Origin of the sequence: Achromobacter sp. GbtcB20 (assembly GCF_019091095.1) — a bacterium.
GTDB classification, from domain to species: Bacteria; Pseudomonadota; Gammaproteobacteria; order Burkholderiales; family Burkholderiaceae_B; genus Achromobacter; species Achromobacter mucicolens.
In genome coordinates this window covers 1-55441 of record NZ_JAGXJZ010000027.1, presented here as the reverse complement: position 1 = coordinate 55441, position 55441 = coordinate 1, and the positions used below count along the sequence as shown (strand labels likewise).

Sequence of the window (55441 nt, the reverse complement as noted above, 5' to 3'; positions counted from 1 at the left end):
GCTATCGATAGCCCTTTGCTACACCATGCTGGCACAAGCTGTGTCCATGGTGGCGAGGTGCATCTCATCATTTGTCAGCTGGCGCCGAGCAAGGAACTCCTGACTTACGGTGCGCGTGTCATCCCACGTGGAAACTTCATGAAAAAGCAAATAACTCTCTGGACGCTTGCCGCGCTGATCTTCGTAGCAGGCTACGCGCTTTACCTCGCCTTCTCCGACATCAAAGATGACTGCGCAGAGCAGCAAGTCGTGAGCACAACACTTTGTGCCACCATGGGGAGCTAAACGATGGACCGTAAGGTATATCCGGTGGAAATTACGCTCGGCCCCCACAGCCGCCCTTACTCCCCTGAGTTTCAAACGCAGGACGAATACAAGGACGGCTGGAAGCGAGTGCTGCTGATGGCTCATGGAAAGGCAGACGTGCGCTGCACGTGCCCTGGTGCTGGGGAAAAGCGCCTGTCAATCCACAGCAGAGCCAATTCCGACAGATTCCATCTCGCCCGCTTTCCAGAGACTGGCGCCGAGCATAGCGAAGACTGCATCTACTACGGTGTCGACCCCAGCATGTCTGGCCTTGGCTCCTACCGCCGCGGTGTGGTGCAGGAGCTGGATGACGGCGCAGTGAAGATCAAGCTCAAGGTTGGGCTGCAGCAGCGTGCGGCTGTCGCGCCTGATGAAAGCGACAATGCCGGACCGGCCGAGGCGAAGGTCGCCACCCCTCGACCTCGGTCCGGCCAAGCAAGCATGACACTGCTCGGCCTGCTTCATTTCCTCTGGACGCAAGCCGGCCTGAATACGTGGACTCCCGGCATGGAAGGCAAGCGCAACCTCGGCGTGGTTCACCACCACCTGATGCGTATCGCGACATCGACCTATGCAGGCCGCGTTCGACTGTCGCAAAACCTCGTGATTGCCACGCCGTCCAGCTCGGGGCAGCAGGCAGGGCACAACAAGGCCAAAAGTCTGGAAGCGATCACACAGCGCCGACGCCTCGTCATTGTTGCCCCGCTCGCCCAGCATCAGGAAGGAATGGACGGCAGTGAAAGCCTGCCCATCGCTGGGTTTCACGGCATACCGTTCATGACCCTCGACGACGGCATCTGGTCAGCGCTCGAGCGCCGCTTCGCCCGCGAAATTGACGCTTGGCGCGCTGGTAACCCGATCATCGCGGTTGCGCAAACAGATCCGCCGAAATCCTCGGGGGGCAACATGCGAGCGCACGCCGTGGACATCGCGCTCATGCAGATCACGCGCGACTCCATCCCGGTCGATTCGGGGTACGAAGTTCTGATCGCTGAGAAACTCGTTGCGGAGAAGCGCCGATTTGAAAAGCCCCTGCGATTCGACGCAGGCGAAGAGGCGGTCTTTCCCGACTTTTGGCTGCGCGACCTGGCTGAGCCGATCCCCCTTGAAGTTTGGGGCATGTCCGGCACGGATTACTTATCGCGCAAAAAGGAGAAGGCTGCGCACTATGACGAAACATTCGGTGCCGGAGGCTGGTGGGCGTGGAATGCCGCGATCGGTGACCCCGTGCCGGAATTCCCCCCCAAAACCACCTAAATGCTCCCCGTGAGATGCCACCATTGCCGCCCTGGTTCTGCATGAACTACTTCCGTCAGGCGCGGGCGGATGAGTGCCCCCTCGGGAATGCGCCCCAATTTAAAGGTGTTCACGATGCTCAATGCACTTGCCGTGCAGACCACGGACGAAAAGGCGCTCACGCTGCATGAAGCCGCTGAACGCCTCAACGTTTCCTACAGCACAATCTTCAGCTATCGCAAGGAACTTGGGTTTCAGCTTAGGGCGCGTGGCGCCTGGCGGATCTGGCCTTCGCGCCTTGCTGCATTCTCGGAAAAGAAGAACAATGTCACCCAGCTATCGCTGCGGGTCTTGGGAGAAGCACCATGCCCATCCGCAAAGATGAAACCTCAGGTATCTGGCAAGTTGATATCCGCGTCCCAGGCCTCCCGCGAGTTAGATGCTCTTCTGGAACATCGGACAGGCAAGCCGCGCAGGAATATCACGACAAGTTGAAGGCTGATTTGTGGCGCCAAGCCAAGCTCGGTGAGCAACGCGACCGCTTGTTCGAAGAAGCCGCTGTACGGTGTCTTCGACTGTGGGACGGCCTGCGAGACTACGACAGCAAGGTCCGGCACATTGCCTACTGGCGCACGCAGTTCTCTGGACGCGCCATTCGCTCTTTAAAATTCGACGAGATTGCGGACAAGCTGCCCACTCACACGACGCACCGTCATCGCAAACCCACTCCAGTCAGCGCAGCTACGAAGAATCGTTATCTTGCAACGATGCGCCGAATGCTCAAGCTATGCGAGGAGTGGGATTGGATCGACAAGTGTCCCAAATTCGCTGAGTTCGTCGAGCCCGACAATCGAGTGCGCTGGGAACCAAAGGACGTCATCGGCCGTTTAATTAGCGCCATGACGCTCGAATGGATGCGCGACGTGAGCCTGGTCGCAGTTGCCACCGGCATGCGCGAGGACGAACTGCTCTCGCTCAAGCCGAGCAACGTCGACATGCCGCGCTCTAATGCCTGGGTCATCGCAGAAGAGGCGAAGTCCGGCTACGCACGTTCTGTGCCGCTCAACGCGGATGCCCTTGCAGTCCTGCAGCGTCGGATTCCCAAGGCAAAGAAGTACGTCTTCGAGAGGCCCTCGCGCGACGGTGTCGTCCGCAAGATTGGTCAGGTCGATGCGCGCTGTCTTCGCCGTGCTTGCGCCGAAGTTGGCATCGACGACTTTCACTTTCACGACCTTCGGCACACCTGGGCCAGCTGGCATGTACAGGCTGGCACGCCACTCATGGTTCTGAAGGACCTCGGCGGTTGGGAGACACTGGACATGGTGCAGCGATATGCTCACCTGGCCCCGTCTCATCTCGCGCACCATTCGGCCACGGTCGAATTTTGGTCAAAGTCAGAACGCAAAGAAAAAACGCCGCTTGCGAGAGCGGCGTAAGTTCTTGATATTGCAGGGCTTTGGTGGTGGGTTGTGCGAGACTCGAACTCGCGACCAACGGATTAAAAGTCCGCTGCTCTACCGACTGAGCTAACAACCCGACCGAAGCCCGAAATTATGGCGGATTTCGAAGGGCTTGTCAAAAAATGACAGCGTGCCATCCTGCCAGCAAAGCCAGGCAAGCAAACGGCCGCTCGCGGCGGCCGTTTGCGGGTGGTGCGGCGTGCTGGATTACCAGGCAGCCACCACCGCGCCCTTGAACTTGGTTTCGATGAACTGCTTCACTGCCGGGCTGTGATAGATGGAGACCAGCTTGGCGAACTCGGGACGGTCCTTGTCCTTTTCACGCACGACCAGCACGTTGGCGTACGGCGAGTCGGGCGATTCCTGGGCGATGGCGTTCTTGGTCGGATTCAGTCCGGCTTCCAGCGCGAAGTTGGTGTTCACGGCCGAAGCGTCGGTGTCATCCAGCGAGCGCGGCAGTTGGGCGGCGTCCAGTTCGATGAAGCGCAGCTTCTTGGGGTTCTCGACCACGTCGATCGGCGTGGCCTTCAGGCCCGCTTCCGGACGCAGCTTGATCAGGCCATTGGCCTGCAGCAGCAGCAGCGCGCGGCCGCCGTTGGTCGGGTCGTTCGGCAGCGCGATGCGGGCGCCTTCCTTCAGTTCGGACAGCGACTTGATCTTCTTGCTGTAGATGCCGATCGGGAAGATCACGGTCTTGGCGATGCTGACCAGCTTGTAGCCGCGGTCCGCGTTGGCGTTGTCCAGGTAGGGCTGGTGCTGGTAGCTGTTCAGGTCCAGGTCGCCGGCGGCCAGCGCCACGTTCGGCTGCACGTAGTCCGAGAACTCGATGACTTGCAGGTTCAGGCCCTGCTTGGCGGCTTCGGCCTTGACCACATCAAAGATCTGGGCGTGCGGGCCGGCGGTGACACCGACCTTCAGCGGCTTGTCCTGAGCCAGCGCGGGCTGGGCGAATACGGCGGCGCCCAAAGCGAACGCGGCCAGCGACTTCAAAACCTTGATGCTCATGTTGCGATATCCCGATATGACGGAAGTAGGAAAAAACGAAGAAGATCAGCGATGCGACATGCGGCGCACGAAGCGGTCGCCCAGGCTCTGGATGGCTTGGACCAGAACGATCAGCACGATCACGACCGCGGCCATGACGTCGGACTGGAAGCGCTGGTAGCCATAGCGGATCGCCAGGTCGCCCAGCCCGCCGCCGCCGATGGCGCCGGCCATTGCCGAATAACCGATCAGGCTGACCACGGTGACGATGGTGGCGGCGATGAGGCCCGGCAGGGCTTCGGGCAGCAGCACCTTCATGATGATCTGCATCGGCGATGCGCCCATGGCGCGCGCCGCGGTGATGAGGCCCGGATCGACCTCGCGCATGGCGTTTTCCGCGATGCGCGCCATGAAGGGAATGGCGGCCACCGACAAAGGCACGATGGCGGCGGTGGTGCCGATGGACGTCTGCGCCACCAATCGCGTGAACGGGATGATCGCGACCATCAGGATCACGAACGGCACCGAACGGGTCGCGTTGATGATGGCCCCCAGCACGTGGTTCACGGGCTGGTTTTCAAGCATGTTGCCGCGCGCGGTCACCGTCAGCGTGACGCCAAGCGGAATGCCGATGATCACCGCGATGGCGCTGGCCACGCCCACCATCAGCAGGGTGTCAAGCAGCGACGTAATAAGCAGGTCGATCAGTTGCGGACTCATGAGCTATTTCTTCAACGGTAATGTCACGGGCGTTCAAGGCGGCAATCCCGTCCTTGAGCGCGGCGGGCGTGCCTTGGGCCAGCACAAACATCGTGCCCACGGCCACGCCCTGGATGTCTTCGACGCGCGCCTGCACCAGGCCGACGTCCAGGCCGAATTGCCGGGTCAGGTCGGACAGGAAGGCGCCCGATGCGTCGGTGCCGGTCAGCGACAGGCGCAACAGGCGCACGGTCTGGCCGGGTTTGGCGGCGGCCAGCGCCTGGATGCGTTCCTTGACGGCGGCCAGCGTGGCGTCGGTCAGTTCCGAGGCGGTGGCGGCCGACACCATGTTGCGGGTCACTTCATGGCGGGGTTGGGCAAAGACCTCGCGGGTGCTGCCGATTTCAACGACCTCGCCCTGCGACAGCACGGCGACGCGATCGCAGACCTCGCGCACGACTTCCATCTGGTGCGTGATCATGACCACGGTCACGCCGGTCTTGCGGTTGATGTCGCGCAGCAGCGCCAGGATGTTGTGCGTGGTTTCGGGGTCCAGCGCGGACGTGGCTTCGTCGCTCAGCAACACGTCCGGATTGTTGGCCAGCGCGCGGGCGATGCCGACGCGCTGCTTCTGGCCGCCACTGATCTGGCTGGGATAACGGTCGCGCAGGTGTTCCAGCCCGACCAGCGCCAGCAGACGCTCCACGCGCGCCGGAATTTCAGCTTTGGACACGCCCGCGATTTCCAGCGGGAGGGCGACGTTGCCGTACACCGTGCGCCGCGACAGCAGGTTGAATCCCTGGAACACCATGCCGATGCGGCGGCGCTGTTCACGCAACTGCGCTTCGGTCAGGCCGGTCAGCGCCTGACCGCCGATGGAGATGTTGCCCTGGTTGGGACGTTCCAGCAGGTTGATGCACTGGACCAGCGTGCTTTTACCGGCCCCGCTGGGACCGATGATGCCAAAGACCTCGCCCTGCTCGATGTGCAGGTTGATGCCTCGCAGCGCCTGGAATTCCCCATGCGGCGTGGCGTAGGTCTTGGATAGGTTCTCGATGTGAATCATGGCAAGCGATTTTGTATCTTTTCTCTTCTAAAGAGAACGACCGTTTTTTCCATTTTTAATAACTACAAGTAATATCAACTGCCGGCCCGGGGACGCGAGGCTTCTGGAAAGCCGCGCAAACGCCTCGACAATGGCGATCCGGCAAAGACACAAAGGGCAGCCGGGAAGGAAAGCCTTCCTGACTGCCCTTTCTTTTCGGCGGCCGGCTTGCGGCCGACCCGGGTTCAGCGTGCGCGCGAGATGCGGACTTCCGCGCCGCGGCGCTTCACTTCCAGGCCTTCGGACGGCGAGATCCGCAGCCCTTCCAGCCCCTTGATGTAGCTCGAACCCTGCATCTGCATCACGCGGATCTTGTTGCGCATGACGACCGGGTTATGCACCGGCATGCCGAACATCCAGACCTCGTCCAGGATGCGGGCCGAGTTGAACTCGCCCGTATGCTGCGCGGCGGGACCGAGACAGAGCATGTGACCTTCGCGGCCGAACACCGGGAACTGGCCAAGCTCGCAATCGATGGTCCAGGTGGTGCCGCCCTCGTAGCGATGGCCGGTGTTCAGATCCCACCACGCCTCGCCCTTGGGCAGGTACACGCGCACCTGATTGCCCGGTTCGGTGACCGGCGCCACCAGCAGGGCCGGACCCAGCAGGTATTGCAGATCCCATTCGTGGGCGTGCGGATCGTTCGGGAACGACAGCGCCATGGAGCGTTGCACCGGCAGACCGGTGCGGGCCGAGTCCTCGATGGCACCCAGCACATAGGGCACCAGGCGGTAGCGCCACTGCATCCAGGTCTTGGCGTGGGACAGGGTTTCGTCGCCGAAATCCCAGGGCATCAGCCCTTCCACGCCCTGGAAGGAGAAATTGGCCGAGAACACGCCGGCGGTCAGCCAGCGCAGGTAAAGCTCGGGCGTCATGCCGGCGCGGTCGCGCGCGGCCGAACCAATGTTGTGCACCTGGACGGGCACGCCGCTGGAACCGATCGACAGGGACGTGCGCAGCGTGTGCCGCAGGCCTTCCCAGGTGTTGTCGACCTGGGGGCCCACCTGCCACGGCAGGCGCTGGGCCGCCGGGAAGAGGTCCGCGCTGGGCACGACGCCTTCGGGCGGCACCTTCAATCCGGCCACCGCGTCGAACAGCGCGCGGCGCACCAGCAGGGGATACATCGTGCGCAGGGCGGGGCCGGTCTCGCCGTTGCGGGCGGTCACGCCATCCGGGATGGCGATCTGCGCGTCGCAGGCGGGCGCATCCAGACCGTCTTCCACCAATTGGCGGTGGCGCTCAACCCACAGGTTGTAGATGTCGCGATAGGTCAGGTCCAGCAGGCCGTAGGGCTGGCCGGACGTCGCCGCGTTGCCGTCGAACACCTGGGCAGCGCCGTCGTCCTTGGTCAGCAGCCAGCCGCGATCTTCCAGCTCTTCAAAGAGCGGACTGGTCTTGATGACGCCCGGAAAGCCGGAGGCCGCCACATGCACGTTGTGTTTGTGAAAGAGCGCCAGCATCTGCTTGGCGTCGGGAAAGCGTTGGGCATCCCATTCAAAAACCGTCTTGTCCGCCTGGAAGCCCCACGCGATTGGCTGGGCCAGCGTCACGGCATCCACCGGAATCTGGTTTTCGCGCATGCGCGCCACCAGGGCAACCGTCTGCGTGGGCATTTCGCCTGCGGCCTGCTGCAGCCACGCGCCCATGGCCCACAGGACGGGCTGGCCGGCGCGGCCGGTCAGCGCGGTGTATTGATTCAGGATTTCGGCGGGTTCGCCGGCGAACAGGAACAAGTCCAGCACCGCGTCATCGACGGTCAGCACATAGGCCGAGTCCGCCGGCGCGACGCCCACCGAATGTTCCACGCGGCGCATCGTGTTGGCATAGACGCCCCAGCCTCGGGGACTCCAGGCCAGCGGCAGCGCGCGGTGCTCCGGGTCGTCGGAAACCACCGATTCCTCGCGGCGGTTCAGGTCCCCCGGGGTTTCGCCCAGACCGTAGACCCGCTCGTCGGCGGCCAACGTGAAACCGGCCGTCCACACGGCGTCGTCGGCCTGGTCCAGCGCGTTGTGCCCAAATGCGGGCGTATGCGCGGAAACCTCGGATTCGAAGACGCGGTCTTCGTTGCGGTACAGGGCGATGCGAACAGGATTGGCCTGGATCTCCAGGGCGACATCGCCCTGGGTGATCCGCCAGCCGTCACCGCCATCGCGAGGCGCGATGGTCGCTTCGCCCACCGCCTCCTGGCGCGCGAGCAGCATTTCGGCCACGGCGCGCGCACGCGCGCCCGGCTTGTCATCATTGAAGTGGTTCGCCTCGCCGCAGCGCAGGCGAAAAACTCCAGGCGCATGCGCCTCGACTACCAGATGCAACCCATCGCCCGCGTCGAAATCGATGCGACTGGGGCGGGACGTCAGCAGCTCGGCATTATCGAGCTGGGTAGTATGGGCAAAGTCGAACTTGGGCGGCACAGAGCATCCCCCGGCTTAAGCCAAAAACCATCAAAAGACGCTATTTTGACGGATTTGAGCTTTGAAATAAACTCGATCCCTCTTTTGGACGGTTATTTCATCCAAAAAAGGGGCATAAAGCCCTTGGCCTGCGTCAGGCGCGCAGATGCCGCCGAGTCGCCGAATTGCCGGCCCGAAAGGTCAATTGCGGCCTATTGGCGCCAAATTCCGGCAATTCTTACAATTCTACGCCAGCCGGGCGTGCCGACCCGGGCGCATTAAATATTTTTCATCGTGGTGAAACAAGCTGGACCAGATCGGTCTCCAGCGGCAGCGGTTCGCCCATCAGACGCGCCGCAATCAGGTCCCCCATCAGCGCCGACCACGACAATCCGCGCGACGCGTAGCCGGCGGCCAGCCATAGACCCGGTGCGTGGGGCAGCTCGCCGACGGCCGGCAGACGGCCCGGCAGGACGGCGCGCCATCCGGCCCAGCCGGGCAGATCGCCCGGAACCAGCGCGTCGAATGCCGGGAAGTGGCCGGCAAGCAGCCCCGCCGCCTTGCCCAATGTGACACGCTGCCCTTCGGCGCCCACCGAGGCCTCGGCGGCGCCATGGACATAGGTGCTGCCGACCACGCAGCCCACGCCAATATCCGGCAGAAGATAGCCTTCGCCGCCGACGATGCACCGCGGGCCGCCGTCCAGGGCCGCCGCGGGGATCAGCGTCACCTCGCCGGCCAGCGCGTGCATCTGGGCGACGCGGGTCAGCGGGTCCAGCAAGCCGCTGGCCGCCAGGACCTCCCGTGAACCGGCGGCATTTGCCAGGATCACGGTGTCTGCCCGGGACAGTTCCGTCCCCGAGGCGTTCAGCACCCGCCACCCCTGCCCCGCCGGCGACACGCGGGCGGCCCGCCCGGCAATCACCGCCGCGCCAGCCGCGGCCAGCAGCGCATCGATCAGCAGCCCGGGCTGCACCAGCATGCCTTGTGAAAAGAACACGCCGCCGCGCGCCACGGGCAGTCCGGCCAATGCGCCAGCCTCTTCCCGCGTCACCTGGCGCACCCAGTCCGCCGGGAATGCCAGCGCTTGCAGGGTGCCCGCCAGCGCCGCCGACCGGCCGGCGTCGCGCTCGACCTGGACGGTGCCGCAGACCCGGGGCGCCGCGCCCCCCGGCAGCCCCTGCCAGCGCGCCAGCGCCCTTTCGCTGCCCGCACGCGACAGCCGCGCCCGCGCATTGTCGTCGCGCGCCACCACCGGCGTGAGCGCAGCGGCCAAGTGGCCGGCATGCGCCGGCGCGCCCAGCGCGCGCCCCGCGTCCAGCACGGTGACGCGCCACCCGCGCAGCGCCAGCGCGTGGGCGATCCCCGCGCCAGCCAGGCCGGCGCCCACGATCACGGCATGCTGTCCAGACGAGACCGCCGCGGGCTGCGCGGCAGTTCCCGCCTGGCGGACCTGCCCCACTGTCATATGCCATTTGCCCCCGTAACCGGGCGCGCGCCGCACGTCAAAGCCGGCGTCGGCCAGATTGCGGCGCAGTTCGCCGGTGCACGCCCAGGTGGCGACCGTGGCGTCTGGCGCCGCCAGATCGGCCAGGGCGCGCAGCAGCGGTGTCGCCCACATCTGCGGATTGCGCTCGGGTGCAAAGCCATCCAGGAAAAATGCGTCCACCCGCGCGCCCAGCCGGGGGGCCAGCGCCTGCGCGTCGCCAAAGCCCAGTGTCAGCGTGACGGCGCCGTTCTCGAATTCCAGCCGGTGCAACCCCGGCAGCAGCGCCGGCCATTGCGCGGCCAGCGCGCGCGCCATGCCGGCCAGCGGCTCGGGCGCATGGCGCGCCAGCAAGGCGGCCATGTCGACCCCCGAAAAGGGGTGAGCTTCCATCGAGACGACATGCAGCGCCGCCGGCCGTTGCGGGTCATCGCGCCAGGCCTTCCACAGCGCCAGGAAGTTCAGCCCCAGCCCGAATCCCGTCTCGCAGACGGTGAACGCCGCACGCCCCCGCCAGCGCTCCGGCAGTCCGTTGCCCCGCAGGAAAACGTGCTCGGCCTGGCCCATCGCCCCGGACGGGGAGTGGTAGACGTCCCCATAAAAGGCGCTGACCAGCCTGCCGTCGGCATCGACATCCCCCGTTGCGGGGACCAGCGGAACATAAGTCACAGACATTCAGCCCAAAGATACAAACATGATGAAGCGCGAATTATCCGGCCACATGGCCGTTCGCGTTGGATGCGCACCACGCGGCGAAAGGATTAGTCCGTTTGCTACAGGTTTGCCGCATTGGTGGGCTTACACTGGGCCAATGGATACCTACGATCAGCCCCAATCGCTGGCATCGCCCATCGACCTGTGCGCCGCGATCGACGCGGCCGTCACGGCAGCTCATGCGGGCGCAGCCATCCTGCAATCCTACGCGCACCACCGCGCCGATCTCGTGATCGATCGCAAGGCCCGCAACGACCTCGTGTCCCAGGCGGACCGCGAGGCGGAGGCCGCGATCATCCAGGAATTGAAGGCCCGCACCCCCAAGTTCGGCATCGTCGCCGAGGAAACGGGCGGCAAGGCCCAAGGCGTGGCCACCTGGTACATCGACCCGCTCGACGGCACCACCAACTTCCTGCACGACATCCCGCACTACGCCGTGTCGATCGCCCTGATCGCGCATGCCGGCACCTCGATGTCCGCCAACCAAACGCTGGCCGATGACACGCCGGTCATCGGCGTGGTCTACGACCCCAGCCGCGAAGAGCTCTTCACGGGCGTGTACGGCGTGGGCGCGTGGCTCAACGGCCGCCGCATCTCGTGTTCGCGCACGCAGACGATCGAAGACGCCGTGCTGGCCACAGGCTTTCCGTTTCGCGATTTTTCGTTCGCCGCGCAATACATGCCGATGTTGCACGACGCCATCAACCGCGCGCGCGGCGTGCGCCGCATGGGCGCGGCCGCGCTGGACCTGGCCTGGACCGCCTGCGGCCGGTACGACGGTTATTGGGAAATGGGCCTGGCGCCCTGGGACGTGGCCGCGGGCACGCTGATCCTGCGCGAGGCGGGCGGCGTGTGCACCGACATGCACAAGCAGGATCCCTGGCCGATCGGCGGGCGCGTCGTGGCGGGCAATCCCGCCATCGAACGCGCGCTGCACGAAATGATTGCGCCTCACCTGAACAAGCAAGGCTGAGGCGCCCCACTAGGCGGACGTCTTCGCGGGCGCCGCGGCCTGCGCGTCAGGCCGCAGTTCGCGGCGCAGGATCTTGCCCACGTTGCTCTTGGGCAGCTCGTCGCGGAATTCAACGAAGCGCGGCCGCTTGTAGCCCGTCAGCTTGTCCTTGCACCATTGCTGCACCTGGGCTTCGGTCAGCGACGGGTCTTTCTTCACGACAAACACCTTGACCGCCTCGCCGGAGTGCTCGTCCGGCACGCCGATCGCGGCGCATTCCAGCACGCCCGGATGCTGCGCGACCGCGGCCTCGACCTCATTCGGATAGACCTTGAAGCCGGACACCGCGATCATGTCCTTCTTGCGGTCCACGATGCGGGTATAGCCCTGCTCGTCCATGATGCCGATGTCGCCAGTCCGGAAGAACCCATCGGCCGTCATCGAATTTCGCGTCTCGTCGGGCTTGCGCCAATACCCCACCATGACCTGCGGCCCGCGAATCCCGACCTCGCCACGTTCTCCGAGCGGCACCTCGTTGCCCGCATCGTCCAGGATCGCGACGTCCGTCGACGGCAGCGGCAGCCCGATGGAACCCGAATACGCGGTGGCATTGGTGGGATTGACCGTCGCCACCGGCGACGTCTCGGACAGGCCGTAGCCCTCGATCAGCGGCCGGCCCGTGATCTTCAGCCAGCGCTCGGCCACCTGCTGCTGCACGGCCATCCCGCCGCCCAGCGTCAGCCGCAGGCCGGAGAAGTCCAGGCGCGCAAAGTCCTCGTTGTGCGCCAGCGCGTTGAACAGCGTATTGACGCCGGGAAACACATTCACCGGCGTCTTGCGCCACGCATTGATGAGCGAAGGCTGGTCGCGCGGATTGATGATGAGCACGTTGCGCATGCCCGCGTGCAGGGCGTAAAGACCGCACACCGTCATGGCGAACACGTGATAGAGCGGCAGCGCGCTGATGATGGTGAGCTGCTGGTCCGCCATGTCGTGCACGACCGGCTGCGCGACCGCCTCGGTCTGCAGCACGTTGGCCACCAGGTTGCGGTGCGACAGCATGGCGCCCTTGGGCACGCCGGTGGTGCCGCCCGTGTACTGCAGCACCGCCACGTCATCCATCGAGATGGCCGGCGGATTGAAAGGCAGATGCGCGCCCTCGTGCAGCAGCTTGGGCAGCGCCAGCGCGCCGTCGATATGCCACGGCGGCACGATCTTCTTGATGTAGCGCGCGGCCAGGTTGACCAGCGGCGCCTTCAGGCCGCCAAGCAGGTCGCCGGGCCCCGTCACGACGATGTGCTTGAGTTCGCCGCGGTCGGCGACCTGCTGCAAGGTATGCGCAAAGTTTTCCAGGATGACGATGACGGACGCGCCGCTGTCCAGCAACTGGCGCTGCAATTCATCGGCGGTGTAGAGCGGATTGACGTTCACCAGCGTCATGCCCGCGCGCAGCGCCCCCAGCATGCACACCAGATAGGCCGGCACGTTGGGCATCATCAGCGCGACGCGCGCGCCCTTTTCAAGGTTCAGCCCTTGCAGCCAGGCCGCGAACGCGCGCGCGTGCCCGTCCAGCTGCGCGTAGGTGATGTCGCTGCCCATCGCCGTGCAGGCGATGCGCGTCGCGTACCGCTTGCAGGCCCGGTCCAGCAAGTCGGTCAGCGAGGAATATTCCTCGGTGGAGATCTCCGCAGGAACGCCTTGGGGATACTGAGCAAGCCACGGACGCGTCATGGTATTTGTCTCCATTAAATTGATTTTTGAATGATGATACCCTTTGTCCGTTCCCCCTATTTCCCCCGAGTTCGCTCATGAAACTCCTTGAACCCATCGTTGCCTGGCACCAGGATATTTCCAAGATCCGACGCGACATCCACGCGCATCCCGAACTGGCCTTCGAAGAGTTCCGCACCGCCGATGTGGTGGCGGCCAAGCTCGAGGAATGGGGCATCGAAATCCATCGCGGGTTGGGCGGCACCGGCGTCGTGGGCATCATCCGCGGCAACCAGCCCGGCGATCGCGCGGTGGGCCTGCGCGCCGACATGGACGCGCTGCCCATGCAGGAAGCCAACACGTTTGCGCACGCCAGCAAGAACGACGGCAAGATGCACGCGTGCGGCCACGACGGCCACACCGCCATGCTGCTGGCCGCGTCGCAATACCTGGCCGAGCACCGCGATTTCGCGGGCACGGTCTATGTGATCTTCCAGCCTGCCGAAGAAGGCGGCGGCGGCGCCAAGCGCATGATCGACGACGGCCTGTTCACGCGCTTCCCGATGGAAGCGGTGTTCGGCATGCACAATTGGCCCGGCATGAAGCCCGGCCAGTTCGGCCTGACGCCCGGCCCCATCATGGCCTCCAGCAACGAATTCTCGATCGTCATCAAGGGCAAGGGCACGCACGCGGGCATGCCGCACCTGGGCATCGACCCGGTCATGGCGGCGGTGCAGATGGCGCAATCGCTGCAGACCATCGTCACGCGCAACCGCAATCCGCTGGACGCTGCGGTGCTCAGCATCACGCAGATCCATGCGGGCAGCGCCGACAACGTGGTGCCCAATCATGCCGAATTGCGCGGCACGGTGCGCACCTTCACGCTGGACGTGCTGGACCTGATCGAACGCCGTATGGAAGAAATCGCGCGCCACACCAGCGCGGCGATGGACTGCGAGGTCGAATTCACCTTCCAGCGCAACTATCCGCCCACCATCAACCACCCCGAGGAAGCGGCGTTCTGCGCCGACGTGCTCCGCGACATCGTCGGCGACGCCAACGTCAACGCGAATGTGCAGCCGACCATGGGCGCCGAGGACTTCGCGTTCATGCTGCAGGAACTACCGGGCTGCTACGTCTGGATCGGCAACGGCACCGGCGAGCACCGCGACAGCGGCCACGGCCTGGGCCCCTGCATGTTGCACAACGGCAGCTATGACTTCAACGACGATCTGCTGCCGCTGGGCGGCACGTACTGGGTGCAGCTCGCGCTCAAGCGGCTGGCCAAGGCCTGATTCCGGCCTAGCCCTCCTGCCCGCCGACCGCCAGGCACATCGCCAGGAAGCGCTCGGCGGCGCGGGCGGCGGCATCGGCGTGCGGCACCAGGATGCTCAGGGTCCGCGTGAGCGGTTTGGGCAACAGCCGCAGGGCCGCCAGTGCGCCGTCTTCGTGCCGCATCGACATCACCGACACGAAACCCACGCCCAACCCTGCCCGCACGGCCTGCTTCACGCCTTCCACCCCGGCCAGCTCCAGGCCGACAGACGGGGCCAACCCGCCATCGCTGAAGGCCCGTTCCACCAGCCGGCGCACGCCGGAACCCGGTTCACGCATCACCAGCGGCGAGGCCGCCAGATCCCGTAGCGTCACGGCGCCCTTGTGCGCCAGGGCATGATCGGCCCGCACGATCGCCACGACCTCGTCCTGGCGCCACGCGTGCACCGCGGTATCGGCGGGCAATCCGGCGGGCACATCCCCTTCAATGAACGCCAGATCCAGCGCGGGCAGGCGCTCGACGATCTCGCGCGTGTTGCCATCGGACAGGTGCAGGCTCACGGCGGGGAAGTCGTGGCGAAAGTCCGCAACCAGACGGGGCAGCAGATAGCTGGCCGGCGTGGTGCTGGCGCCCAGCCGCAGCGCGCCGGTTTCCAGCCCGCGCCACGATTCCCGCACGGCCTGCGCCTGCCGGTACACCTGCCGCAGTTGGCGCGCCTGCTCGGCAAGGCGCTCGCCGGCTTCGGTCAGCGCGATGCCGTGGCCGCTGCGGCGGTACAGGGGCTCGCCAAACCACTCCTGCAAGGCGCGCAGCTGGCCCGAGACCGCCGGCTGCGACAAATGCAGCGCCTGGGCGGTGCGGCTGATATTGCCGGTATCGGCGACCGCGGCGAACGTGAGCAATTGATCCGGCGTCATGAGCGAACTGATATCAGATTTCCTGATATTCAATATTTAGATTGAAGATTTTTCAAATAATACGGCCGGATCTAATATTTCGTCTAGTTATGTAGTTATGCCCAAAGGGCCAGTAATGAATACCTCCACCACCACCGCCGTTCCGCTCTCCCCCACTCCCGCTGCCGCGGCCACGCCCTGGCGCGACAAGCTCAATGGCGTGTTGTTCGTGGGCTTGATGGCCGGCGCCGTGATGCAACTGGCCGATCTTCCCTTCATCCGCCAACTAGGCTTCTCGCCGCTGGTCGTGGGCATCGTTGTCGGCATGCTTTACGGCAACTTCCTGCGCGGCACCATGCCCGCAGACTGGGGCGTGGGCGTGAACTTCACGGCGCGCCGCCTGCTGCGCATTGCGGTTGCCTTCTACGGCCTGAACATCAGCATCCAGCAGATTGCCGCCGTCGGCATGCCGGGCCTGGCGGTCTCGGTGGCCGTGGTGGTGGGCACGCTGCTGATCGGCACCGTGGTCGGCCAACGGCTCCTGGGCCTGGATCGCGATACGGCCATGTTGACCGCCGCAGGCAGCGCCATCTGCGGCGCGGCCGCGGTGCTGGCCTTCGAACCGACGCTGCGCGCCGCCCCCCACAAGAGCGCGGTGGCCGTGGCGACCGTGGTGCTGTTTGGCACGCTGTCGATGTTCCTCTACCCGGTCTTCTATCACGCGGGCTGGCTGAACTTCGATACCCAGGCGCTCGGCATCTATATTGGCGGCACCGTCCACGAGGTGGCGCAGGTGGTTGGCGCGGCCAGCAACATCGACCCCGCCACGACGGAAGTCGCCACCATCGTCAAGATGACCCGCGTGGCGCTGCTCGTGCCCGTGCTGCTGATCCTGGGCATGTACCTGCGCAGCGCCGCCTTGCACGCGGGCGGCGGCCAGGGCAAGGGGCAAAAGCTGCCCATCCCCTGGTTCGCCGTGGGCTTCCTGGCGCTGGCCATCGTCAATTCCCTGAACATCATTCCCGCGGATATCGTCGCCGCCATCCGCCGGCTCGACGTCTTCGCGCTGACCATGGCCATGACCGCGCTGGGCATCGAAACCCGCTTCGCCCAGATCCGCAAGGCCGGCCCGCGTGTCATGGCCCTGGGCTTCATCCTTTACGTCTGGTTGTTGGTCGGCGGCTACGGGATCGTCAAGCTGGCGACCTGATGACCACGCAAGGCGACGGCGGCGGGCGTCAACGCGCACGCCGCCGTCGCGTTTTTCCTGCATAATCGGCTGGTTCTCTAGCATTGGAGTCGGCCGCATGACCTCCAGCACCAAAACCCCGTTTACGACTCTGCCAGCCCATCGCGACGCGGTGTTGCGCGTCATGCCGATGCCGGCCGACGCGAACATCCACGGGGACGTTTTTGGCGGCTGGATCATGTCCCAGGTAGACATCGCAGGGTCCATCCCTGCCGCCCGCCGTGCCGCCGGCCGCGTGGCCACCGTGGCGGTCAATGCCTTCCAGTTCAAAGAGCCCGTGTTCGTGGGCGACCTGCTCAGCTTCTACGCCGCCATCGTCAAGACCGGCACCACGTCCATCACGGTATCCGTCGAGGTCTACGCGGAACGCCAGCGCCTGGACGCCGAAGTCGTCAAGGTCACCGAGGCCACGCTGACCTACGTCGCCACCGACGAAGCGCGGCGCAGCCGCCCTCTCCCCACACTTTGAGCCGTAACGCATGACGCAGTCCGCCGCCGCGCAGAAACCGCCCGCGACGCCCCGCCGGCTCGACCCGGAAGACGCCCAGACCGCCCTCGCGGAAGTCCAGGAGCGCTTGCGGCGCCAGCACCTCGTCGAAGAACTGGTTCACCGCCAGGAAGAAGGCGACGCCAAGGCGCCCCTGGTCGAAGACCTGGTGCACCGCCAGCACGAAGCCGAGTTGAAAACGCTTGTCGACGGCCTGCACCCCGCCGACATCGCCTTCATCCTCGAATCGCTGCCCAAGGACGAGCGCCAGGCGATCTGGAAGCTGGTCAGCCCTGAGCACGACGCGGACGTCCTGCTCGAAGTCGAAGACTGGGTCCGCGAATCGCTGATCGAGGCGATGGACCGCCAGGACCTCGTCGCCGCGACCGAAAGCATGGACGCGGACGAGCTCGCCGACCTGGCGCCCGACCTGCCGCCCGACGTGGTGGCGGAAGTGCAAAAGGGCCTGACCGAGGAAGAACGCGCGCAGCTTCTGGAAGCCATGGGCTATCCGGAAGACAGCGTCGGCGCCATCATGGATTTCGAGATGGTGCGCGTGCGCGAGGACGTCACGCTCGAGGTCGTGCTGCGCTACCTGCGCCGGTTGCATGAACTGCCCGACCACACCGACCAGATCTTCGTCGTTGACCGCCAGGACAAGCTGCAGGGCATCCTGCCGCTGTCGCGCCTGTTGGTCAGCGAGCCCGAAACCGAAGTGCGGGCAGTCATGAATTCCGACTTCCTGACGCTGAACCCGCTGGATTCCGATGCCGACGCGGCCGGCGCCTTCGAGCGTTATGACCTGGTGTCCGCCCCCGTGATGGACGACCAGGGCCGGCTGATCGGCCGCGTCACCATCGCCGACGTGGTGGACGTGATGCGCGAAGACTCGCAAGAGCAGGCGCTGTCGCGCGCCGGTCTGCAGGAAGAAGACATCTTCGCCCCCGTCACCACCGCGCTGCGCAACCGCGCGCCGTGGCTGCTCTTCAATCTCTGTACCGCCGCCACGGCGTCGTTCGTGGCATCGCAGTTCGAAGGCACGGTCAGCCAGATCGTCATCCTGGCCTTCCTGATGTCGATCGTGGCGGGCATCGGCGGCAACTCCGGCAACCAGACCATGACGCTCATCATCCGGGCGCTGGCCATGGGCCGCATCACGGGCCGCAACCTGTGGCAGCTCGTCAAGCGCGAGCTCTTCGTGACGCTGCTGGTGGGACTGTGCGGCAGCGTGGTGGCCGCCCTGTTCGCGTGGGTGATCTCGCACTCCGTGTCCATCGCGCTGGTGATGATGGCCGCCATGATCTGCAACATGCTGGTCGGCGCGTCGGTCGGCGTGCTGGTGCCCATGGTGCGCGCACGATTCGGCAAGGACCCGGCGATGGGCTCGTCGGTGCTGCTCACCTTCGCCACCGATTCGCTGGGTTTCTTCATTTTCCTGGGCCTGGCCACCATCTTTCTGTTGTAGCGCCCCCGCCACGACACGCCGCCAGATCGGCGGCAATACCCCCGAATGCGCGGGGATGACAGCCCTCTGACAGGGAAGACGACATGCCCTCCGTTACAGTAACGGAACTGTCATCTTTTCCCTGGGGCCGCCATGACCACCAGACTCCGAGCCGCGCTGTTTTGCCTGCTGTTGTCCGTCTTCACCGTTACCGCCCACGCTTGCGAAGACATGCCCTCATGGGCCAAGTCCGCGTGCAACCGCATCGACCAGATCTGGACCGAAGGCGGTAATGACCTGTATGTCAGCGGCTACGCCTGGCACAACCGCGCCAAGTACAGCGCCGAAAAGATCGACAGCTTCCGTGAATTGGCCTGGGGCGGCGGCTACGGGCGCAGCATCTACGACGAGGACGGGGATTGGCAGGGACTGTACGCGATGGCGTTTCTGGACTCGCACTCGAAGGTGCAGCCCATTGCCGGCTACGGCTTTCTGAAAATCGGCCAGGTCAGCGACAACTTCCGGCTTGGCGCGGGCTACACGGTGTTCCTCACCGCGCGCCACGACATCATGAGCTACGTGCCGTTTCCCGGCATCCTGCCGCTGGTCAGCGCCGGCTACAAGGACGCCATGCTGTACGCCACGTATATCCCGGGCTCAAGCGGCGCCGGCAATGTGCTGTTCGTGTTTGGCCGCTGGCAATTCTGATCGCGTCAGAACGCATGGCCCAACTTGCGCACCAGGTCTCCCAGGCGCCAGTCGTCGATGCCGTGCGCGCGCAATGCACGCGCCGTTTCCACCACGTAGTCCAGACAAGGCCCGGAATGCCCGACCGCATTGCGCACGGACGCCAGCAGGCGGTCGTCGCACAGGTCAGCCGCGTACTCGCGGCAGGCGCGGTTCAACAGGAACACCAGTCCGCGCACGGGCGCATCGTCGGTGTGGCAGGTCAGCCAGCGCGGGCTGTAGGCGCCCGTGACCATCTCGCGCCGCCATAAGGCCTGAAAGACCTGCGGCACGTCGCTGGCCGCGATCTGAAACGCGACGCCCCGGCAACAGCCGCCACGGTCCAGGCCGAACACCAGCCCCGGATTGTCCGGCGATCCGCGGTGGTCATGCGACCACAGGCAGAGCGAGCGGTGATAGCCCCGCACCGTGGCCAGGCGCCGTTCGCGCCAGGCAAAGCCGGGGTGCCATATCAGGGAACCGTAGGCAAACACCCACAGGTCGTCGACGCCGTTCCAGCCGGCCAGCAGGTCATCCACCGATGCTGCTTGCCGCGTTTTCTGCAATCCGGCGCAGCCGGCGGGCACTGCCAACGACATAGGGTCCTCTGATATCCCAAATCACTCCAAGACTGGAGTGAGCGATATCCTACGCCGCCCCTCAAGCAAAAGCATTGCCAGATTGGGCCCGCGCAACACGCAGAAAGAAATTTGCATCCGCGGCGGCGCGGGCGGCAGAAAAAAATTTGCGCGCCGCGCGCCTACACCGCGTTCAAGGGCAATTCCGTGGTGCTTTTGATGACTTCCATCGAGAAGCTGGCGCTGACGTCCAGCAGGTCCACGGCCCCGATCAGCCGGCGATAGAAGCGGTCATAGGCCGCCATGTCCTCGACCACCACCTTCAGCAGATAGTCGACGTCACCCGCCATGCGGTGAAATTCGACGACGTTGGGCAACGCCATCACCGCGTTGATCAGGCTTTGCGTCCACTTCTCGTTGTGCTGGCTGGTGCGGATGGACACGAACACCGTCAGGTTCAAACCCAGCGCGCGCGGGTCCAGCAGGATGGCGTTGCGCGCGATGACGCCGTCATCCTTCAGCTTCTGGATGCGGCGCCAGCACGGCGTCACGGAAAGGTTCACTTGCTCGGCCACTTCGGCGACCGAACAGGTGGCGTCCTTCTGCAGCAGCGCGAGTATCTTGAGGTCCGTCTGATCCATGGATGTTTTCGATGCCATCAGTAGGTCCCGGGGTAACCGCCCCCGTCGATCAGCAGATTCTGCGCCGTCATGTAGCCGGCGTGGGCCGAGCAGACATAGGCGCACAGCGCGCCCAGTTCCTCGGGCTGGCCGTACCGGCCGGCGGGATTGCTGCGCGCCCGCTCGTCCCACAGTTGTTCGAATGTCTTGCCGCCCTGCTCCACCATGCCCTGGATGTGCCGGATCTGCGCATCGGTGGCAAAGGCGCCGGGCAAGAGGTTGTTGATCGTGACGTTGTGGCGCACGGTCTGGCGCGCCAGACCGCCCACGAAGCCGATCAGGCCCGAGCGCGCGCCATTGGACAGGCCCAGCTCGGCGTGCGGCGCCTTCACGCTGCGCGACACAATATTGACGATCCGGCCAAAGCGCCGCTCGACCATGCCGTCCACCACGCGGCGGATCATGTCGATCGGTCCCAGCATCATGGCGTCCAGCGCGGCAATCCAGTCGTCGTGCGACCAGTCCCGGAAGTCGCCCGGCAGCGGGCCGTCGGCGTTGTTGATCAGGATGTCCGGATGCGGACAGGCGGCCATGGCCGCGTCGCGCCCCTGCGGGAGCGTCAGGTCGGCAGACACCCACCCCACGCCGGTGCCGGTCTCACGCGATATCTCGGCGGCGGCTTCCTCCAGCGTCTTCGGATTGCGCGCCGCGATGGTCACCGCCACGCCCTCGCGCGCAAGCTGCAAGGCGCAGGCGCGCCCCATGCCGCGGCTGCCGCCAAACACCAGTGCCTTTCTGCCGCTGATCCCCAGGTCCATGCCCGCCCCCTCTGCTGTCGCGTTGACGGCGCCGGGCGCCCGCGGCCCGCCGCTCCGAAGCGGTCCAGTATAGGAGCGAGCCCGCCGGCGTGGAATTTTTTTCTAATCCGGCCGGCCAAGAAAAATGGGGCCCCGCGACGGGCCCCATCGGCAATGCAGCGAATGCGGCTAGCGCATCAGCCCATCCATTGGCTCACGGGCGCCGCGGCGTCTTGCAGCGGCTGCGTCACCACGTCGATCAGCGCGGGGCCGTCGTGTTCCATGGCGGCCTTGATCGCCGCGTCCAGCTTGGACGGATCCTCGACGCGCCATGCCTTCACGCCGTAGGCTTCGGCAATGCGCGCATGGTCGGTGCGGTTGAAGTCCACGCTGTAGTAGCGCTTGTCGTAACCGGCCTTCTGGCTGGCCTTGATCCAGCCATAGACCGAGTTCGAGAACACCACCATCAAGAGCGGCGCCTTGTGACGCACGATGGTTTCCAGCTCGCCCACCGTGAAACCGAAGCTGCCGTCGCCCATCACCGACACGCACTTGGACTGCGGACGGCCGACCCAGGCGCCCAGCGCCGCCGACATCGAAAAACCCAGCGCGCCATGAGCGCGGTTGGTGATGAAGTGGCGGCCGGGGCGCGAGACATCGTAGTACGCCGAAAAATACGGGCACGGCGTGCCGGGATCCGCGCACACCACCGCGTCGTCGGGCAGCAGGCGGTTCAGCGACTGCACCACGCGCTCGGGCAGGATCGGCGCATCCAGGCTGGCGGCCAGCGGTTCAAGCTGCGCGCGGCGCGCGGCCTTGGCGCGGCCGGCCAGCACGGCGCCATCGGCCGCATCGGAGGGCCGGTGCTTGATGCGCGCCTGCACTTCGGCGGACAGCGCCTCGAGCGCCAGCTTGGCGTCGCCCACCAGGCCGACTTCGGTCAGGTAGTTGGCGCCGATCACCATCGGGTCGATGTCGATGTGCAGGATCGGCACATTGCGATTCGGGAAGCGCCAGTGCTCGGTCGAGGTCGACCCCGCGCGGCAGCCCACGAAGAGCACCACGTCGGCGGCCGCAACGACATCACGCGTCGCCATCACGCCGCCGTTCGAGCCCACCACGCCCGCGTTCAGCGGATGGGTGTCGGCCAGGCTGCCCTGCCCGCTCACCGTCACGCAGACCGCGGCCTTCAGGGACTCGGCCAATTCTTGCAGCGCGCCGCTGGCGCCGGCGATGACCACGCCGCCACCGCAGATGATGACCGGCGAACGCGCGGCCACCAGCCGCTGCGCCGCGCGGGCCACGTCGGCGGGGTCCGGCGCAAAGCGCATGGCCGGGAAGCTGCCGTGCTCGGGCTGCGCCCAGACATCGGACGCATCGACCTGCTGCTTCATCACGTCATAGGGAAAGCACAGATGCGCCGAGCCGGGCTTGCCGGTCGTCATGGCGCGGAAGGCCGCGCGCACCATGCCCGGAATCTGGTCCGCGCGATCGATCGTGCGGTTCCACTTGGTCAGCGGGCGGTATAGCGCCTCCTGGTCCAGTTCGGTCAGCGGGTACTTGCCGCGCGAGCCGACAGCCACGTCCGACGTGATGCCCAGCACGGGAATCGACGATTCGTTGGCTTCGACCAGGCCAGGCAGCAGATAGGTCGCGCCGCCGCCGCTGGGGCCTTCGCACACGCCGACCTTGCCCGTCACGCGGGCATAGGCATCCGCCATGTAGCCGGCGCTGCGCTCATCGCGCGTCAGGATGTGCTGCATGCCGTGATCCAGGCGGTACAGCGCGTCATACAGCGGCAGCGTGGTGTCGCCGCACAGGCCGAAAATGTGTTTGACGCCGTTGTGTTGCAGCATCCGCACCATCGCTTCGGCGCCGTTCATGTGTTCCATGTCATCTCCACGTAATTCAGGAGCCGGCCCGCAGCGGCGGCCTTGCCGCCGCTGCCGGACCGACGCCGTTCAGTTATCCAGATTGATGTTGCTGCTCTTGATGAAGGCGCTCCAGCGGTCGTATTCCGACTTCACGTACGCATCCAGCGCCGGGCCATCGGAAGCCACGATCTCAAAGCCCGCTTCCGTGATCTTCTTCTTGATCTCGGGATCGGCCAGCACGGCCTGGAAGTCGGCCGTCAGCTTCTTGACGGTGGCCGGCGGCGTGCCCTTCGGCGCAAACATGCCGCTCCACGAATAGGCGACAAAGCCGGGAAAGCCCGACTCGGCCACGGTCGGCACATTGGGCAGTTCGGGCAGGCGCTTTTCACCAGCGACCGCCAGCGGCTTGATCTTGCCGCCCTGGATCTGGCCGCGCAGCGCCGCAAAGCTCAGCCACGTCATGTTGGCCTGGCCGCCGACCACGGCCTGGATGGCCGGTCCGCCGCCGCCGTACGGCACGTGCAACAGCTCGACCTTGGACAGCCGCTTGAGTTCTTCCGGCGCCAGGTGGTTCAGCGAACCGACGCCCGTGGAGGCGTAGTTGAACTTGTTGGGCGGCTGCTTGGCGGCCGCCGCCAGGAATTCCTTCAGGTTGTCCCCGGGCACGCTCGGGTTTGCGCCGATCACGAGCGGAAAGCGCACCGTCTGCCCGATGGCGACAAAATCCTTGAACGTGTCATAGGGCAGCTTGGGCTTCACGGCCGGATTGATGCCGTGATTGTCAAAGCTGACCAGCAGCGTGTTGCCGTCCGGCTCGGCCCGCGCCACGAATGCGGTCGCGATCTGGCTGGCTGCGCCCGGACGGTTTTCGACGACCACCGCGCGGCCGCCCATCTGCTGCGACAGGCGCGGCTGCAGGATCCGCGCCAGGATGTCGGTGCTGCCACCGGGCGGATACGGCACGACGAGAATCAGCGGCCGTTCCTCGGCCATCACCGGCGCGGCGACAAAAGCGCCCCCTGCCGCGGCCAGCGTGCATACCGCCGCCAGCGTCCGCTTGATCGTTTTATTCATCAGTTTTCCCCTGCTGTTGTGGTGTTGGCCGGCACTGCCTTGGCGGGTTCGGCCTGGTCCCGCATGTAAATGGTAGAAAAACCCGTGCGTATGACGTCGGTGATCTGGTCCAGCCGCCGGCCGATGTGCGCACTGATGAGGGCGGGCAAGGCGTCGAGGTCGCGCCGCTCCAGCGCATCCACGATCCGCAGGTGCTCGCCCTGCGTGTGGCTGCGGCGGCCCTGCTGCATGTCGATCCAGCGCACGAAATGAATGCGCGCATTGACGCTTTCCAGCGCGCGCACGAATTCCTCGTTGCGCGAGTAGCGCGCCAGCGCCAGATGAAAGGCTTCATCTAGTTCCAGCAGCCTGGCGGCATCGCTGTCTTCGGGTTCGTCGCGCGAACGCTCGACAAAGGCGCGCAGGCTGGCCAGTTCTTCGTCGGTCGCGCGTTCGCACGCGGCCCGCACGATGCCGGCTTCCAGCACCGCGCGATATTCGTAAAGGCTGTGGATCTGCTTGGCATCCAGCAGCCGCGCGATGAACCCGCGGTTGACCGACCGCGTCAGGAACCCCTCGACCATCAGCTGGTTCAGCACTTCGCGCAGCGGCGTGCGGCTGACGTTCAGGCGGCGCGCCAGTTCAACCTCGTTGATGCGTTCGCCCGGCTTGAATTCGAAACGCACCGCCATCGCCTTGACGGCGCCATACAGTTCGGCCTGTCCGGCCGACGTGCGGGCGGCGCGGGGAGCGGGTCGCGTCGAGGGTTGGGAGAGCGTCATACCGGATCGCGTGGGCAAATTTCCAGTCGGGATGAAGTGCATACTAAAGTGCATACACTTTACGCGGCAACCCGGGTTTGCCCCAAGCGCGCAAGACCTGCGCCGTCTCACTGCGCGGACACCAAGGGAACGACAGGCATGAAAAAGCCCGCCGGAAAGCGGCGGGCCGATCGACGGGCAGGCCTACGCGGGTAGCTTACAAACCCGTATCCAGCGTGTAATGCGCGCCGTCGCGGTTTTCGAGGGTCAGGGTGGACAAGACCGGCGTCTGCGCCGCATCGTCCTGCTGGACATGAATGCGCAGGTTCGCCAGCGGCACGTCCCAACCGCCGGTGGCGGCTTCGGCCGTCACCCCGGCCACCAGCGCCAGGCGCTCGGCCACGCCTCGGGCGTCCGCCGCGCGCGCGTCGATACGATGCAGGCTGCGGGCCCCGTTGGGATGCGCCATCAATGCCGGCGACCAGACGCACTCGGGCGTCAGGTGACGGCAGAAATACATGCGGATGCCGGGCAAGGGTTGCTCGGCAAAGCGCACGGTATGGAATCGGGCCTGAACTTCCTGGCCGTCCAGCATGGCCGGACGGGTCAGTTCCTGCACGGGGTTGACGGCAAAGCCGGCCTCACGCAACCGCGTGTAGGTGGCTTCGGCGTCATAGGTGCGAAACACCAGCGCTTCCAGGCCAAAGGGCGAATCGGCGATTTCCTTGCGCGCGGGCGGCGCGCCGGGCGGCCACCCCAGCAATTCGACGTACGTGCCTTCCAGCACGATCAGGCGGTTGCACGACCCCAGGTTGTGCACGGCCTTGTCGCTGAGGTGAAAGCCCTGCCGTTCGTAATGGGGCGCCAGCGCATCCAGCCGGTCGCGCACCATGACGACGGCGTGGTCGAATTCAGTGCGGCCGACGGAATGCAGCATGAAGGCTAACCCCTTTTATCAGACCAGCTTACCGTGGCACTGCTTGTACTTCTTGCCGCTGCCGCACGGGCACGGATCGTTGCGGCCGACCTTGGGCATGGCGTTGCGCGCGGGCTGAGCGCCCGATTCCTGCGCGTCGGACGCCAGCGCCTCGTCGTAGTCCGAGTGGTGGTACTGCACATTTTGCACGTGCGGTTGCGCCGCTTCGGCTTCGGCCTGCTCGACCTGCTCGGACGATTGCACGCGCACCGTCATCAGCACCTTGACCACATCGTCGCGCACGCGGTCCAGCATGCCCGAGAACAGTTCGAAGGCTTCGCGCTTGTACTCCTGCTTGGGATTCTTCTGCGCATAGCCGCGCAGGTGAATGCCCTGGCGCAGGTAGTCCAGCGCGGACAGGTGCTCGCGCCAGTGCGTGTCGATCGCCTGCAGCATGATCGAACGCTCGAACTGCGACCACGATTCTTCGCCCACCTGGTCGACCTTGGCCTGGTACGCATCGCGCGCCGCGGCCACCACGCGTTCGCGCAGTTCCTCGTCGTTCAGGTTGGGTTCCTTTTCAAGCATCTCCGTCAGCGGCAGATGCAGGTGCCAGTCGCCTTCCAGCGCATTTTGCAGCGCGGGGATGTCCCACTGTTCTTCCACCGATTCCGGCGGCACGTACGTGTTGAACAGGTCGGTCACCGCGGCGTCGCGCAGGTTGTGCACCGTGGCGCCGACGCTGGCGGCTTCCAGCACGTCGTTGCGCTGCGAGTACAGCACCTTGCGCTGGTCGTTGGCGACGTCGTCGTATTCCAGCAATTGCTTGCGGATGTCGAAGTTGCGGCCTTCCACCTTGCGCTGCGCGGTTTCGATCGAACGCGTGACCATGCCGGCCTCGATGGGCTCGCCCTCAGGCAACTTCAGGCGTTCCATGATGGCGCGCACGCGGTCGCCCGCGAAGATGCGCATCAGCGAATCTTCCAGCGACAGGTAGAAACGGGACGAGCCCGGATCGCCCTGGCGGCCGGCGCGGCCGCGCAACTGGTTGTCGATACGGCGCGATTCATGGCGCTCGGTGCCGATGATGCGCAGGCCGCCTGCCGCCTTGACCTGCTCGTTCAGCGGCTTCCATTCCGCGCGGATCTTTTCAATGCGCGCGGTCTTCTCGGCTTCGGACAGCGATTCGTCGGCGCGGATCAGGTCGACCTGCTTGTCGACGCTGCCGCCCAGCACGATGTCGGTGCCGCGGCCGGCCATGTTGGTGGCGATGGTGATGTGGCCCGGCTTGCCGGCTTCGGCCACGATCTCGGCTTCGCGGGCGTGTTGCTTGGCGTTCAGGACCTCGTGCGGTAGCTTGGCTTTCTTCAGAAGGCCGGACAGCAGCTCGGAGTTCTCGATGCTGGTCGTGCCGACCAGCACGGGCTGGCCGCGCTCGTGGCAGTCACGGATGTCTTCGAGGATGGCGTTGTACTTTTCGCCGTCGGTCTTGAAGACCTGGTCGTTCTGGTCCTTGCGGACCATGGGCTTGTTGGTCGGGATGATGACCGTTTCAAGCCCGTAGATTTCCTGGAATTCGTACGCTTCCGTGTCGGCCGTACCGGTCATGCCGGACAGCTTTTCGTACATGCGGAAGTAGTTCTGGAACGTGATCGACGCCAGCGTCTGGTTCTCGTGCTGGATCTTCACGCCTTCCTTGGCCTCGACGGCCTGGTGCAGGCCATCGGACCAGCGGCGGCCCACCATCAGGCGGCCCGTGAATTCGTCCACGATCACCACTTCGCCGTCCTGCACGACGTACTGCTGGTCGCGGAAGAACAGGGTGTTGGCGCGCAACGCCACCATCAGGTGGTGCATCAGCGCGATGTGACGCGGGTCGTACAGCGATTCGCCTTCGGGCAGGATGCCCAGGCGGGCAAGAATGCCTTCGGCGTGTTCGTGGCCGGCTTCCGACAGGTAGACCTGCTGGCTCTTTTCGTCGACCCAATAATCGCCTTCGGGTTCCGGCTCCTGCGGCTTGGGCTCGTGCGCCATGCGCTTGAGCAGCGGCGGCACCGCATTCATGCGGACGTAGAGTTCGGTGTGGTCTTCGGCCTGACCCGAGATGATCAGCGGCGTGCGGGCCTCGTCGATCAGGATCGAGTCCACTTCGTCGACGATGGCGTAGAACAGCCCGCGCTGGCGGCGGTCCTCAACACGGAATTCCATGTTGTCGCGCAGGTAGTCGAAGCCAAATTCGTTATTGGTGCCGTACGTGATGTCGGCAGCGTAGGCGGCCTTCTTTTCTTCGTTCGGCTGCTGCGGCACGACCACGCCCGTGGACATGCCCAGGAAGCGGTACAACCGGCCCATCCATTCGGCGTCGCGGCGGGCCAGGTAGTCGTTCACCGTGACCACGTGCACGCCCTTGCCGGCGATCGCGTTCAGGTAGACGGGCAGCGTCGCCATGAGCGTCTTGCCTTCGCCCGTGCGCATTTCGGCAATCTTGCCGTTGTGCAGGGCGATACCGCCCAGCATCTGCACGTCGAAGTGCCGCATGCCGAAGACCCGCTTGCCCGATTCGCGCACCACGGCGAAAGCTTCGGGAAGCAGATCGTCCAGGGACGTGCCCTGGGCGTGGCGGGAACGGAATTCGTCGGTCTTGGCCGCCAGTTCCGCGTCGGAGAGCGCGGCGATCTTGGGTTCGAGCCCATTGATCTGGGTTACCAGCTTGCGATACTGCTTAAGCAGCCGATCGTTGCGGCTACCTATGAGTTTTTTGAGCAGAGAAACCATGCGTATTGTCGGCCGCACAAGCCATGCCGCACCGCCAAAGCGTGCGTGGCATCACCCGTGACTTGATGTTATTGGTTGAGCGGGAGTCCGCCGGGAAACGATCCAGTTTAACGCACCTGAAGCGTAATAGCCTGGACCTATGACCAGGGTATCACTGTTGGCCGGTTTGACCGGCCAACCCGCCGTGGGTTCACGGCGCGGCGGCTCGCGCGACGGCGGGCGGCGCGGGCTGTTGCTGGGGACCGAGGAACAGGCGCGGATCCAGCGGCTGTCCGGCAAGGCGGACCTCGAAATGCAGATGCGGACCGGTGGAGCGGCCGGAGCTTCCCACACGAGCGACCTGCTGGCCGCGTTCGACCAGATCGCCCTGCTTGACCAGCAGCGAAGACGCATGCGCGTAGCGGGTGATCAGGCCGTCGCCGTGATCGATCTCGACCATGTTGCCAAAGCCGGGCGCCCATTTGGCCTCAAGGACAACGCCCCCCGAGGCGGCCAGGATCGGCGTGCCCGAGGGCGCGGCGAAGTCCAGCCCTTCGTGCATGGCCGACCGGCCCGTCACCGGGTTGCGGCGCCAGCCATACGAGGAGGTCAGATAAGGGTAATCGGTGATGGGCATGGCGGTCGGCATGCGCGCCTGATCCGCTGAGCGCTTGGTGAGCGCGGCGTCCAGCAGCTTCAGATTGTCGGTTTGCTGCGAGAGCCGCGCCTGGATCTCGTCAAGCTGCCGGCCCAGCGCCTCGGCCGACGCCGCGGTGGGCGGCGGATGGTCGGTGAACAGATCGTCCATGACCTGCGTAGCCTCCGGGTGGGCCGGCGCTTCGGGCGCGGCCGACGCAAGCTGCTGGGCCAGTTCCGGGTCGGTGTAGGCCACGCCCGCCACCTTGGCCACGCGCTGGCCCAGGCCGTCGATGCTGACCAGCTTGGCCTGCAGCGCCCCCACCTTCGAAGCCAGCAAGTTCATGTTTTCACGCAGGAAATCGGCGTCGCGCCCGGGCTGTTCGGACAACGGCCAACCCATCGTGTGCACGGCGGGAAGGATGGGAGTGATGTATCGTTGAAGCGCGGCGCCAAAAATGGCCGCGGTAATCAAGGCGCCCCCCAGAAACAACGCCAGTCGCGCGCCGCCCAGGGTGAAATGCCCGTCCTGCCCTTCGCGGGCGTGCATAATCACGATCTTCAAGGTTTGCTTCCTAATTCTTTTAAAGCCGGCATGAATAGACCCGCTTCATACCGTCAACGTTCCAGTTCCAGCCGGCGCGTAGAAAATACCGCCCTGGGATGGCTGGGTCATGACATGCGGGGCGCCGGCGTGTTGGCGACTGCCCGCAAGCATCTGCAAATTCAGTATGCGGTGGCGGCGGTGTTGCCCGCTCCGCTGGGTGCCGTGTGCCAGGTCGCCAAGCTGGAAAACCTGTGCCTGCACCTGGTGGTGCCCACGGCCGCGCACGCGGCCAAAATGCGTCAATTGGCGCCGCGCATTGCGCGGTCGCTGGCCGATCAAGGCTGGAACCTTAACGAAATTGCCATCAAGGTACAAGCGGGTTTGCCCAAGCCTGGCTCCCGTCAGCCGCGCCCTCCCAAAGAGGCGCAACCCCTAGGCGACAAGGCCCTGGGCGCGTTCGAAACGCTACACGGCAATCTGCGGCCGGGTCCTCTGGCCGACGCCGTCGCCAAGCTCTTGAAGCACCACAAGAGTAGCTGAGCCGACCGGCTTTGTCCGGCAACTGGCAGGGCTGGAAACGTCACGAAACCAACTTTTCAGACCAATGGCCACATGGTCTGCTACCGGTTTGCGACTATCGCGCCAGGGGATGACGGCCAGTGCCGTCCTTAAGCAGGAATCCAAACAGAAACCCGCGCGAAGTCGGGGTCAGGCCCCCGGGCGCGGGTTCAAGGGCAAGCTGGCGTCAGGCCAGCTTCCATTCGTGGCGAAACGCCTGCGGCGCTTCTGCCTGCGATTCGTACGTGACGATTTCCCAGGCGTCGCGCTGCTCGAGCAGCGCGCGGGCCAGCTGGTTATTCAGGCCGTGGCCCGACTTGCACGCCACATAGCGCGCCACCAGCGGCTTGCCAAGCAGATACAGGTCGCCGATGGCGTCCAGGATCTTGTGCTTGACGAATTCATCGTCGTAACGCAGCCCGTCGCTGTTCAACACGCGGTACTCGTCCATGACGATGGCGTTGTCCAGGCTGCCGCCGCGGGCCAGGCCCATCGACCGCAAGGCCTCGACTTCATTCACGAAACCAAAGGTGCGCGCCCGCGCGATCTCACGCACGTACGAGTGCGTGGCGAAGTCGATTTCCGCAAAGTTCGCCGTCGAGTCGATGGCGGGATGGCGGAAGTCGATCGAGAAGGCCAGCGCGTATCCCTCATGGGGTTCCAGGCGCGCCCACTTCTCGTTGCGGCCTTCACCTTCGCGCACTTCTACCGGCTTCAGGACGCGGATGAATTGCTTGGGCGCGTTCTGCTCGACGATGCCCGCCGAGCGCAGCAAATACACAAACGTCGCCGCGCTGCCGTCCATGATGGGGACTTCTTCGGCAGTGAGGTCGACGTGCAGGTTGTCGATGCCCAGGCCGGCCAGCGCCGACATGAGATGTTCCACCGTCGACACGCGGACATTGCCCTGCTGCAGCACGGAAGCCATGCGGGTATCGCCCACGCCCGTGGCTTGCGCGGGCAGGTCGACGACCTGCGGCAGATCCACACGGTGAAAGACGATGCCGGTGTTGGGCTGTGCCGGACGCAGGGTGAGCTCCACCCGCCGTCCGGAGTGGACGCCGACGCCTGTCGTGCGGACGAGATTCTGAATGCTGCGCTGTCGGAACATGAGACTTGGAATTTTGAACCCGGAAGCCGGCAAGATAAGTACGTATTGCCGGCGTAACCGAAGTATTGTAACGCTGTCCGATCCGTGCCGCCATCCAAACTGGGCGCTCAGACCGATGTATACCTCCGTCCCTTATTTATCGTGCAAGGGAAACACGGACCGCTCTGCCTCCGGTTCGCCTGTGGGGACGGGCGAACCGGAGATGAGGGAGTGCAGTTAGAGCCGTTGACCGGCTCTAGGTTCAGTCCGCTTGCTTGCGCAGGAAGGCCGGGATGTCGAAATGATCCATTCCCGAGCTTTCCAACGCGCGCACCTGGGCCGACGCCTGGCTGCGCGGATTGCGCATGACCGACGGCATGTCCAGATTGCGGTAATCACCACCTTGACCGGCCGGCATCGTGCCCATGGGCATGTTGTCGGTGCCGGTGCGCAGCACTTCAGCGGTGTTCTGCACCAGTTGCGGACGGGCTTGCGCACGGCCCAGGCCGGTTGCAACCACCGTCACGCGCAGGTTTTCGCCCATGGACTCGTCGTAGGCGGTGCCGAAGATCACGGTCGCGTCGTCCGAAGCGTAGCTGCGGATCGTTTCCATGATTTCGCGCGTTTCGCGCATCTTCAGCGAGCGGCTGGCGGTGATGTTGACCAGCACGCCACGCGCGCCGTTCAGATCCACGCCTTCCAGCAGCGGGCAAGCAATGGCGTGCTCGGCGGCCACACGTGCGCGGTCCGCGCCCGATGCCGACGCCGTGCCCATCATGGCCTGACCCTGCTCGCCCATGATCGTCTTCACGTCTTCGAAGTCGACGTTGACGTTGCCTTCGACGTTGATGATTTCGGCGATACCCGCGCACGCGTTGTGCAGGATGTCGTCGGCCGAACGGAAGCAGTCTTCCTGCGTCGCGTCCTCGTCCATCAGTTCATAGAGGTTCTCGTTGAGCACCACGATGAGCGAATGCACGTGCTTGGCCAGTTCCGAGATACCGTCCTCGGCCATCTTCAGGCGCTTGTTGCCTTCAAAGGAGAAAGGCTTCGTGACCACGCCAACGGTCAGGATGCCCAGTTCCTTCGCCACCTCGGCCACGACCGGACCTGCACCGGTACCGGTGCCGCCGCCCATGCCCGCGGTGATGAAGACCATGTGCGCGCCGTTCAGCGCGGCACGGATTTCCTCACGCGCGGTTTCCGCCGACGCGCGTCCCTGCTCGGGCTTGGCGCCCGCGCCCAGGCCGGTGCGGCCCAGACGAATCTGCACCGGCGCATTGGTTGCCGCCAGCGCTTGTGCATCGGTGTTGGCGCAGATGAAATCCACCCCGTGCACACCGCTGCGAATCATGTGCGCGACGGCATTGCCGCCCGCACCGCCCACACCAACGACCTTGATTACGGTCCCTTTGGTGTTGTTCTCAAGCATCTCAAAGTTCATCATGATGACTCCCTCACAAGTCCGAATTTGCAAATCACAAAAATTCCCCGACAACCTATCTTTTGTGAATCGCCTCAAAGCCGACGCCGGCTACATAGGCCCGCCACGGGTTTGAGACGCCTCCTCTTTCTGGCGCTCCCCGCTAGACAGCCGCGGTTCGCACCAAGGAGCAGGCCCCAACCTGCACCCTTTAATTCATGAACCACTCCTTCATGCGCGCAAGCAGACTCTTGAAATTGCCCGTCTGCGCGGCCACCTTGCGGCCACGCACACGCTGCATGCGCGCTTCCTGCAGCAGCCCCATCACCGTCGAGAAGCGCGGATTGCGCATCACGTCGGCAAGGCTGCCTTCGTAATCGGGCACCGCCACGCGAACCGGCTTGAGGAACACGTCCTCGGCCAGTTCGATCATGCCGGGCAGCTGCGCGGATCCACCGGTCAGGACCACGCCGGAAGCCAGCAGGTCCTCGTAGCCGGAATCGCGCACCACCTGCTGCACCAGGGTGAACAGCTCTTCGACGCGCGGCTCGATCACCGCGCCCAGCGCCTGGCGCTTGACCTGGCGCGGGCCGCGATCGCCCAGGCCCGGCACTTCCACGGACTCGTCCGGGCTGGCCAGCACCTGCTTGGCGACGCCATAGCGCAGCTTGATTTCTTCGGCATCGGGCGTGGGCGTGCGCAGCATCGCCGCAATGTCGTTGGTGATCTGATCGCCGGCGATCGGCAGCACGGCGGTATGGCGGATCGCACCGCCGGTGAAGATGGCGACGTCGGTCGTGCCGCCGCCGATATCGACGAGGACGACGCCCAGCTCCTTTTCGTCCGCCGTCAGGACGGCCAGGCTGGAAGCAAGCGGTTGCAGGATCAGATCCTGCACCTCGAGGCCGCAGCGGCGCACGCACTTGACGATGTTCTGCGCGGCGCTGACCGCGCCGGTCACGATGTGCACGCGCACTTCCAGGCGCAGGCCGCTCATGCCGATGGGCTCGCGGATGTCTTCCTGGCCGTCGACGATGAACTCCTGCGTCAGCACGTGCAGCACCTGCTGGTCCGTCGGGATGTTCACCGCCTTGGCGGTCTCGATGACGCGGGCGACGTCGGTGGCGGTGACTTCCTTGTCCTTGACGGCGACCATGCCGCTGGAATTGAAGCTGCGGATATGGCTGCCGGCGATGCCGGTGTAGACGTCTCGAATCTTGCAATCTGCCATCAGCTCGGCTTCTTCAAGCGCGCGCTGAATGGAATTCACAGTGGTCTCGATGTTGACGACCACGCCCTTACGCATGCCGCGCGATTCGTGCTGGCCCAGGCCTAGCACCTCGAAGCGGCCTTCAGGCAGGATTTCAGCCACCACAGCCACCACCTTGCTGGTGCCGATATCGAGGGCGACGATAAGGTCCTTGATGTCACGGGTCATGGCGTTAGCGTTTCTTGGGAGGTTTCGGTGTGGATTTGGATTTGGTTTCCGACGCGGGCAACGGGGCCAGCGCCAGGGCGAAACCATTCGGATAGCGCAGGTCGGCCTGCGTGACGGTGCGCCCTTCCAGGCGCCCCGCCACGGTGGGCCACGCCTGCACAAAGCGTTGAATACGAGCCGCGAACGGCAAGGCGCCGGGCAGGCCGTGCGGGTCCGGCGCGTCGGCGCCCGGATCGCGGCCCAGGTCCAGCAGCATGCCGTTGGACAACACCACGCGCCAGGCATAGCGCGGGCTCAGTTCCAACTGTTCCACATGCATGTCCAGCGGCGCGAACCAGCGCGCCAGCTCGGCGTAGCGCTGCACCACAAGCGCTTCCGTGCCATCCGGCCCGGAGAACTGCGGCAGCACCGTGTCGTCGTCCACCTCGCCCGTGTTGGCCGTGAACGCCTCGCCCCAGGTGTTGATCATCTGGTTTTCGTTCCACAGCGCCAGCGGCTGCTGCTCTTCGATGCGCACACGCAGCACGTTGGGCCAGATCCGCCGCACGGTGGCATGCCGGACCCACGGCACCGATTCGAAGATCTCGCGTGCGTCGTCCAGGTCCACCGTGAAGAAATTGCCCTTCACGCGCCCCGCGATCGCCGAACGCACCGCGCCCGTCGACACATAGTGCAGATCGGTGTCCGGCATCGATTCCAGCTCGATCGCCGTCAACGTGAAGTACGGACGCTGCGCCACCCACACCACGCCCGCGATGAGCATGGCGGCAACCGCCAGCACGGCTAGCGTGTTGGCGATCAGGTTGGTAGTACGAGCGTCGTTCCACACGGAATATCCAGGTCAAGCGTTGCGGGCGTGGCCGTGCACCTTGCACGAAGCCTCGGACAGGATGGCCACGCACAATTCTGCATAGCTGATTCCCACGGCCTTCGCGGCCATGGGCACCAGGGAGTGGCCGGTCATGCCGGGCGAAGTATTCATTTCAAGCAGCCAGGGGCGGTTGTCGCCGTCGAGAATGAAATCCGCGCGGCCCCAGCCTTCGCAGCCCAGCGCCTGATAGGCCTTTACGGCAATCCGCGCGACTTCTTCAGCCACGTCCGCGGGCAAGGCGGCCGGGCAGAAGTACTGCGTGTCGTCGGAGAAGTACTTGTGTTCGTAGTCGTAGTTGCCGCCCGGCGCGGCGATCTCGATCACCGGCAGCGCGCGCGCGGCCTTGCCGGACCCGACGATCGCCACGGTCAGTTCGCGTCCGGTGATGAACTGTTCGGCCAGGACCTCGCTGTCGTAGCGCGCGGCCGCGGCGTAGGCTTCTTTCATGTCCGAGTAACCGACGACCTTGGTGATACCCACGGTCGAGCCCTCGTGCGGCGGCTTGATGATCAGCGGCAACTGCAGGCGGTCCGGAACCAGGCGCAGATCGGTATCGGCGTCGAGCACTTCAAAGTCGGGCGTGGGCAGGCCATGCTGCAGCCAGATGCGCTTGGTCATGGTCTTGTCCATGGCCAGCGCCGATGCCATCGGGCCGCTGCCGGTATAGGGGATGCCCAGCAGTTCCAGCGCGCCCTGAAGCGTGCCGTCTTCGCCGTAGCGGCCGTGCAATGCGATGAACACGCGGTCAAAACCTTCGGCCGCCAGCTCGGCAAGGCTGCGCTCGCCGGTGTCGAACAGGTGCGCGTCCACGCCGGCGCTGCGCAAGGCTTCCTGCACGCCCTTGCCCGACATGAGCGAGACTTCGCGCTCGGCGGACCGGCCGCCGTACAACACACCTACCTTGCCGAATTGCTTGCTCATGCCAGCTCTCCCACCTGGGCGGGGACCTTGCTGATCGAACCCGCCCCCATCACGATGACGACGTCGCCATCGCGCACAAAATCCACGACCGCCTGCGGCAGATCGGCCACATCTTCAACGAACACCGGCTCGACCTTGCCCGCCACGCGCAACGCACGCGACAGGGCGCGTCCGTCGGCCGCGACCAGCGGCGGCTCGCCCGCGGCGTAGACCTCGGTCAGCAACACCGCGTCGGCCGTGCCCAGCACCCGCACGAAATCCTCGAAGCAATCGCGCGTCCGCGTGTAGCGGTGCGGCTGGAAGGCCAGCACGATGCGGCGGTCGGGCCAGGCGCCGCGCGCCGCGGCCAGCGTCGCGGACATCTCGACGGGATGGTGACCATAGTCGTCGATCACCGTGAAGGTGCCGCCCCCGTGGTTGGCGGGCACCGCGAATTCACCCGTCTGCGTGAAGCGGCGTCCCACGCCCTTGAACGAACCCAGCGCCTCGCAGATGGCCGCGTCGGATACGCCCAGCTCGGTCGCCACGGCGATCGCAGCCAGCGCATTGCGCACGTTGTGCAGGCCGGGCAGGTTCAGTTCCACATTCAGCGGCGGCAGCAGCGTGTCGCGATGGGTGCGTTGCACGTTAAAGCGCATGCGCGTGCCGTCAGCCTGCACTTCATAGGCGCGCACCTGGGCGTCCTCGTTCAGCCCGTAGGTCGTGATGGGACGCGACACGAACGGCATGATCTCGCGCACGTTGGCGTCGTCGGAGCACAGCACGGCGCTGCCGTAGAACGGCAGGCGCTGTGTGAATTCGATGAAGGCGCTCTTCAGGCGCGCCACATCGTGGCCGTACGTGTCCATGTGATCGGCATCGATATTGGTCACGATGGCCATCACCGGCAACAGGTTCAGGAACGAGGCGTCCGATTCGTCGGCCTCGACCACGATGTAGTCGCCCTGCCCCAGCCGTGCATTGGCGCCCGCCGAATTCAGCCGGCCGCCGATCACGAACGTGGGATCCAGGTCGCCCGCCGCCAGCACGCTGGCGACCAGGCTGGTCGTGGTGGTCTTGCCGTGCGTGCCCGCCACGGCGATGCCGCGCTTCAGGCGCATCAGCTCGGCCAGCATGATGGCGCGCGGCACCACCGGGATTCGCGCGGCGCGCGCCGCGATCACTTCGGGGTTGTCGCCCGCCACCGCGGTGGACGTGACGATGGCGCTGGCGCCCGTGACGTTGCTGGCGGCATGGCCGATCGCGATCTTCACGCCCAGGCCGGCCAGGCGGCGCGTCACCGCCGACTCGTTCAGGTCGGATCCGCTGATGTCGTAGCCCAGGTTCAGCAGCACTTCGGCGATGCCGCTCATGCCCGAACCGCCGATGCCTACAAAATGGATATGTTGAATTCTGTGTTTCATGATGAACGCCCCGCTGCTTGTTCACAGACGTCGGCGATATGGGCGGCCGCGTCGGGACGCGCATGCGCGCGGGCCCGGACGGCGACAGCCTCGAGTTCTTGTCGGGTGCGCTGGCTCAGCCAGTCCGCCAGCCACTCGGGCGTCATGGCGGTTTGCGGCTGCAGCCACGCGGCCTGCGCGTCGCTCAGGAAGCGCGCGTTGGCGGTCTGGTGGTCATCGATCGCGTGGGGGAACGGCACGAACAGCGCCGCAACGCCGGCAGCCGCCACTTCGGACACCGTCATGGCGCCCGCGCGGCAGATCAGCAGGTCGGCGTCGGCCATGGCGCCCGCCATGTCGTCGATGAAGGCGCGGCAGTCGGCCTGAACACCCGCTTGGGCGTAGGCCTGCTGAAGCGCCGGCAAATGTTGTTCGCCGGCCTGATGGACGATCGTCGGCCGGCGCTCGAGCGGCAGACGCGCAAGCGCCTGCGGCACGGTGGTGTTCAAGGCCTGCGCTCCCAGGCTGCCGCCCACCACCAACACGCGCAGCGGGCCGGTGCGGCCGGCATAGCGTTCGGCGGGGTCGGGCAAGGCGCACAGGTCGGCACGCACCGGGTTGCCCATGGCTTCACCCTTGGGCAGCACACCGGGAAAACCGCTCAACACGCGGCGCGACATCTTGGCCAGGCATTTGTTCGCGGTGCCCGCGACGGCGTTCTGTTCGTGCACGACCAGCGGCGTGCCGCGCAGCGCAGCGATCACGCCGCCCGGGAACGCCACGTAGCCGCCCATGCCCAGCACCACGTCGGGACGCACGTCGGACAGCCGCGACCACGCCTGCGCAAATGCGCGCAGCAACAGGAACGGCAGCTTGAGCAGCGCGGACGCGCCCTTGCCGCGCACGCCCTGGAAACGCAGCGGCACCAGTTCGATGCCGCGCGGCGGCACGAGACGGCCTTCCATCTTTTCGGGATTGCCCAGCCACAGCACGCGCCAGCCGCGTTCGCGCAGCACGTCAGCCACGGCCAGACCGGGCATGATGTGGCCGCCGGTGCCACCGGCCATGATGAGGATGGTGCGCGCGGCGGTCATACCCGTCCTCCGCGCATCATGATGCGATTTTCCACGTCGACCCGGATCAGCATGGCCAGCGCGCACAGGTTCATCACCACGCCCGAACCACCGTAGCTCATCAGCGGCAACGTCAGACCCTTGGTGGGCAGCAGGCCCAGGCACACGCCCATGTTGATGAACGATTGCACGCCAAACCACATGGCCACGCCGTGCGCAACCAGCCCGGCAAACGTGCGCTCCATGGCGATGGCCTGCCGGCCGATGTCGAAACCGCGGTAGACGATGATGGCAAACAGCGTGATCACCAGCATCACGCCCGCAAATCCCAGTTCCTCGCCCACCACGGCCATCAGGAAGTCGGTGTGCGCTTCGGGCAGGTAGTGCAGCTTTTCGACGCTGGCGCCCAGGCCCACGCCAAGCCATTCACCGCGGCCCAGCGCAATCAGCGAATGCGACAACTGATAGGCGCTGCCGTATGCGTTGTCTTCGTTCCAGGGATCCAGGTACGCAAACAGACGCGCGCGGCGCCAGGGCGACAGCCAGATCAGCATCAGGAACGTGCCCACCAGCACGGCGAGCAGGCTGCTGAAATACTTGCCGTTGATGCCGCCCAGGAAGAGGATGCCGATGGCAATGGCCACGATCACCATGAAGGCGCCCAGGTCGGGCTCGAGCAGCAGCAGCATGCCCACGCCGGCCAGCGCAAACGCCATCGGCAAAAAGCCGCGGGCAAAGGCCTGCATGTGCTCCTGCTTGCGCACGGTGTAATCCGCCGCGTACAGCAAGGCTGCAAGTTTCATCAGTTCGGACGGCTGGAAGTTCAGCGGACCCAGCGGAATCCAGCGGTGCGCGCCGTTGACCTCGCGGCCGATCCCCGGGATCAGCACAGCCACCAGCAGCACCATCGTCACCACGAAAAGCGGCACGGCCAGGCGCTGCCAGACGCGGATGGGGATCGACAGCACCACGGCGGCGCCGACCAGCCCCGCGCTCACGAACAGGCCGTGGCGGATCACGAAGTAGTAGCGGCCATAGGACGCATAGCGCGGGCCGTCGGCCAGCGCGATCGACGCCGAATACACCATCAGCAGCCCGAGCAGCAGCAACGTCGAAGCCGCGATCACGAGCGGCATGTCGAAGTTGCGCATGCGGGTACGGCCGGGCCGTACGGCGTTGACGCTGGCGGTGAGGTCGGCGATCAGGCTCATTGTGCGCCCTCGGCGTCGCGCGCCATGGAATTCGCCCGGGAAGCGGCGTTGCGGATCATGCCACCTCCCCACGGTCGCGGGCCAGGTCTTCGACCTCTTCCACGAACACCTGCCCGCGATGCGGGTAATTGCGGAACATGTCCAGGCTGGCGCAGGCCGGCGACAGCAGCACCGCGTCGCCGGGCTGAGCCAGTTCGGCCGCGCCGCGCACGGCGTCGCGCAGCGTTTCGACGGTGATGCACTTGACGCCGGTCGGCTCCAGCACACGTCCGATCTCGGGGCCGTCCAGGCCGATCAGCATCACCGCGCGCGCATGACGCGACACCCCAGGAATCAGCGGCGAGAAATCCTGGCCCTTGCCCTGGCCGCCGGCGATCAGCACCACAGGCTGACCCAGGCCTTCCAGCGCGGCCACGGTGGCGCCCACGTTGGTGCCCTTGCTGTCATTGATGTAATCCACGCCGCCGATCGTGCGCACGAAGGCGGCGCGATGCGGCTCGCCCGCGTAGTCGCGCAACGCGCGCAGCATGGCGCCCCAGCCCAGGTCCAGGCAGCGGGCAAGCTGCAAGGCGGCCAGCGCGTTCAACGCGTTGTGGATGCCCCGGATGCGCAAGGCGTCCACGGGCATCAGGCGGCTCATGCGGCCCTTGGCGCGCACGGGTTCGGGCGCATCCTTCTTGCGCCGCGTGGGCGGCGCCGGTTCGTCGAAATCGTTGGGTTCGCAGGCCGTCAGCCATGCCACGCCCTGCCCCAGTTCCAGGCCCATGTCGCCGACCAGTTCCGGCACATCGCGGCCGAAGCTGCGCACGTGCATGGCGTTCAGCGCGGACACCATCTCCACGGTAAGCGGGTCGTCGCGGTTGACGATGGCCACGCGCGCCATCTTCAACAAGCGCGCCTTGGCCTGGGCGTACGCCTGCATGCCGCCGTGCCAATCGAGGTGATCCTGGGTCACGTTCAGCACGACGGCCGCATCGGCCATCAGCGTGCGCGTGGTTTCGAGCTGGAAGCTGGACAGTTCCAGCACCCAAACCTGCGGCAGCGTGTCCGTGTCCAGTGCGTCCATCAGCGCGGCCAGCGCCGCGGGGCTGATGTTGCCGGCGGCCACCACCGTCAGGCCGCTGGCTTCGACCAGTTGCCGGGTCAGCGCGGTAACGGTGGTCTTGCCGTTGGTACCCGTCACGGCCAGCAGCCGCGGACGGTATTCGCGGGCCGTGGCCAGATCCGCCAGCGCGCGGGCGAAGAGTTCGATTTCACCGACGACTTCGATGCCGCGGGCCTCGGCCTCGCGCAGCAGGTCGGCGGCCGGCGCCTGGGCAGGCGCCAGGCCGGGGCTCAGCACAACCTGCGACACGCCGTCCAGCAGATCAGTTGCGAACGACGCGTCGCAACCCAGGCGGTATTCCACTTCGTTTTGCGCCAGCGACTCGCGCAGCGCGGCAAGACCTCCCGGTTCCGCGCGCGTGTCGGCCACGCGCAGGCGGGCGCCTTGACGGGCGCACCAGCGTGCGGCGGCGACACCCGTCTCGCCCAATCCAAGGATCAGAACGAGCGGCGCATCTACGCGGGGGGTTTCCATCATGTTCATCGCAACTTCAGCGTAGAGAGGCCAATCAGCACCAGCATCATGCTGATGATCCAGAAACGCACGACCACCTGGGTTTCCTTCCAGCCGCCCACTTCAAAGTGATGATGCAACGGGGCCATGCGAAAAATGCGTCGACCTGTTCCATAACGTCGCTTCGTGTACTTGAACCAGGTCACCTGGATCATCACCGAAAGGGTCTCGACCACGAATACGCCGCCCATGATGAACAGCACGATCTCCTGGCGCACGATGACTGCAATCGTGCCCAACGCGCCGCCCAGCGCCAGCGCGCCGACGTCGCCCATGAACACTTGCGCCGGATACGCGTTGAACCATAAAAATGCGAGCCCCGCGCCCCCGATCGCCGCGCACAGCACCATCAGTTCCGATGCGCCGGGGATGTACGGAAACAGCAAGTACTTCGAATAGTCGACGCGGCCGACCACGTACGCGAAGATGCCCAGCGCGCTGCCGACCATCACGGTCGGCATGATCGCCAGGCCATCCAGGCCATCGGTAAGGTTCACGGCATTGCTGGTGCCGACGATCACGGCCCAGGTCAGCGCCACGAAACCAAGCACGCCCAGCGGATAGCTCACCGTCTTGAAGAACGGCACGATCAGGTCGGCGCGCGTCGGCAGGGACATCGTGAAGCCGCTGCCCACCCATGCCTTGAAAAGGGGCCACAGCTCCGTGTTGGCGGGCGCGGACACCGCGAAGGCCAGATACACCGCAGCCACCATGCCGATGGTGGCTTGCCAGAAGAATTTTTGCCGCGCCGGCATCCCTTCGGGATCGCGATAGACCACCTTGCGGTAGTCGTCGCGCCAGCCGATCCAGCCAAACCCGAAGGTCACCAGCAGAACGACCCACACGAAGCGGTTCGTCCAGTCTGCCCACAGCAAGGTGCTGATGGCGATGGAAATCAGGATCAAGACACCGCCCATCGTGGGCGTGCCAGTCTTGACCAGATGGGATTCGGGACCGTAGGTGCGCACGGCCTGGCCGATCTTCATTTCGGTCAGCTTGCGGATCACGCGCGGACCGGCCACCAGACCGATCACCAGCGCCGTCGCGCACGCCAGCACGGCGCGCAGAGTGATGTATTCAAACACCCCCAGCGCGCGCACATCGTCAGAAAGCAGACGGGCGATCTCAAGCAGCATGCTGCTCTCCCTGCCCCGAGGCTGCCGAACCTACATTCAAAGAAAAAGCCGTCACTACCCGCTCCATGCGCATAAAGCGCGATCCTTTTACCAATACGCAGGACGGGCGCAAGCCGCGCAAGGCGGCAACGACTTCGTCTACCGATGCGCAGGCGTGCGCGCCAGGGCCGAATGCGGCGGCGGCCGCCCGGCTGGCTTCGCCTAGCGTGATGAATGCGTCGAGCCCATGCTCGCGCGCGTAATTGCCCACCTCGACGTGCATGGCGGGGCCGTTGTCCCCGACTTCGCCCATGTCGCCCAGCACCAGGACGCGCGTGCCGGCAATGCGCGCAAGTACATCGATGGCTGCGCGAACCGAGTCGGGGTTGGCATTGTAGGTGTCATCGATGAGCAGCGTTCCGTCACTCATTCGCTTGTGCTGCATGCGGCCGGCCACGGGGCTGAATCCGGCCAGCGCCCGCACCGCGGTCTCCAGCGGCGCACCCGCGGCGATCGCGCTGGCGATGGCCGCCAGCGCGTTGCGCAGGTTGTGCAGCCCCGCCACCGGCAGCGTCAGATCGGCAACGCCGACCGGCGTCACGACACGGCAGCGCGTGGCGTCCACTTCCGCGATGATCTGCTCGGCATAGACATCCAACCCCGGCTGCAGCCCGAATCGCAGCACGCGGCGCGGCGCGGCCAGCGCGTCCCAGATGGCCGAGTAGGGTTCATCTCCGGGATACACCGCGACTCCATCCGCCGGCAGCGCGGTGATCGCGGCGCCGTTCTCGTGCGCAACCGCCTCGACGGTGTGCATGAATTCCTGATGTTCGCGCTGCGCATTGGTGACCAGCGCCACGGTCGGCGCGGCAATGGCGGCCAACTGCGCGATCTCGCCCGGATGGTTCATACCCAGTTCGAACACGGCGGCGCGATGCTCGGGGCGCAGGCGCAGCAACGTCAGCGGCACGCCGATATCGTTGTTCAGATTGCCGGCCGTGGCCAGGCGCCCCGCTTCGCCCTGCCATTCGGCGAGCATCGCGGAGATCATTTCCTTGGTGGTCGTCTTGCCATTGCTGCCGGCCACCGCCACCACGGGCAGCGAAAAACGCGAGCGCCAGGCGGCGCCGATGCGCGTCAGCGCAACGCGCGTATCGCCCACGACCAGCTGCGTCAGCCCGGCATCGGCGACCCGATGCGCAACGAGCGCCGCGCAGGCGCCGCGCGAGGCGGCCTGGTCCAGATAGTCGTGCGCGTCGAAGTTCTCACCAACCAGCGCGACGAAGAGCTCGCCTTCGCCAATGCGGCGCGTGTCCGTGGATACGCCCGGCGTCTGCTGCAACAGCAGCGCCACGCGCGCCCACTCGCGGTCGTCGAACGGCAGCTTTTCACCGCCGATGTCCTGGTAGGTTTCGTGTCCCTTGCCCGCCAGCAGCACCACATCTTCGGGCGAAGCCGCCCAGATCGTCTGCAGGATGGCGCGCGCGCGGTCTACTTCCACGTCGGCTCGCACCGCTTCGGGAATGCCGGCCAGGATTTGCTGAACGATTGCCTCGGGCGACTCGGTGCGCGGATTGTCGCTGGAGACAACAACGTGATCTGCCAGCTCCGCGGCGATCGCGCCCATGACGGGACGCTTGCCCGGATCGCGCTCGCCGCCGCAACCAAACAGGCACACCAGGCGGCCAGAACGCGCTGTAGCGACGGCGCGCAATGCCAGCAACGCGCGCGAGAGCGCGTCAGGCGTGTGGGCGTAGTCCACCACCACCAGCGGACCGCGGGCCGCATGCGCCGGCAGGCTGACAGCGGGTTCCACGGTCTGCAGACGGCCATCGACCGGGTCCGTCGCGGCCAGCTCGCGCGCAATCTGCGCGAACGGCAGGCCCAGCTTGTACAGCACGCCCGCCACCAGCAGCAGGTTCGAAACGTTGTGCGCCCCCAGCAGGCGCGTCACGATCTGCGCCTCGCCATGCGGAGACACCAGCGTAAAAATCTGGCCCTGCGACGTCGCCTGCAGATCGCGCGCACGCATCGCGGCGGGGATTGCGGGATCGTCGCTCAGGCTGTAGCCCATCGGCGAGACGCCTTCCGGCAAGGCAGCGAGCATCCGCCGTCCCGCCTCATCGTCGGCATTGATTACTGCCGCAGTCAGACCCGGCCAGCTGAAAAGGCGCGCCTTGGCCGCTTCGTAACGCTCCATCGTGACGTGGTAGTCCAGATGGTCGCGCGTCAGATTCGTGAAGGCGGCCAGCGCAACGCGCACGCCGTCCATGCGGCCTTGTTCGATGCCGATCGACGAGGCCTCCATGGCCACGGCTTTCGCGCCAGCGTCGCGCATCGCGGCCAGCGTGCGATGCACCGTCAGCACGTCGGGCGTCGTCAGGCTGCCACCCAGCGTCTGCCCGTCGGGCAGCACGGCGCCCAGCGTGCCGATCGTGCCGCACGCCTTCTCGTTGCGGCTCAGGGCATGCGCAATCCATTGCACCGAAGAGGTCTTGCCGTTGGTGCCCGTCACGGCAACCACCGCCAGCGCGGCCGACGGACGCCCATACCAGGTGTCGCCCAGCTCGCCCAGCAACGCGCGCAGGCCCGTCACGGCAAGCATGGGCGTGCCGGCCGACGCGGCCTGAACGGCATCGGTGGCCGGCGCTTCAAACAGCACCGCGCTGGCGCCCAGCGCCAACGCCTTGTCTATATAGCGACGGCCGTCGCTGGAAAGGCCCGGGCAGGCGACGAACACGTCGCCGGGCTCGATGTCGCGCGAGTCCAGTTTCAGATGCGCGGTCAGCGACACGCGCTCATGCAACCACGCCACGGTCTCGGCAACCGTGGCGGCAGGGGAAGAGTGGAAGCCGTTGGCGCTCATCTGCCTGGCTCCTTGATACCAGCAACAATCGTGGATTCAAACGGTGCGTCTGGCCGCACCCCCATCAACCTCAGGCTCCCCCCCACGATATGGGAGAACACGGGCGCGGCAATGGCGCCGCCGTAATAGCCGCCGATTGTCGGTTCGTCGATGGACACAGCCACCACGATCTTGGGATCCGACACCGGAGCAAAGCCCACGTACGAGCTGCGGTAACGTTGCGTGCTGTACTTACCGTCCACGATCTTGCGCGCGGTGCCGCTCTTGCCGGCCACGCGGTAACCCTGCACCTGCGCGGCTTTCGTGCCGTCGGGGCCCGTGGCCGCCTCAAGCATGGCGCGCACCAGCGCCGTCGTCTTGGGCGAGTAGATCTTCACGCTCGTCGGATCGCTGTCGCGCTTGACCAGGGTCAGCGACACCATGTCGCCGTTGCGGGCAAAAACGGTATAGGCGCGGGCCACCTGCAGCAGCGACACGGACAGGCCGTAGCCGTAGGCCATGGTGGCCTTTTCAATCAGGCGCCAACGTTCCCACGGACGCAGACGCCCCGGCGCGGCGCCGGGAAATCCCACCTGCGGCGCCTGACCGAGGCCCAATTCGGTGAAGCGGTCCCACATTTCGCGGGATTCCAGCTTCTCGGAGATCATCGTCATGCCGATGTTGCTGGACTTGCGCAGCACGCCCGCCACGTCCAGCGTGCCGTTGCGGCTCACGTCACTGATGGTGCTGCCCTGATACGTGAAGCGGCCGTTGCCCGTCTCGAATTGCGTCGACGTGCTGATGCGCCCAAGGTCCAGCGCCAGCGCGGCGGTGAACGGCTTCATGATGGAGCCCGGCTCGAACGTGTCCGTGATCGCCTGGTTGCGCAAGTTGGCGCCGTGGAAGGTTTCGCGGTTGTTCGGATCAAAGGTCGGCACGTTGGCCAGCGCCAGGATCTCGCCCGTGTGTACATCAACGACCACGGCCGTCGCACCCTTTGCGCGGTGCTTGTCCATGGCGTCCTTCAGTTCCTTGAACACCAGGTACTGCAGGCGCGTGTCGATGGACAGGCGCAGGTCGCGGCCGTCCACCGGCAACGTGACGGCCTGCACGTCTTCGATGACGCGCCCCAGCCGGTCCTTGATGACGCGGCGGCTTCCCGGGCGGCCCGACAACTGCTGATTGAACGTCAGCTCGACGCCTTCCTGGCCCTGATCCTCGACGCTGTTGAAGCCCACCACGTGGGCCATCACATCGCCATCCGGGTAGTAGCGGCGCGTTTCGGGCTGCTGGTGCACGCCGGGCATGCCCAGCTGCTTGATCTTGTCGGCCACGTCCATCGAGACCTGGCGCTTCAGGTACACGAAGTTCTTGTCCTCGTCGACGAAGCGGCGGCGCAAGTCGCCGACAGGCGTCTCCAGCAGCTTGGCCAGCGCGTCGACCTGCGCGGGCGTGGCCTGCTTCGCGTCCTCGGGAATGGCCCAGATGGCGCGCGCAGGCACGCTGGATGCCAGCACCGCGCCGTTGCGGTCCATGATCTTGCCGCGCGTGGCGGCCAATGTGAGCGTGCGCTCGTAGCGGCGCTCGCCCTGCTGCTGCAGGAACTCCGTCGACAACCCCTGCAGGAACAGCGCACGGCCGGCCAGCACGGTGAACCCGCCAAACAGCAGGATCAGGACCAGGCGGGCGCGCCACGTGGGCAGCTGCCCGCGCAGCACGGGGTTGTCGAAGAAGGGCACGCGCTTCATTGCGAGCCTCCGGCGGCCGCGGGCACGGGCGCCTGATTCATATAGAGGGTGCGATCCGGCACGATGGGAATCATCTTCAGGCCGTCACGCGCAATGGCGTCGACCCGCGCATTGCGGGCCAGCTCGGCGCGCTCTAGCTGCAGGCGCCGCCAATTGGTTTCGAGGTCGCGCGCATGCGCCTGATCGCGCCCCAACTCCACGAAGAGCTGGCGCGACTGATACCGGCTGGTGACCAGGGAAATGGCCGACAGCATCAGCAAAGCCGCAACGATCAGGTTGACGCGACCCATCAGCGGCGCCCTCCCTTACCGCCGCGACGGGGCGGCGGGGCGAGGTCGCTGCCGGGCAGCGAGCCGATCTTCACAAATGCAAAGCCGCCCTCGGGGGGCAGCGGTGTTTCGGTGCGCTCGGCCACGCGCAGGATGGCCGAACGGGCACGGGCGTTGGACGAGACCTCATCATCTTCGGCCACGACCTTGCCAAGGGAACGGACGACAGGCTGGGGCATTTCGCTTTCGCGCAGGGGCAGGCGTGCATGCGCCGCAGCCGGACGAGCCGCCGCCGCGATGCACTGCTTGACCATGCGGTCTTCAAGCGAATGAAAGCTGATCACCGCCAACCTCCCCCCTGGGGCAAGCAGGTCTAGAGCTGACGCGAGGGTGCGCGCGAGCTCTTCGAGTTCCCGATTGATGTAAATCCGTAAAGCTTGAAAGGTGCGTGTGGCCGGATGTTGCCCCTTTTCGCGCGTGCGGACGGCGCTGGCGACGCACTCGGCAAGCTCGAGCGTGGTGCGCAGCGGCCTTGTTGCGCGGCGAGCAGCAATCGCCTTTGCAACCTGAAAAGCAAACCGTTCTTCGCCATAATCCGCTATGACCTCCCGCATCTCATCCACACTGGCTTGCGCCAGCCAATCCGCCACCGTGGGACCACGAGTGGTGTCCATCCGCATATCGAGCGGGCCGTCTCGCATGAACGAGAAGCCGCGCTCGGCATCGTCGATCTGAGGCGACGAAACGCCCAGATCCAGCATCACGCCATCGACCTTGCCGATGCCGCGCTGCTCCAATTCTTCAGCCATGGTGGCAAAGCCCCCATGCACTACCGTGACCCGCGCATCCTCGGCCGCCAGGGCGTTGGCAACCGCGATGGCCTGCGGGTCCTTGTCAAACACGATCAGCCGGGCTTGCTTGCCCAGGCGGCCAAGCAATTCTCGGCTGTGGCCACCCCGTCCGAACGTGCCGTCGACAAAGACGCCACTTTCGATTCGCGTAGCCACATCCTGCCCACCCTGCGGCTGCGACCGTGCCGCGCCCTTGCCGCCAAAACCGGGCAGCAAAAGCGCGTCCACCGTCGGCGCCAAGAGGACGGGCCGATGTTCGAATTCCATAACTCTTTCAGAACGAAAACTGGTTCAACACGTCCGGCATACCCTTGGCCAAGTCTTCAGCCTCACGGCTGGCCAGGGTAGCGGCGTCCCACAGCTCGAAGTGAGAGCCCAGACCGAGCAGCATCACATCGCGCGTCATACCGGAAGCGTTGCGCAGTTCAGGAGCGATCAGGACCCGGCCGGAGCCGTCCAGTTCCACGTCCTGAGCGTTGCCCAGCAACAGCCGCTGCAGCGCGCGGGCCGTCATGGGAAAAGCCGCGATCTGCTCGCGCTTCTTTTCCCACTCGGGCCGCGGGTACACCAGCAGGCAGCCGTCGGGGTGGCGGGTCAGGGTCAGCCGGCCTTCGGCCTGCGACACGAGCGCGTCACGATGCCGGGTCGGAATCGAGATCCGTCCCTTGGCATCCAGCGTGAGCGCGCTGCTTCCCTGAAACACCACTTTTACCCCACTTAATTGCACAATTTCCTACTATTTCCCACTCTACGGTATGGGCACAGGGGCGGTCAAGCGCGTGGTTGCAATTTTTTCAATCACAACAAGGACTTAGATCAACTTGTAAATACGCAAAAAGAAAAACCTCCCAATAAATCAGGAGGTTGCGACATACTCTAAAAGTCCTACTTCAGAAGTGGCGGCTAATGGGGTCAAGTTACCGTCTGCCGCCCGGTCGATCCGTCGAGTTGGCGAGGCTTCCCGCCGGACAGGCGACCCTGGAAGTGAAAATAAACTGGCGCGTGGAACGCCAGACGGCCGCGCGGCCTCGTCCAGATCCGCGCGCGCCGGCAGAATTCATTGCAAGACGGGTCTATAGGCCGGATTCTGTACGCCAGGTTGCCCTGGCGGACGATCATTCCTCTGCGCGGATCATTGCTGAGCCGCTGTAGCCATCTACCCGCATGCTCGGACGGAGCCGCCCGTCACGGCCGTGAGGCCGCACGCATGCCTATTTGATGTTGCTCCGGATAGAGGTTGCCGCGTTTCACCCTGCGATGCCGCCGCCCGTTGCCGGTCGGCGCAATACGGAGATGGCCGTATCAGTGCGCGCAAAGCGCGCCCGCGCCGCAGTCTCGTCTCTGTGGTCCTATTCCTCAGCCGTGCCCGAAAGCGCGACCGGACGGCCGTTAGCCGTTACCCTGCCCTATGGAGTCCGGACCTTCCTCGATGAGCTCGCGCCCACCGCGATCGTCCAACCCGTCTTGCAGCACGTATTCTATTACAGGCGCCCGCTCTGTCCCCGGGGCGCCCGGCGGCAGCAAGACCGGGGCCTCGCGTTCCTGCGACAATACGCGCTGATCCGCTTAGCTGCCGCAGACACCAACAACCACATGGCCCTCGAAACTCTCATCACCCTGACCGACGTCCAGCTCGCGTATGGGCACCATCCGCTGCTCGACCATGCCGACTTCGCCATCCAGTCCGGCGAACGCATAGGCCTCATCGGCCGCAATGGCGCAGGGAAGTCCTCGCTCCTCAGGCTGCTCGACGGCCGCACGCAGCCAGACGACGGCGCCATCGCCCGCAGCTCCAGCCTGCGCGTGGCCACCGTCGAACAAGAGCCCGAGCTCGACGACAATGCCACGGTGTTCGATGTCGTGTGCAACACGGACGGCGACCACGAAGACTGGCAGCGCCCCTCGCGCGCGCGCGCCGTCATCGAAAAGCTGGGCCTGCCCGCCGATGCGCAGATCGCGGGATTGTCCGGCGGCACCCGCAAGCGCGTCGCCCTCGCCCGCGCCTTGATCGACGAACCGGATCTGCTGCTGCTCGACGAACCCACCAACCATCTGGACTTCGAAGGCATTGCCTGGCTCGAAGACATGCTGCGCGCCTGGAAAGGCGCCGCGGTCATCATCACCCACGACCGCCGCTTCCTGGATGCCGTCACCACCCGCATTGTCGAACTCGACCGCGGCCGTCTCTTGAGCTTTCCCGGCAATTTCTCGCAATGGCAGGAGCGCAAGGCGCAGTGGCTGGAGTCCGAGCGGCTGGAGCAGGCGCGTTTCGACAAACTGCTGGCACAGGAAGAAGTCTGGATCCGCAAGGGCGTGGAAGCGCGCCGCACGCGCAATGAAGGCCGAGTGCGCCGCCTGGAAAGCCTACGTGTGCAGCGCGCCGAACGCCGCGAGCGCGTTGGCAACGTATCGCTGGCGCTGGCCGAAGGCCAACGGTCCGGCAAGCTCGTGGCGGAACTCGAGCACGTCAGCAAGCGGTTCGGCGACAAGATCGTGGTCGACGACTATTCCACAACCCTGCTGCGCGGCGACCGCATTGGCATCATCGGACCCAATGGCGCAGGCAAGACCACTTTGCTCAAACTCATTCTGGGCGAACTGCAACCCGACTCCGGCGCGACCCGCCTGGGCACCAACGTCGCGGTCGCCTACTTCGATCAGATGCGCGCGCAGCTGGACGAAAACGCCTCGCTCGTCGACATCATCAGTCCGGGTAGCGAATGGGTCGAGATCGGCGGGGTGCGCAAGCACGTGATGACCTATCTCGGCGATTTCCTGTTTTCGCCGGCACGCGCCGGCTCGCCCGTGCGCAGCCTGTCGGGCGGCGAACGCGCGCGCCTGTTGCTGGCGCGGCTCTTTGCGCGCCCCGCCAACGTGCTGGTGCTGGACGAGCCCACCAACGACCTGGACATCGAAACGCTGGAACTGCTGGAAGAGCTGCTGCAGGAATATGCCGGCACCGTGCTGCTGGTCAGCCATGACCGCGCCTTCCTCAACAACGTGGTGACCCAGACCATCGCCTACGAAGGCGACGGCCACTGGCGCGATTACGTGGGCGGTTACGACGAGTGGGTTTCACAGCGCCCCGCGCCCGCCACGCCGCAGACCGACGCCGACAAGACTGCCAAGTCCGCCGACGACAATGCTGCTCGCGCGAAGGCCGCGCGCCCCAAGCCTGCGAAGGCGGGCAAGATCAACGCCTGGGACCTGCGCGAACTCGAAGGCCTGCCTGACGCGATCGCCGCGCTCGAGGCCAAGCAAGCGGAACTGGCGGGCAAGCTGGCAGACGGCAGTCTCTATCGCGACGCACCGGACGAGGTCGAGCGCATCAATGGCGAACTGGCCAAACTGGAAGCCGAACTCGAAGAGAAATTCGCACGCTGGGAATTGCTCGAAGCGCGGCGCGACGGTACGCTCTGACAGCACTGCTATATATAGATGGGCCGCTAGGCGGCGCAAAAAAGGGGTGAGCGGCTTTGCCGTTCACCCCTTTTTACGCCAGCCCCAGCCGCAAGCCCCTCAAACGTGGGCGCGCCACTCCAGCGCTTCGCCAGCGGCTAGCGGGACGAGCGTCGTATTGCCAAACGCCAGTTCCTGAGGCACCTGGTAAGTTTCACGCGACAGCGTCAACGTGCCGGTGTTGCGAGGCAGACCATAGAAATCCGGGCCGTGGAAGCTGGCAAACCCTTCCAGCTTGTCGAGCTTGCCTGCCGCCTCGAACGCGGTGGCATACAGCTCCATTGCATGCAGCGCGGTGTAGCAACCCGCGCAGCCGCAGGCATGTTCCTTCAGACCACGCGCGTGCGGCGCACTATCCGTTCCCAGGAAAAAGCGCGGACTGCCGCTGGTGGCTGCCTCGACCAGCGCAAGACGGTGCGTCTCGCGCTTGAGAATCGGCAGGCAATACCAATGAGGCCGCACGCCGCCCTGGAAGATCGCATTGCGGTTGTAAAGCATATGCTGCGGCGTGATCGTCGCGGCAATCGGACCTTCCGCATCGCGCACGTACTCGGCGCCTTCCTTCGTCGTGATGTGCTCGAACACCACCTTCAATGCCGGAAACGCGCGCCGCAACGGCTTCATCACGCGCTCGACAAAAATGGCCTCGCGGTCGAAGACGTCAATCGACGGATCCGTCACTTCCCCATGCACGAGCAACGGCATCCCACACTTCTGCAAGGCTTCCAGCGCCTTGGTGCACTTGCCCAGCAAATCGGTCACGCCCGCGTCCGAGTTGGTCGTGGCGCCCGCGGGATACAGCTTGACCGCATAGACGTGGCCCGATGCATGCGCGCGCACGATCTCTTCGGCCGGCGTGTTGTCAGTCAGGTAAAGCGTCATCAAGGGCGTGAACGAATCCGGGTTGACGCCCGTCTTCGCAAGCGCTTCCAGAATGCGGTCGCGATAGGCCAACGCCTGCTCCGTCGTCGTGACCGGTGGCTTCAGGTTAGGCATGATGATGGCGCGGGCAAACTGGCGCGCCGTATCGGCAACCACCGCTTCAAGCGCCGCGCCGTCGCGCAAATGCAGATGCCAGTCATCGGGACGGGTGATGGTGAGTTGAGTCGTGCTTTGAGTAGACATGGAAGGCTTCTTAATCTGCCAGAGGCATGCCCCGTTCGGCCAGTGCGCAGAACATCGCGCTGCCCAGGGGAATGACGGCATCGTTGAAATCGAAATGCGGGTTGTGCAGCAAGCAGCCGGAATCGGCCCCGCCCTGGCCAAGACGGAAATAGGCGCCCGGCTTGGCCTGCAACATGAACGAAAAGTCTTCGGAACCCATCGAGGGTACCAAATCGCGCACCACGTTTTCCTTGCCGATCATCTCGGTTGCGATGTCGGCCACCAAATTGGCGTGCTGAGGAGTGTTCAGGGTCGCGGGGTAGATGCGCTCGTAGACCACTTCGGCGGTGCCGCCGAACGCACCGGCAATTGCGCTCACTAGCTCCCGCATGCGCGTCTCGACCATTTCCTGGACCGACTTGCGGAATGTCCGCACCGTGCCCACCATCCGCGCTTCGCGCGGAATCACGCTCATCGCGCCGGGGTGGCCGGCTTGCACCGAACCGATCGACAGCACCGCCGAATCCAGCGGGTTCACGTTGCGCGACACGATCGTCTGCAACGCCGTGATGATCTGACCCGCGATGGTCACCGGATCGATCGTCTGATAAGGATGCGCCCCGTGTCCGCCTCGACCTGTGATCAGGATCTCGAAGCGATCGGCAGCCGCCATCATCGGCCCCGGGTTGATGCCGATGGTGCCCGGTTTCAGGCCCGGCCAGTTGTGCAAGGCGTAGATTGCATCGCACGGAAAGGTGTCAAACAGGCCGTCCTCAAGCATGGCGCGTGCCCCGCCGCGCCCTTCTTCCGCTGGTTGAAAGATCAACACGGCCGTGCCATCAAAATTGCGCGTCTGCGCCAGGTACTTGGCCGCGCCGATCAACACCGCCGTATGGCCGTCGTGACCGCAGCCGTGCATGAGTCCCGGCTTGGTCGACTTGTGCCCGAACGTGTTGTCCTCGGTCATGGGCAACGCGTCCATGTCGGCGCGCAATCCGATCATGCGGCCGCTGTCGCACCGTTTGCCACGGATCACGCCCACCACACCGGTCTTGCCGATCCCGCGGTGCACCTCGATGCCCAACGCTTCCAGCGCACCGGCGACGATGCCCGACGTGCGGACTTCTTCAAAACCCAATTCCGGATGAGCATGCAAATCGCGCCGAAGCGCCGTCAATTCGTCATGAAAAAGCCGAATCGATTCCAACGGAGAACGTGCGTACATAGGACGTTACAGAATGACGTGATAGAGGGGACGGTCGGTGCATTTTAGTTGCTACAGAGGATAAATGCCTTTGTCTTTACTGGAGAGACACGTTATGCTCCGGCCGCAGGACAATTTTTCCAACAGCCAGAGAAGGAGCGCCGCATTATGGCCACAACCTCCAAACCCGCGACCGCGCGCAAGCCGAACGCTGCATTCATGAAGCCGCTGACCCCCAGCGCCGAATTGGCCGCTGTCATCGGCTCGGAAGCCGTGCCGCGTACCGAGGTCACCAAGAAGATCTGGGAATACATCAAGAAGCACAACCTGCAAGATGCCAGCAACAAGCGCAACATCAACGCCGATGCCAAGCTGCGCCCGATCTTCGGCAAGGATCAGGTCACGATGTTCGAACTGACCAAACTGGTCAACGCACATCTGAAGTAAGCAGGCAAAGGGCGTACGGCGTACGTCCCTGCCTTTGGATTGTCGCGACGCCCTGGCTTCAGGCCGGGCGAGCTCAACGCCACCAAGCAAGCCCCCCTCGCAGTGCCTCATCGCCACGTTCGTGGATATTCCCGCTTGAATTGAAAAGCCAGTTCGCCTGGTCTGACGTGCCGCTGCATGCCTGCACGCCGCGCTTCCTTACCCGCGTCACCAACTGCGCTCATGCCGCACGCCGACAGACACACGAGGCGCCGCTGAACGCGCTACACGGCGCCCTCGCCGACCGCAAGGCCAAGCCGCGCTGGCGCACCGCCAGCCATCGTTTCACGCCGGCGCCCGCAGCTATCCCGCACCGCAGCTTGACACCGCGTCACATCGAAGCTCGACGCACTCACGGCAACGACACCTCAACGACACCTCAACGACGTATCCACAGCCTTGCCGCTGATCGCACCCTGAAGGTGGGCAGCTGGTGGGCATCACCCCACACGCTCATGCCATGCAAAAAGGCCGGCATCGCTGCCGGCCTTTCCAGCGGTACTACCAGTACTCACGCGTAAGACGTGGGCGCGCCACCTTCCAGCAACGACAGCCAGCCACGAAGCAGGCGATAGAGCACCCACACGATGGTTGCGGCCACGCCAATCCATCCGATGAAGATGAGGGTCGCGATCCCGCTGATGGCCAGCCACAGCAACGCCCACCAGAACGTGCGCAGAAGCCAGTCAAAATGAGCGGCGTACACGGTGCCTGCGGCGTCCGATCGCTTGAGATACATGAGCACCACAGCCGCAATCGTGGCGATGCCCAGAAATCCACTCGTCAGAAAGCCCAAGGCATACAAGCCATAGGCCACGTGGGTCAACGTGCGAAGGTCCAATGTCGTACCGGGCACGGGGGTCTGGGGTTCACTCACGATAACGCTCCAACGAATTGACTCGAACAATCTTACCGCACAAAGCCACCCCACCCACGGCCGTTGTTATTTGTGCACATCCAACATTGGCGCGGCTCGCAGGCCGACTGGAGCGCCAAAGACAAAGCCCCACCGGATACCGGTGGGGCTTTGAGGATAAGAGCTTGACGATGACCTACTTTCACAGACGTCCGTCCACTATCATCGGCGCAAAGGCGTTTCACTGTCCTGTTCGGGATGGG

48 protein-coding genes, 1 tRNA gene and 1 other RNA gene are annotated in these 55441 nt (G+C 65.3%); 14 read left to right on the top strand and 36 right to left on the bottom strand.

Features of this window, described 5'->3' with window-relative positions; translation table 11 throughout:
• From KVT32_RS25040 to KVT32_RS25030, 4 genes are all read left to right on the top strand, one after another.
• Positions 1–285, top strand: a 285-nt coding sequence (locus KVT32_RS25040; protein ID WP_217618986.1) for a hypothetical protein, incomplete at its 5' end; no start/stop codon positions are given.
• A gap of 3 nt (positions 286–288) precedes the next feature.
• Positions 289–1563 carry a DUF1173 family protein gene (locus tag KVT32_RS25035; RefSeq protein WP_217618985.1) on the top strand — a complete coding sequence of 425 codons (1275 nt, stop codon included), beginning with the start codon at positions 289–291 and terminating at the stop codon, positions 1561–1563.
• Positions 1564–1632: 69 nt separating this feature from the next.
• Entirely contained in the window at positions 1633–2037 is a 405-nt protein-coding gene (locus KVT32_RS32190) for a hypothetical protein (protein ID WP_254637016.1), read from the top strand.
• Positions 2034–2978, top strand: a complete 945-nt coding sequence (locus KVT32_RS25030) for a site-specific integrase (RefSeq protein ID WP_254637015.1) — start codon at positions 2034–2036, stop codon at positions 2976–2978. Before KVT32_RS32190 ends, KVT32_RS25030 begins: the two co-directional genes overlap by 4 nt.
• Before the next feature lie 24 nt (positions 2979–3002).
• Here KVT32_RS25030 and KVT32_RS25025 read toward each other — a convergent pair.
• The 6 genes from KVT32_RS25025 to mnmC all read right to left on the bottom strand — a co-directional run bounded on the left by KVT32_RS25025 (position 3003) and on the right by mnmC (position 10341).
• Positions 3003–3078, bottom strand: a tRNA-Lys gene (locus KVT32_RS25025).
• 131 nt (positions 3079–3209) lie between these two features.
• Entirely contained in the window at positions 3210–4007 is a 798-nt protein-coding gene (locus KVT32_RS25020) for a MetQ/NlpA family ABC transporter substrate-binding protein (RefSeq protein ID WP_217618983.1), read from the bottom strand.
• 45 nt (positions 4008–4052) lie between these two features.
• Positions 4053–4706 carry a methionine ABC transporter permease gene (locus KVT32_RS25015; RefSeq protein ID WP_062841659.1) on the bottom strand — a complete coding sequence of 218 codons (654 nt, stop codon included), beginning with the start codon at positions 4704–4706 and terminating at the stop codon, positions 4053–4055.
• Positions 4663–5751, bottom strand: a complete 1089-nt coding sequence (locus KVT32_RS25010; protein ID WP_062841658.1) for a methionine ABC transporter ATP-binding protein — start codon at positions 5749–5751, stop codon at positions 4663–4665. The genes KVT32_RS25015 and KVT32_RS25010 overlap by 44 nt, the downstream gene beginning before the upstream one ends.
• Positions 5752–5975: 224 nt before the next feature.
• Complete coding sequence (locus tag KVT32_RS25005) at positions 5976–8201, bottom strand: TIM-barrel domain-containing protein (RefSeq protein ID WP_217618982.1); 2226 nt, start codon at positions 8199–8201, stop codon at positions 5976–5978.
• 268 nt (positions 8202–8469) lie between these two features.
• The gene (gene mnmC, locus KVT32_RS25000) at positions 8470–10341 is read right to left on the bottom strand and encodes an FAD-dependent 5-carboxymethylaminomethyl-2-thiouridine(34) oxidoreductase MnmC (RefSeq protein ID WP_217618981.1); all 1872 of its coding nucleotides are present in this window, start codon (positions 10339–10341) and stop codon (positions 8470–8472) included.
• Between the two features lie 136 nt (positions 10342–10477).
• Between mnmC and KVT32_RS24995 the strand changes: the two genes are divergently transcribed.
• Positions 10478–11353: an inositol monophosphatase family protein gene (locus KVT32_RS24995; protein ID WP_152383398.1), complete on the top strand. Its 876-nt coding sequence runs from the start codon at positions 10478–10480 to the stop codon at positions 11351–11353.
• A gap of 9 nt (positions 11354–11362) precedes the next feature.
• Here KVT32_RS24995 and KVT32_RS24990 read toward each other — a convergent pair whose 3' ends face one another.
• Positions 11363–13063 carry an AMP-binding protein gene (locus tag KVT32_RS24990; protein WP_217618980.1) on the bottom strand — a complete coding sequence of 567 codons (1701 nt, stop codon included), beginning with the start codon at positions 13061–13063 and terminating at the stop codon, positions 11363–11365.
• Between the two features lie 77 nt (positions 13064–13140).
• On the opposite strand from KVT32_RS24990, the gene KVT32_RS24985 reads away from it, so the two are divergent.
• Entirely contained in the window at positions 13141–14337 is a 1197-nt protein-coding gene (locus KVT32_RS24985; protein ID WP_056320815.1) for a M20 aminoacylase family protein, read from the top strand.
• 7 nt (positions 14338–14344) lie between these two features.
• Here the strand turns inward: KVT32_RS24985 and KVT32_RS24980 are convergent, their stop codons facing one another.
• Positions 14345–15235 (bottom strand): LysR family transcriptional regulator, encoded by an 891-nt coding sequence (locus KVT32_RS24980; protein ID WP_056320812.1) that lies wholly within the window; start codon positions 15233–15235, stop codon positions 14345–14347.
• Positions 15236–15350: 115 nt separating this feature from the next.
• Between KVT32_RS24980 and KVT32_RS24975 the strand changes: the two genes are divergently transcribed.
• The 4 genes from KVT32_RS24975 to pagP all read left to right on the top strand — a co-directional run bounded on the left by KVT32_RS24975 (position 15351) and on the right by pagP (position 19102).
• Positions 15351–16424, top strand: coding sequence for a YeiH family protein (locus KVT32_RS24975; protein WP_217618979.1), 1074 nt, complete (start codon positions 15351–15353; stop codon positions 16422–16424).
• Between the two features lie 97 nt (positions 16425–16521).
• The gene (locus KVT32_RS24970; RefSeq protein WP_056320808.1) at positions 16522–16932 is read left to right on the top strand and encodes an acyl-CoA thioesterase; all 411 of its coding nucleotides are present in this window, start codon (positions 16522–16524) and stop codon (positions 16930–16932) included.
• Positions 16933–16942: 10 nt separating this feature from the next.
• On the top strand, positions 16943–18415 hold the full coding sequence (gene mgtE / locus KVT32_RS24965) for a magnesium transporter (RefSeq protein ID WP_062841653.1): 1473 nt from the start codon (positions 16943–16945) through the stop codon (positions 18413–18415).
• Between the two features lie 132 nt (positions 18416–18547).
• Positions 18548–19102, top strand: coding sequence for a lipid IV(A) palmitoyltransferase PagP (gene pagP / locus KVT32_RS24960; protein ID WP_152383395.1), 555 nt, complete (start codon positions 18548–18550; stop codon positions 19100–19102).
• A 5-nt stretch (positions 19103–19107) separates the two neighbouring features.
• On the opposite strand, the gene KVT32_RS24955 is transcribed toward pagP, so the two are convergent.
• The 9 genes from KVT32_RS24955 to KVT32_RS24915 all read right to left on the bottom strand — a co-directional run bounded on the left by KVT32_RS24955 (position 19108) and on the right by KVT32_RS24915 (position 29659).
• Positions 19108–19719, bottom strand: coding sequence for a gamma-glutamylcyclotransferase (locus tag KVT32_RS24955; RefSeq protein ID WP_056320800.1), 612 nt, complete (start codon positions 19717–19719; stop codon positions 19108–19110).
• Positions 19720–19880: 161 nt separating this feature from the next.
• The gene (locus KVT32_RS24950) at positions 19881–20339 is read right to left on the bottom strand and encodes an Lrp/AsnC family transcriptional regulator (RefSeq protein WP_056320797.1); all 459 of its coding nucleotides are present in this window, start codon (positions 20337–20339) and stop codon (positions 19881–19883) included.
• Positions 20340–20356: 17 nt separating this feature from the next.
• A complete protein-coding gene (locus KVT32_RS24945) occupies positions 20357–21136 on the bottom strand; it encodes an SDR family oxidoreductase (RefSeq protein WP_056320795.1) in 780 nt (259 codons plus the stop codon).
• A 176-nt stretch (positions 21137–21312) separates the two neighbouring features.
• A complete protein-coding gene (locus tag KVT32_RS24940) occupies positions 21313–23007 on the bottom strand; it encodes a thiamine pyrophosphate-binding protein (RefSeq protein ID WP_217618978.1) in 1695 nt (564 codons plus the stop codon).
• 69 nt (positions 23008–23076) lie between these two features.
• Positions 23077–24063: a tripartite tricarboxylate transporter substrate binding protein gene (locus tag KVT32_RS24935; protein WP_217618977.1), complete on the bottom strand. Its 987-nt coding sequence runs from the start codon at positions 24061–24063 to the stop codon at positions 23077–23079.
• Positions 24063–24824, bottom strand: coding sequence for a GntR family transcriptional regulator (locus tag KVT32_RS24930; RefSeq protein ID WP_056320787.1), 762 nt, complete (start codon positions 24822–24824; stop codon positions 24063–24065). The genes KVT32_RS24935 and KVT32_RS24930 overlap by 1 nt, the downstream gene beginning before the upstream one ends.
• Before the next feature lie 196 nt (positions 24825–25020).
• Positions 25021–25740 (bottom strand): VOC family protein, encoded by a 720-nt coding sequence (locus KVT32_RS24925; protein ID WP_056320784.1) that lies wholly within the window; start codon positions 25738–25740, stop codon positions 25021–25023.
• Positions 25741–25758: 18 nt separating this feature from the next.
• Entirely contained in the window at positions 25759–28494 is a 2736-nt protein-coding gene (gene secA, locus KVT32_RS24920; RefSeq protein WP_152383391.1) for a preprotein translocase subunit SecA, read from the bottom strand.
• 190 nt (positions 28495–28684) lie between these two features.
• Positions 28685–29659 carry a M23 family metallopeptidase gene (locus KVT32_RS24915; RefSeq protein WP_152385417.1) on the bottom strand — a complete coding sequence of 325 codons (975 nt, stop codon included), beginning with the start codon at positions 29657–29659 and terminating at the stop codon, positions 28685–28687.
• 129 nt (positions 29660–29788) lie between these two features.
• Here KVT32_RS24915 and KVT32_RS24910 point away from each other — a divergent pair, with 129 nt between their 5' ends.
• Positions 29789–30196, top strand: coding sequence for a DciA family protein (locus tag KVT32_RS24910; RefSeq protein ID WP_081101088.1), 408 nt, complete (start codon positions 29789–29791; stop codon positions 30194–30196).
• Positions 30197–30401: 205 nt separating this feature from the next.
• Here the strand turns inward: KVT32_RS24910 and lpxC are convergent, their stop codons facing one another.
• The 16 genes from lpxC to rnpB form a co-directional block, all read right to left on the bottom strand.
• Positions 30402–31325, bottom strand: a complete 924-nt coding sequence (gene lpxC, locus KVT32_RS24905) for a UDP-3-O-acyl-N-acetylglucosamine deacetylase (RefSeq protein WP_056320776.1) — start codon at positions 31323–31325, stop codon at positions 30402–30404.
• A gap of 241 nt (positions 31326–31566) precedes the next feature.
• A complete protein-coding gene (ftsZ, locus tag KVT32_RS24900) occupies positions 31567–32751 on the bottom strand; it encodes a cell division protein FtsZ (protein WP_056320774.1) in 1185 nt (394 codons plus the stop codon).
• A 187-nt stretch (positions 32752–32938) separates the two neighbouring features.
• A complete protein-coding gene (gene ftsA, locus KVT32_RS24895; protein WP_152383390.1) occupies positions 32939–34165 on the bottom strand; it encodes a cell division protein FtsA in 1227 nt (408 codons plus the stop codon).
• 4 nt (positions 34166–34169) lie between these two features.
• A complete protein-coding gene (locus KVT32_RS24890; RefSeq protein WP_056320771.1) occupies positions 34170–34994 on the bottom strand; it encodes a cell division protein FtsQ/DivIB in 825 nt (274 codons plus the stop codon).
• A 12-nt stretch (positions 34995–35006) separates the two neighbouring features.
• Complete coding sequence (locus KVT32_RS24885) at positions 35007–35957, bottom strand: D-alanine--D-alanine ligase (RefSeq protein WP_056320769.1); 951 nt, start codon at positions 35955–35957, stop codon at positions 35007–35009.
• Positions 35954–37360 carry a UDP-N-acetylmuramate--L-alanine ligase gene (murC, locus tag KVT32_RS24880; protein ID WP_056320766.1) on the bottom strand — a complete coding sequence of 469 codons (1407 nt, stop codon included), beginning with the start codon at positions 37358–37360 and terminating at the stop codon, positions 35954–35956. Before murC ends, KVT32_RS24885 begins: the two co-directional genes overlap by 4 nt.
• On the bottom strand, positions 37357–38433 hold the full coding sequence (murG, locus tag KVT32_RS24875) for an undecaprenyldiphospho-muramoylpentapeptide beta-N-acetylglucosaminyltransferase (protein WP_062841643.1): 1077 nt from the start codon (positions 38431–38433) through the stop codon (positions 37357–37359). The genes murC and murG overlap by 4 nt, the downstream gene beginning before the upstream one ends.
• Positions 38430–39623 (bottom strand): putative lipid II flippase FtsW, encoded by a 1194-nt coding sequence (gene ftsW, locus KVT32_RS24870; RefSeq protein ID WP_056320760.1) that lies wholly within the window; start codon positions 39621–39623, stop codon positions 38430–38432. Before ftsW ends, murG begins: the two co-directional genes overlap by 4 nt.
• 55 nt (positions 39624–39678) lie before the next feature.
• Positions 39679–41211: a UDP-N-acetylmuramoyl-L-alanine--D-glutamate ligase gene (gene murD / locus KVT32_RS24865; RefSeq protein ID WP_175157272.1), complete on the bottom strand. Its 1533-nt coding sequence runs from the start codon at positions 41209–41211 to the stop codon at positions 39679–39681.
• Positions 41208–42377 carry a phospho-N-acetylmuramoyl-pentapeptide-transferase gene (gene mraY / locus KVT32_RS24860; RefSeq protein ID WP_056320752.1) on the bottom strand — a complete coding sequence of 390 codons (1170 nt, stop codon included), beginning with the start codon at positions 42375–42377 and terminating at the stop codon, positions 41208–41210. Before mraY ends, murD begins: the two co-directional genes overlap by 4 nt.
• On the bottom strand, positions 42367–45222 hold the full coding sequence (gene murF / locus KVT32_RS24855) for a bifunctional UDP-N-acetylmuramoyl-L-alanyl-D-glutamate--2,6-diaminopimelate ligase MurE/UDP-N-acetylmuramoyl-tripeptide--D-alanyl-D-alanine ligase MurF (RefSeq protein ID WP_217618976.1): 2856 nt from the start codon (positions 45220–45222) through the stop codon (positions 42367–42369). The genes mraY and murF overlap by 11 nt, the downstream gene beginning before the upstream one ends.
• Positions 45219–46949, bottom strand: a complete 1731-nt coding sequence (locus KVT32_RS24850; RefSeq protein WP_056320746.1) for a penicillin-binding protein 2 — start codon at positions 46947–46949, stop codon at positions 45219–45221. Before KVT32_RS24850 ends, murF begins: the two co-directional genes overlap by 4 nt.
• A complete protein-coding gene (gene ftsL, locus KVT32_RS24845) occupies positions 46946–47239 on the bottom strand; it encodes a cell division protein FtsL (protein ID WP_056320744.1) in 294 nt (97 codons plus the stop codon). The genes KVT32_RS24850 and ftsL overlap by 4 nt, the downstream gene beginning before the upstream one ends.
• Positions 47239–48336, bottom strand: coding sequence for a 16S rRNA (cytosine(1402)-N(4))-methyltransferase RsmH (rsmH, locus tag KVT32_RS24840; protein WP_128829953.1), 1098 nt, complete (start codon positions 48334–48336; stop codon positions 47239–47241). Before rsmH ends, ftsL begins: the two co-directional genes overlap by 1 nt.
• A 7-nt stretch (positions 48337–48343) precedes the next feature.
• A complete protein-coding gene (mraZ, locus tag KVT32_RS24835) occupies positions 48344–48772 on the bottom strand; it encodes a division/cell wall cluster transcriptional repressor MraZ (protein ID WP_063954559.1) in 429 nt (142 codons plus the stop codon).
• 357 nt (positions 48773–49129) lie between these two features.
• An RNA gene (gene rnpB / locus KVT32_RS24830) (RNase P RNA component class A) lies at positions 49130–49535 on the bottom strand.
• A 127-nt stretch (positions 49536–49662) separates the two neighbouring features.
• On the opposite strand from rnpB, the gene KVT32_RS24825 reads away from it, so the two are divergent.
• Positions 49663–51489 carry an ATP-binding cassette domain-containing protein gene (locus KVT32_RS24825; RefSeq protein ID WP_217618975.1) on the top strand — a complete coding sequence of 609 codons (1827 nt, stop codon included), beginning with the start codon at positions 49663–49665 and terminating at the stop codon, positions 51487–51489.
• A gap of 99 nt (positions 51490–51588) precedes the next feature.
• Here KVT32_RS24825 and pyrC read toward each other — a convergent pair whose 3' ends face one another.
• Both pyrC and KVT32_RS24815 read right to left on the bottom strand, forming a co-directional pair.
• Positions 51589–52668, bottom strand: coding sequence for a dihydroorotase (gene pyrC / locus KVT32_RS24820; protein ID WP_152385416.1), 1080 nt, complete (start codon positions 52666–52668; stop codon positions 51589–51591).
• On the bottom strand, positions 52664–53857 hold the full coding sequence (locus tag KVT32_RS24815) for a M20 aminoacylase family protein (RefSeq protein WP_056569330.1): 1194 nt from the start codon (positions 53855–53857) through the stop codon (positions 52664–52666). The genes pyrC and KVT32_RS24815 overlap by 5 nt, the downstream gene beginning before the upstream one ends.
• 147 nt (positions 53858–54004) lie before the next feature.
• Here KVT32_RS24815 and KVT32_RS24810 point away from each other — a divergent pair, with 147 nt between their 5' ends.
• Positions 54005–54283: an SWIB/MDM2 domain-containing protein gene (locus tag KVT32_RS24810; RefSeq protein WP_006217453.1), complete on the top strand. Its 279-nt coding sequence runs from the start codon at positions 54005–54007 to the stop codon at positions 54281–54283.
• Positions 54284–54423: 140 nt separating this feature from the next.
• The gene (locus KVT32_RS24805) at positions 54424–54843 is read left to right on the top strand and encodes a hypothetical protein (RefSeq protein ID WP_217618974.1); all 420 of its coding nucleotides are present in this window, start codon (positions 54424–54426) and stop codon (positions 54841–54843) included.
• Here the strand turns inward: KVT32_RS24805 and KVT32_RS24800 are convergent.
• Complete coding sequence (locus KVT32_RS24800; protein ID WP_217618973.1) at positions 54834–55199, bottom strand: hypothetical protein; 366 nt, start codon at positions 55197–55199, stop codon at positions 54834–54836. The two genes, KVT32_RS24805 and KVT32_RS24800, sit on opposite strands and share 10 nt — an antisense overlap.
• Between the last annotated feature and the right edge of the window lie 242 nt (positions 55200–55441).

Excerpts from the sequence above, each read along its gene's own strand:
- mgtE (WP_062841653.1), top strand. The coding sequence starts at position 16,943 with ATGACGCAGTCCGCCGCCGCGCAGAAACCGCCCGCGACGCCCCGCCGG.
- murF (WP_217618976.1), bottom strand. The coding sequence starts at position 45,222 with ATGAGCGCCAACGGCTTCCACTCTTCCCCTGCCGCCACGGTTGCCGAG.
- KVT32_RS24815 (WP_056569330.1), bottom strand. The coding sequence starts at position 53,857 with ATGTACGCACGTTCTCCGTTGGAATCGATTCGGCTTTTTCATGACGAA.
- KVT32_RS24810 (WP_006217453.1), top strand. The coding sequence starts at position 54,005 with ATGGCCACAACCTCCAAACCCGCGACCGCGCGCAAGCCGAACGCTGCA.
- secA (WP_152383391.1), bottom strand. The coding sequence starts at position 28,494 with ATGGTTTCTCTGCTCAAAAAACTCATAGGTAGCCGCAACGATCGGCTG.
- KVT32_RS24975 (WP_217618979.1), top strand. The coding sequence starts at position 15,351 with ATGAATACCTCCACCACCACCGCCGTTCCGCTCTCCCCCACTCCCGCT.
- KVT32_RS32190 (WP_254637016.1), top strand. The coding sequence starts at position 1,633 with ATGAGTGCCCCCTCGGGAATGCGCCCCAATTTAAAGGTGTTCACGATG.
- ftsL (WP_056320744.1), bottom strand. The coding sequence starts at position 47,239 with ATGGGTCGCGTCAACCTGATCGTTGCGGCTTTGCTGATGCTGTCGGCC.
- ftsW (WP_056320760.1), bottom strand. The coding sequence starts at position 39,623 with ATGAGCCTGATCGCCGACCTCACCGCCAGCGTCAACGCCGTACGGCCC.
- murD (WP_175157272.1), bottom strand. The coding sequence starts at position 41,211 with ATGAACATGATGGAAACCCCCCGCGTAGATGCGCCGCTCGTTCTGATC.
- ftsA (WP_152383390.1), bottom strand. The coding sequence starts at position 34,165 with ATGACCCGTGACATCAAGGACCTTATCGTCGCCCTCGATATCGGCACC.
- ftsZ (WP_056320774.1), bottom strand. The coding sequence starts at position 32,751 with ATGATGAACTTTGAGATGCTTGAGAACAACACCAAAGGGACCGTAATC.
- KVT32_RS24980 (WP_056320812.1), bottom strand. The coding sequence starts at position 15,235 with ATGACGCCGGATCAATTGCTCACGTTCGCCGCGGTCGCCGATACCGGC.
- murG (WP_062841643.1), bottom strand. The coding sequence starts at position 38,433 with ATGACCGCCGCGCGCACCATCCTCATCATGGCCGGTGGCACCGGCGGC.
- pagP (WP_152383395.1), top strand. The coding sequence starts at position 18,548 with ATGACCACCAGACTCCGAGCCGCGCTGTTTTGCCTGCTGTTGTCCGTC.
- KVT32_RS24950 (WP_056320797.1), bottom strand. The coding sequence starts at position 20,339 with ATGGATCAGACGGACCTCAAGATACTCGCGCTGCTGCAGAAGGACGCC.
- KVT32_RS24915 (WP_152385417.1), bottom strand. The coding sequence starts at position 29,659 with ATGCACGCCCGCGAAGGGCAGGACGGGCATTTCACCCTGGGCGGCGCG.
- KVT32_RS24955 (WP_056320800.1), bottom strand. The coding sequence starts at position 19,719 with ATGTCGTTGGCAGTGCCCGCCGGCTGCGCCGGATTGCAGAAAACGCGG.
- mraY (WP_056320752.1), bottom strand. The coding sequence starts at position 42,377 with ATGCTGCTTGAGATCGCCCGTCTGCTTTCTGACGATGTGCGCGCGCTG.
- KVT32_RS24945 (WP_056320795.1), bottom strand. The coding sequence starts at position 21,136 with ATGGACCTGGGGATCAGCGGCAGAAAGGCACTGGTGTTTGGCGGCAGC.
- rsmH (WP_128829953.1), bottom strand. The coding sequence starts at position 48,336 with ATGGAATTCGAACATCGGCCCGTCCTCTTGGCGCCGACGGTGGACGCG.
- KVT32_RS25010 (WP_062841658.1), bottom strand. The coding sequence starts at position 5,751 with ATGATTCACATCGAGAACCTATCCAAGACCTACGCCACGCCGCATGGG.
- murC (WP_056320766.1), bottom strand. The coding sequence starts at position 37,360 with ATGAAACACAGAATTCAACATATCCATTTTGTAGGCATCGGCGGTTCG.
- KVT32_RS24935 (WP_217618977.1), bottom strand. The coding sequence starts at position 24,063 with ATGAATAAAACGATCAAGCGGACGCTGGCGGCGGTATGCACGCTGGCC.
- KVT32_RS24925 (WP_056320784.1), bottom strand. The coding sequence starts at position 25,740 with ATGCTGCATTCCGTCGGCCGCACTGAATTCGACCACGCCGTCGTCATG.
- KVT32_RS25035 (WP_217618985.1), top strand. The coding sequence starts at position 289 with ATGGACCGTAAGGTATATCCGGTGGAAATTACGCTCGGCCCCCACAGC.
- KVT32_RS24985 (WP_056320815.1), top strand. The coding sequence starts at position 13,141 with ATGAAACTCCTTGAACCCATCGTTGCCTGGCACCAGGATATTTCCAAG.
- KVT32_RS25015 (WP_062841659.1), bottom strand. The coding sequence starts at position 4,706 with ATGAGTCCGCAACTGATCGACCTGCTTATTACGTCGCTGCTTGACACC.
- KVT32_RS24970 (WP_056320808.1), top strand. The coding sequence starts at position 16,522 with ATGACCTCCAGCACCAAAACCCCGTTTACGACTCTGCCAGCCCATCGC.
- KVT32_RS24910 (WP_081101088.1), top strand. The coding sequence starts at position 29,789 with ATGCGGGGCGCCGGCGTGTTGGCGACTGCCCGCAAGCATCTGCAAATT.
- KVT32_RS24940 (WP_217618978.1), bottom strand. The coding sequence starts at position 23,007 with ATGGAACACATGAACGGCGCCGAAGCGATGGTGCGGATGCTGCAACAC.
- mnmC (WP_217618981.1), bottom strand. The coding sequence starts at position 10,341 with ATGTCTGTGACTTATGTTCCGCTGGTCCCCGCAACGGGGGATGTCGAT.
- KVT32_RS24995 (WP_152383398.1), top strand. The coding sequence starts at position 10,478 with ATGGATACCTACGATCAGCCCCAATCGCTGGCATCGCCCATCGACCTG.
- KVT32_RS24930 (WP_056320787.1), bottom strand. The coding sequence starts at position 24,824 with ATGACGCTCTCCCAACCCTCGACGCGACCCGCTCCCCGCGCCGCCCGC.
- KVT32_RS24850 (WP_056320746.1), bottom strand. The coding sequence starts at position 46,949 with ATGAAGCGCGTGCCCTTCTTCGACAACCCCGTGCTGCGCGGGCAGCTG.
- KVT32_RS24990 (WP_217618980.1), bottom strand. The coding sequence starts at position 13,063 with ATGACGCGTCCGTGGCTTGCTCAGTATCCCCAAGGCGTTCCTGCGGAG.
- KVT32_RS24885 (WP_056320769.1), bottom strand. The coding sequence starts at position 35,957 with ATGAGCAAGCAATTCGGCAAGGTAGGTGTGTTGTACGGCGGCCGGTCC.
- KVT32_RS25020 (WP_217618983.1), bottom strand. The coding sequence starts at position 4,007 with ATGAGCATCAAGGTTTTGAAGTCGCTGGCCGCGTTCGCTTTGGGCGCC.
- lpxC (WP_056320776.1), bottom strand. The coding sequence starts at position 31,325 with ATGTTCCGACAGCGCAGCATTCAGAATCTCGTCCGCACGACAGGCGTC.
- KVT32_RS24825 (WP_217618975.1), top strand. The coding sequence starts at position 49,663 with ATGGCCCTCGAAACTCTCATCACCCTGACCGACGTCCAGCTCGCGTAT.